Below are 57,671 nucleotides of genomic sequence, written 5' to 3'. Positions count from 1 at the left end.
GCTTATCTTCCGATTATGTCTGATGAAGCCATGATCGTGGACAAGACTGGTTCCATATTTTTGGCGGGCTCCTATTTGGTAAAAGCAGCCATCGGGGAATCTGTAGACAACGAAACCTTGGGAGGAGCCACTACCCACTGTGAAATATCCGGCGTCACAGACAATAAATTCGATACGGATGAAGAATGTCTGGATGCCATCAAAAGGATTTTTGATAAAATTGGGGCAACGGAGGTTGCTGGATTTGACAGAAAAGAAAGCAAAGTACCAGAAAAAAACGAAAAGGAATTGTACGGTATTTTCCCAGTTGATCGGGTAAAACCATATGACATGCTTGAGGTTATTTCACGATTGGTGGATGGCTCCGAGCATGATGAATACAAAAAGGACTACGGCAAAACCATCATCTGTACCACTGCCAGGATCGATGGCTGGGCGGTAGGCATCATCGCCAACCAGCGCAAAATGGTGAAGACCAAGAAAGGCGAAATGCAGATGGGCGGTGTGATTTATTCGGACTCGGCCGATAAGGCTGCTCGATTTATCATGAATTGTAACCAACGCAAAATCCCTTTGGTTTTTCTCCAAGATGTGAGTGGATTCATGGTCGGAAGCAAGGCCGAACATGGTGGAATCATCAAGGATGGTGCGAAAATGGTAAATGCCATGGCCAATTCCGTTGTACCCAAATTCACTTTTATTTTAGGCAATTCTTATGGAGCAGGCAACTATGCGATGTGTGGAAAAGCCTATGACCCAAGGTTGATTTTCAGTTGGCCAACGGCCCAAATGGCCGTCATGAGTGGGGCAGCAGCAGCCAAGACCTTGCTACAGATCAAAGTAGCTTCCCTGAAAAAAACCGATCAAATCATTTCTCCCGAAGACGAGGAGCTTTTGCTGAAAGAAATCACTGACAAATACAATGAAGAATTGAGCCCTTACTATGCGGCTGCGCGACTTTGGGTGGATGGCGTGATTGACCCCTTGGAAACAAGGAAAATCATCAGTACTGGAATAGAGGCTGCCAACCATTCCCCTATCAATGAGCGATTTAATGTCGGGATTATTCAGACTTAATAAAAAAATAAATCGTAAATTGAGCTTGGCCGGTAAATCATTTTTTGGATAAATAGACATGGAAAAACTATCAGAAAAAGAACTACATGCTCTTGTTTCCCTATTGGAGGACACAGACCGAGAGGTAAAAAACCATGTGAGGGATAAGCTCATTTCATTGGGACATGAGATTATCCCTTACCTGGAGAAAAAATGGGAGACCAGTTTCAATCCCGAAATCCAGAAAGAAATAGAAGAACTGGTCCATCAACTGCAATTCTCATTGCTTCAGGAAAGATTAAGGGATTGGAAAAACTCACCGGATCAGGATCTCCTTACCGGACTGTGGATCATCAATACGTATCAATATCCGGATTTGGAATTCGATAAAATCAATGCGGAAATGCACCAGTTTTATTTCGAAGTCTGGACAGCTTTCAAAAATGACCTTTTGCCTTATGAACAAGTGAAAATCATCAACAGTGTCCTGTTCAATACACTGAGATTTTCTGCCAATACCAAAAACTTCCATTCACCCGGCAACAGCATGCTCAGCAATGTGATGGAGACGAAAAAGGGGAATCCTATCAGTCTCTGCGCAATCTATCTGTTGGTTGCCCAGAAATTGGGTTTGCCTATATACGGCATCAATCTCCCAAACCTATTTGTCCTGAGCTATAAAACTACTGACACGACCTTTTACATCAATGCTTTCAACAAGGGTTTGGTTTTTAGCCGGCAAGATATCAACAACTATCTGGATCATTTGAAGATCGAGCCACGGGAAGAATATTTTCAGCCCTGCACCAATCTGGATATTATCCAGAGAACGATACGAAACCTGATTGTGGCTTTCAAAAAACTCAATGAGGAGGAAAAGGTGAAGGAAATAGAAGAACTACTGGCCATAATCGAAGCATGATTTCCAGCTTTTAATTCAATCTTCTCACATTACATCCAACTGCCCTGGTAGAGACGGGGCTTGGATTTCTTTTGTTCTGAATGCTGATCAATGCATTTTCAAGGTATTTCACATTTGCATTTGCTGCCATTTGGGGATTGTTGTCAATGGCTCCCCGATAAGCAATGGAAAAACCAGTGGGCCCTGAAGCGATGACGACCGCTTCGGGTAGCTTGGTGATGTTCAGTTGTTTGGTAAGTGACTGATTGTTATCGCTTAGAAAAGGGATGTTGATTTGCTGTGTCTGTGCCCTGGATTTCATGGCCGCTGGATTCTCTTCGGAATCCTGACCGGAATGTGGGTTGACCAAAGCAAAAACAAAACCATCGCCGGAAAATCTCCGATTCAAGTCTAGAATTCTTTCCTCATACAATTTGGAGAAAGGACAGCTTACGGTGGTAAAAATCAGGATTACCGCTTTGGCTTCGGCATGGTTTTGCAAGGCAAAGGTATTTCCGGAAAGCGCATCTGTCAGTGAAAAATCATCTACCTTTTGCCCTTGGCTAAAAGAAAAAGAGAGGAGAAATATAGAAATGAGAAGGGTTAAATTTTTCATAGCTAGGGGATCTAATCCACCGAATTTACGAAATAATCCGCCAAAATCACCAAATGGTATAGGTCAATACCATATCCTTCTCATGTTCCACTTTGACTTGATAAAAATGATCTGAAAAATCGCTTTGATAAACCTTCGCCTTGATGATTTTATCTTCCAATTTGAACGGGAAAAGAAGGATGTTTTCCTTGAGACTGATTCCTTTCTTGCCCTGACATTTATAGATAGACTCCTTGGCAGACCAAGCGATTGTATGAAGTAAAGGATCCGTGCCCAAAAACTCAATTTCCGAATCATCCAAAAATTTAGGGCCAAGTCTGACGATTTTTTCCCGGACAAAATCCATGTCGATCCCCACAGGCATATCTTTATGGAAAATAGCGGCGGCCACTCCCCTGGTATGCGTAAGGGAAACATGTCCAAATCCATCCATGGGTTGGGATTTACCATGTTCATCCTTAAAAAACCCAGGATAAGGCAATGAAATACAATCCAATGCCGCTTTGATCGCTATCCGTGCGCCTTTCCACTCCACTATTTTTTCGGGATGCGAAATATTGGCCAAGGAAAGTTTTTCCCTGAAACTCAAAAATTCGGTTCCGTTTCCTGCGACTTCCTGAATATTATTAATCGCCAAGGCAGATAAAGGCCCAATTTTTTCTATTTTTGCTTGCATAGACCAAATTGCGTTTATTTTGCTTATCACTGCAATATATGTCAAAAATCAAAGTTAATAAACTTCACACACTTACAGGTCATAATGATTGTATTTATGCACTGGTAGAAGGACCTGATCCAAGGTATTTTTACACTGGTTCGGGTGACGGGATGGTAGTGGAATGGGATTTGGAGAATCCAAAAAACGGCAAATTGGTCGCAAAGCTTCCCCACTCCGTTTATGCTTTGGAAGTCGACAAGGAAAAAAACCAATTGTTGGTTGGCCATAATTTCGAAGGAATTCATGTCATTGATTTAAATGAAAACAATGAATTGTGGTCCCTAAAAATCACGGACCATTCCATTTTCGATATTCAGATACATGAAAATGAGATCTTTGTGGGCACAGCAGATGGCATGATCACCGTTTTGGATCGCGAAAAAAGAGCAGTCAAAAAGCACATCAAGGTCAGTCACAAAAGCATTCGGGTATTTTCGGTTGACCCCTTGAGAAATCAACTCGCAGTGGGCTTGAGCGACCATTCTGTGAAAATTTTTGACTTGACCAATCATGCCCTTTTGCATCACTTGGAAAAACATACCAATTCTGTTTTTGCTTTGGGATATGCCCCCGACAAACGTATATTGATCAGCGGAGGAAGAGACGCCCATATTCACATTTGGAACACAGAAACATACACGTTGGACCAATCAGTGGTTGCCCATATGTATGCTATCAATTCTCTTTCCTTTCGCCAAGACGGAAAATATTTCATCACATGTAGCATGGATAAATCCATAAAAATATGGGATTCAGAAAGCTACAAACTCTTGAAAGTAATCGACAAAGCCCGGCACGCTGGACACGGAACCTCCATTAACAAAGTACATTGGAGCACATATAATCAAACCATCATTTCTGTCAGTGATGACAGAAGCATTTCCATTTGGGAACTAGAAGAACTATAAAACCATGAGAATAACGCCATCAGAAATACGCCAAAAAACTTTCGAAAAAAACTTTCGAGGTTATGACAAGGACGAAGTAACCGCCTTTTTGGAAGCCCTTTCCAAAGACTGGGAAAAAATGGAAGAGGAAAAAAAAGAGCTTCAAAGACGTTTGGAAATTAGCGAAACCGAAGGTTCTAACCTCAAGCAAGTGGAAGCATCCCTTTTCAGAACTCTCAAAACCGCAGAGGACACCGGCGCCAGTATCATCGAAGAAGCAAACCATGCTGCCGACCTGATCCTTCAAGAAGCAAACCAAAATGCGGACGCCATGCTCAATGAGGCCCAATCCCAATCCCATAACCTCATAGAAGCCGCTGAAGCAAAAGGACGCGAAATCATGGGTAATCTCAAAGCAGATGTCACCGCAATGGTCAATGGTTATGAATCCTTGATCAACCAAAGAGAATTGACCATCAAAAACCTCAAAAAAATAGCCGAGGATCTCAGCTACAGCATCAGCCAATCCCAGGAGTCGATCAAAAAAATCAAAATCCAGGACCATGCGCGATTGGTGCATGAATTGAGCAAAACAAATGCCTTTTCCATGGCCAAAACAAATGAAATCAAGGAAGAGGAAATGACAAGACATATACTTTACCCACCCATCGTGGAGACAAATGAAACTGTCTTGATTGCTCAGGTAGAGGAGGAAGAATCAATTTCTGTCTCTGAGGATTTTGAGGAGATTTCAGAACAAATTGAAGCCAAGTCGACATTGGAGCCGGAAAAATTCAAGGTGAAAGTGGAAGAAGAAATCATGGAAGAGCAAGAAAAGCCAAGTGCTAAACCAGTTGATGAGGAAAATATCAAGAACCAAAAAGGAGGTTCCTTTTTTGATCAATTTGACTAATGGGAAAAGTATCGCTGGAAGGAATTGAATTCCATGCCTATCACGGAGTATTTGCAGAGGAACAAAAACTTGGAAATAGGTTTACGGTGGACATTCACGTGGAAACTGATTTCAGAAAGGCCATGCTGGAGGATAGTCTTAGGGATACCGTTGACTATGGGAAACTTTACAAAATCGCAAAATCCCATATGCAGGAGCCGGTGAGACTCTTGGAACATCTTGGCCATCTGATGATCAAAGATATTTTAATTGCCTATCCCAATATTCAAAAAGTAAACATCATTATTAAAAAGCACAATCCCGCTTTGGGAGGTGTTGTGAATTATTCCGTAATAAACGTTTCCTTTCCAGAAGATTATGATTAAAAAGTCGATTTTATTCCTCTTTCTAAACACACTTATTTTGAATGTTTTTGCCCAAATCGTTCCCTACCGGATTTTTGACAAGGAGGGCAAGGAAGTTGGTTTTGAACAAATGGCAGATGCAACGGCTTTGGCAGAAGTGGTCTTTTTTGGGGAACTTCACAACAACAGCTTGGCGCATTGGCTTCAACTGCAGTTGATGAAACATATGCAAAAGGGGGGAAAGGAAATGGTTTTGGCAGGTGAATTTTTTGAAAGAGACGATCAGCTTAATATTGATGAATGGTTTGCCGGCAAAATGACAGACAAAACCTTTGAGGCGGAAGCCAAATTGTGGAACAATTACCTCAGGGATTACAAACCGCTTTTGGTATTGGCGAAGGAAAACAACATCCCCTTTGTGGCAAGTAATGTTCCAAGAAAATATGCCTCCTTGGTCAGCAAGGAAGGATTGGAGGCATTGCACGCTTTATCTGATGAAGGAAAACGTTACATAGCACCATTGCCAATAGAAGTGGACAAAACATTGAAAGGATATGCAGGCATGAAAGACATGATGCATGGCTCGGGAATGAATTTGGATTTTATGATCGAAGCACAAGCAGTCAAAGATGCAACGATGGCCTTTTCCCTGTTTGACTTTTTGGGAAAAGGAAAAAGCATCTTCCACATCAATGGATCCTATCATTCCAACAATTACGAAGGGATCCTTTGGTACCTGAACAAAGCCTATCCCAACACGAAAACAATGACGATCAACACCGTGGAGCAGAAAAATACCGACTCTTTGGATGAAGAAAATAAAATGGCAGCCGTTTACACCATCGTCCTGACCACCGATAGCCCAAAAAGTTACTGATCCACATGTATTCACGTACCGAAACCGCAAAAACCAGAGAAGATTTTTGGACTGTATTTGGGCAATACATGAAGCCTGTACCGTCAAGCGAAGGGCTTAGGGTCAATTGGCAAAACTACAAAACCGGTATCAAGAAAATCAATTTCCGAATGAAAGCGGAAAAGGATTTTGTTTCCATTGGCATTGAAATCACACATCCCGATGAGGACTTACAGCAACTTTATTTTGAGCAATTTCAAGAATTCAGAAAACTCTTGACAGCTGAACTTGGGGAAGAATGGGATTGGGAACTCCATGCACAGGATGCGTTTGGGAAAGTCATTTCCCAAATACAAAAAGTCAAAAAAGGGGTGAACATTATGGATCAGAAGGATTGGCCTGAGATCATCTCGTTTTTGAAACCCCGCATCATTGCCCTGGACGCTTTTTGGGGAAATATCAAACCTGCTTTTGAGGATTTTTAATACCTCTTAGCGTGTTTCCTGTCTTCAACGCAGGAACTTAGATATTTAGGTTAAGAGCAATTTGCAGTTGTAAACAAAATGACAAATATTTGGACACTGTTTTTTTTAAAACATTTTTTAATCTAACGTAACCTGTTGAGATTTCAATTTTTTAGAAAATCATCGCAATTTCTTTCATGATAGCATCAATACTCTTCACAGAATGGATGATAATACTGACCTTTACGCCTTCAAAGTTCCCGCAAATCTTAAAGGTCTGAAACTCATATTGGCATTTAGCACGGTAATAATTAATTATATTAATGGTAATATTAAGCTACTTATCTAAACACCTATTTTTTGACTAATAAACTAAAAATATGATAGCACTATATATTGGATTGTTTTTAATTGGGATAGGATTTTTGGTGAAAGCATTTCCAAATCTGATATCAGGGTACAACACGATGTCGCAGAAACAGAAAGAAAAAGTGGATATAGTACGCTTATCTACTTTTATGCGGAATGGATTTGTTGTGATGGGCTTGCTTGTGATTTTTGGATATCTTGCTTTGAAGTTGATAGGTAAGCATGCGCTTTTAGGGTATTTTATTCCGGGAGTGATTTTGACAGGGGTGATTTTTTTGGTTTTTAAAGCAAAGAAATTCGATCAAAACGAAGGAAATATGGTAAAATCTAAGTTGAAAAATTTAATCGGGATAATAGTAATCACTTTGGTTGCTGTGATGATAGTATATGGGGTCATTCCATCCAAGTTTGAGCTTAGCGATGACAGGGTGATATTTTCAGGAATGTATGGTACAGAGATAGAAAAGTTTAATGTAGAAACAGTTTCTTTGATCAACAAAATGCCTCCAATCAAAGCACGAACAAATGGCTTGGGCTTAGGACCTATCCGAAAGGGTTTTTTTAGGATAGAAGATCAGGGGAAGTGCCGCCTGCTTCTGCATAGTTTCCAAGGGCCTTTTGTTAAGATCAGTACCAAAGATCAAGGGACGATTTTTGTGAATTTTAAAGATCAAGCAAAGACAGAATTGGTCTATGCTGAAATAATGGCGTTAAATGAATTATAGCGGATAAAATAATTCTAACTGGAAAAACTAAATGCACTAACTGTCTATGTGGTAAATTCAGACCTTTGAGGTTAAAAGAAAACCTCAAAGGTCAAAATACCTATACGATCACCTTAGTCGTGCCCCCACCCTTCAGCGTAATCTCCACTGGTTTGTTGTTTTTCCAGCTGCCTCCGGTAAAATCCGGAACATCGATCGAATTGGAGCGATGGGAAACGGACCATTCACTCAAAGGGGAAACCGCCGACCAAAGTGCAGCGTCGTACACATCCTGATCCAAAGGAAGCCCGTTTCTTAGGCAATCAATCAATCTCCAATCCATCATAAAGTCCATGCCTCCATGTCCTCCGATTTGTTTGGCTAACTCCCCCACTTTTTTAACGATTTCAGGGGTGTATTTTTCTTCCAGAATTTTCATTTCCCCTTCTGTTATCCAGCCATGACCTTGGGCAATATTTTGGGATGGATATTTTTGGGCAAAGGCTTTGGTCCCACTGATGGAATGTAATCTGGAATAAGGTCTTGGAGAAGTGACATCATGTTGGATCATGATGGACTTTCCCTTCTTGGTTTTCACGATTGTGGTATTCATGTTGCCGCCATATTTCTTCTCAGCAAAAGACCCGAAGAAGGGATCTGTCTCGGCCAATTCCCTGGCTTTTGCAGCCATGTGAAAATCATTGCTCGACAAGGATGTCAGATAATCCATTTGGTCCCCCCTATTGATGTCCATGATTTGGCAAATCGGACCCAAGCCATGCGTGGCATAGAGATTTCCATCCCGGTAGTTTTCTTTGAGTCGCCACATGTCCTGGTATCCACCCTCGCTATCTTTCTTGAAATTCAACCACAGCAAATCATGGATATAGGCTCCTTCTGTATGGATGATCTCTCCAAAAAACCCATCACGTGCCATCCCCAAAGTCATCAGTTCAAAAAAATCATAACAGCAGTTTTCCAATTGCATGCAGTGCTTTTTGGTTCGCTCAGAAGTCTCCACAAGCTGCCAGCATTCCTCTAATGTCTTGGCGGCTGGCACTTCTATGGCCGTATGCTTTCCCGCTTCCATGGCATAAACGGCCATCGGAGTATGCCAATCCCAAGGTGTTGCGATATAAATCAGGTCAAGATCTTGTCTATCGATCATCTTCTTCCAAGCATACACGGACCCAGAATATCCTTCAGGCTGGTGCTTGGTTCCTTCAAGCTTCTTTTTCATCTTGTCCACCCGATCAGGAATCAAGTCACAAAGCGCTTTGATTTCCACCCCTTCAATTTTACTCAAGCGGTCTACGGCACCCGGACCACGCTGCCCCAATCCAATGATTCCAATTCTTACTGTAGGAATTTTCGGCGCAGCATACCCCGACATATTAAAAAGCTGGGAATGGGTTCTTTGACTTTGAAAGAGAATTTGCTCGGGCGTTTCCGCTTGGGCGAAATTTGGCAAAGCCGATCCTACCAATCCTAGACCTGCAAGCTTGATAAAATCTCTACGGTTATTGCTCATGTTCATTTGGGGCTTAATCATTGATTGAGATAATAAAATTTCAATTTAGGATTTATTCTTTTTTGTCAAATGACCATTGGTGAAATTTGGTAAAAAATGCTACAAAAAAAGCAATCCAATAGGGATTGCTTCATGTTTTTGACAAAATTCAATTTGGGAAGACCAAACCATAGCGGAAAATCTGCGAAATCTACCAATTGCATCATCCAATGAAGTGAATCCAACCATCCGGAAAGATGTAGTCTGCATGGCACATGCGGTTAATCAACGCCTAAACCTCAAGCAAAAAATGCAAAGGTTTAATATCTGCAAATAAACTTCCTAAAGTATTATCTCTTTGTTGGGCAAGTTTTGATCCCTACAAGCGTGTAAAGTGGGCAAAAACTGACCAAGCTGGTCAAAAGGAAAATAACCGCAACCACCAGGAGCACAATACCCAAAGGCCCGGACACAACGCCTGCAAAATATAAGTATGCCGCAATCAGGGCAATAATGGTACGGATGGTTCTATCCGCAGTTCCCATGTTCTTTTTCATGATTTGAGTATAAAAGTGTGTGTTTAGGAATGAAATAAAAAAACCAACCCAAAAATCACAGAAAGGCAAATCGCACAAACGGCTATCAATTTTAAGAAGGCTTTCATTGGATTAAATTTAAACCAATTTTTGGTTATTTCAGTATGACTTTTGTCACATATCACTTCCGAAACAGACTCAAAGAATAATACCCTTTGCTGTCCGTAAAATGCCTATCCCAGGAAAATCCGGTTTTCACAGCCATTTGATCAAGCTCCTTTAAGCTGTATTTTTGGGAAATCTCTGTGTGAATGGTTTCATATTTTTCAAAGTGAAACTGTTGACCGTCGATGTGGACGTCCTGATCCTCCAAACTAACCAAAAAACTCAAGGCTGCTCCATCCAAGGGATTGTACACCCCGTAATGCTCAAATGCCTCCAACTCAAAATCACCACCCAATTCCCGGTTGATCCTTTCCAGTAAGTTTAGATTGAACCGCTTCGTCACTCCTCCTTCATCATTATATGCCGCCCTGATCACATGTGGGTTTTTCTTAAGGTCCACTCCCATCAGAAAAAAATCTCCTGGTTTTAGAAATTCATTGATAAAACGAATGAATTCAATGGATTTTTCCCCTTGAAAATTCCCAATATTGCTTCCCATAAACAGGACCAACCTCGGCTTCTCCCTATTTTTCAGCTCCTTGATCGTGACAAAATAATCTCCTGCCATTGGGACCACTGGCAAGTCTCCAAGCCTTTCCTTAACATGCTGCTGATTGACCTCCAGAATATCCCCTGAAATATCCATCGGGACATAGGTAAGCCGTTTTCCCATCTGTATGGCTTTTTCCAAAAAAACCACGGTTTTGCTTCCATCACCGGCACCCAATTCTATCACATCAAGTTCATCAAAAGGAATTTGTCTGAGGATTTCCCCCGATTGTTGGACAAGGATCTCCGTCTCGCATTCCGGGAGGTAATATTCTTCCAATTGCATGATTTCTTGAAAAATCCTTGACCCTTTGTCATCATAAAAGTATTTTGAAGACAAATATTTTTGTTCCGCACTCAAGCCTTGGAACACATCCAATTTGAAATTATTGTTATCCATAAGTATTATTTTGCCAATCTAATTCCTGAAAAAAGCCATCTTGAAGAGGCTGGAAAGAAGTTTCTGTATGTTTTTCTGCTGTGTCCCTTTGGAGTTGCCACCGAAGCCCCCCGCAGCACATTCTGATTGATCATAAATTTACCATTGTATTCTCCCAATGCCCCGGGGGCTTTTTTGAACCCCGGATAGGGATGATAAGCACTGTAAGTCCATTCCCAGAGCTGCCCCCAATTGAGACGATCTGCTGCCACCTCCCATTCAAACTCGGTTGGCAACCTCATCCCCTTCCACGTCGCAAACGCCAAGGCTTCATAAAAACTCAAATGCGCGACGGGCAATTCCTTTTCAACTTCCCGAAATCCCTGAAAAGTATACTGAAACCATTTCTCATCTTGCTGATGCCAGTAAAATGGAGCCTGGATTTTTTCCTTCAGAATATAATCCCAACCCTCTGCGAGCCAAAGGTTAAAATCCCCATAACCACCCGCAGCCATGAATTCCATGTATTCACCATTGGTCACCAAAGTATCCGCAATCTGAAAATCGTGCAAAAACACCTTGTGTTGACCACATTCATTGTCAAAACAAAAATCATCTTCCGAAGCCCCGATCGCGTAAATCCCTTCCTTGAATTGGATAAAGGTGCGTTCCATTTTTTCTTTTTGTAGGGAAAATGAATCCCCATAAATGGGAAAAGTGGGTTGATTGCCCAAGATATATTTGATGTCATAGACGAGCAATTCCTGATGCTGTTGTTCATGGTTGACACCAAGGGTGATCACTGCTAAAATTTCAGAAGAAAGATCACTTTTGTCCATGAATTTAAGGAGTGCCTCGGTGACATATTGGCGATAGGCGATCACTTCCCTTACCGGGGGACGGCTCATCAAGCCCCTATTGGGACGAAGCACCCTGTCTCCTGCATTGTTATAATAGCTATTGAACAGATAGGCGAAATCGGGAGAGAAAATACGGTAATCCGGATCATTGGGAACCAATACAAATTGCTCGAAAAACCAGGTTGAATGTGCCAAATGCCATTTGGGTGGCGAAACGTCCTCCATGGGCTGGGGGACATAATCTTCCACTTCCAAAGGGGCGCAGATTTCTTCTGTGGCTTTTCTGGTTTTCAGCAGTAGATTTTTCAAAGCTTCTATCTTGTTCATGTTGTCTTCGTGGTCGTGTAAAGTTTATAAACGAAATAAATCACCATTCCTGTAAAGAGAAAAGTGAAGGGTAAGGCAAAAAGAATCATCAATTGACTTACCGCTTCCAACAATTGATCCTTTCCGATCAGGATCACTGCAATGGTAAACAATGCTATTGTCAATCCCCAAAACAGCCGATACCTCCTTTTTGGTTCGGTGCGACCTTCATCACTGAACATACTCAAGACAAAAATCGCAGAATCCACAGAGGTAATCAAAAAGGTAAACACCAATACCGTGGCGATGGCATTGCTCCAAGTGGAAAGAGGAAACAAGTCAAAGAAATTGAAAATGGCGCTATAAATGGAATCAAATTTAGAGGAGTGAACTTCACTTGCCTCGATCAAACTGAAGGCATTTGCACCAAAAACCGTAAACCAAAGAAAAGTCCCCAAAGCGGGAATGATCAGGGTTCCCAAGATAAATTGTCGGATGGTTCTCCCTTTGGATATCCTGGCAATAAAAACACCCGTAAACGGCGTCCAGGCAAGCCAAAATGCCCAGTAAAAAAATGTCCAATCGGTAAGAAATGCATTGGAAACTTTATGACTACCCACATTGATGCTCATAGGTATAAATTCAAGGAGATAAGCCCCCATTGATTTCAACAAAACACCAAGCACAAGCCACTCAGAACCTACGATCCATACAAAGACCAGCAGCAATAAAGCCATGCCTATATTCAAGTTGGAAATAAACCGAATGCCTTTGTTTACACCCATAAAGGCCGAAATCGTAGCCAGTACACAGACCAAAAGCACCAAAAAAACCGTTTGACCGGAAGCCAGGTTTTCTGCTCCGGTCCAATAGGAAATAGAACCCAGCAACTGCCGGCTCCCCAAACCCACGGCAGCAACCACTCCCAGAAGGGTGCAAATTATGGTGAGTACATCGATCAAAGTGGCTGAAATGGTTTTTCGGTAATTTTCGTTTAAAATTGATGAACTCAGGATCGTGCCATTTTTCTCATAAAGATTATAGGCGATCACCAAACCAAATAATCCATAAAAAGCCCAAGGCGTCAATCCCCAGTGGAAAAAAGTGTACTGCAGCGCGAACTCACCTGAAGAAAGGGACGATTCCCTTGGAGGATTTGCGTAATAATAGACCGGTTCCTGTACTGCTCTCAAAAGCAATCCTGCCCCCATTCCGGTACTGTAAAGCATGGCAATCCATGAAAACCATCGGTATTCAGGTTTCTCTGTACCCAGCCTTTTTTTTCCCACGGAAGAAAATGCAATGATGAAGAGCAATAAAACCGAAGCCAATCCCAGAAACAAATAAAACCCGCCAAAAACCTCCAAGATTTCATGGGTCCACTCACCCAGTTTGGTTTTGAAAAAACCGGGAAACAGAAAAGCAATGCACAAAAACAAAACACAGAAAGCACCCGATGTATAAAGGGTGCTTTTCTGTGTGTCTATTTTTTTGGATAAAAACATCAATGAAAAGGTAAGTTAGCAGTTTTTGGATAAATCACACCCAAGATTACCGCTCAACTTTTACCCCTTTCCAAAATGCAACATGACCTTTTATCTCTCTAGCCGCAGGTTTTGTGTCGGGATAAAACCAAGCAGCATCTTTGTTGATTTCTCCATTTACCTCAAGGGAATAATAGGAGGCGACCCCTTTCCAAGGACATACGGTATTGGTGTTGGAGGATTTAAAGTATTCCATGTGGATCGTGTCTGCGGGGAAATAATGATTTCCTTCCACTTGTACGGTGATATCACTTTCGGCAATTACGGTATTGTTCCAGATAGCTTTCATTTTTTGCTGGTTTGCTTGTTTATATTTTATTTATTTTTTCATTTGTTGAAGGAGAAGGATTTCTTCTCTTTGGTCTGAACGGAGAAGATTCGATTAGCTTGCCATCACCAAACCTTCCAACCAAGTCGGGATCAGTTCCGGGACGGCCATGTGAATTTGTACAGAATCCATGATGCCGGCATAAGGAACATCTGCATACGCGGCATTCAGGTCAACACTAATGATTCGATCACCTCCCAATCACAAAACAACTGCCCCCGTATTTTGTTGGAATCTGCGTCCACAATGGTCCACATAAAGCCGGATTATGCATTAGATTTCGTGAGGTGGACTCTTTCAATAAAAGCTACTTTTTCCCCAAATTCGACCAGCTTAAAGACCAGGGGCATGCCTGTATGCCCTGAGCCGATTGCAGTTGCGTCATATTCCATATTCATCATTTATGTTCAAAAATCGAAAGGTTTTAGATGAAAATATTTTATTCTTCTGGGTAAGGAGTATCGAAGTTTAAACCCTCATGCTTAAAGCCCAAAAAACCCAATTCTCATTTTGTTATTCCCACTTCGAATTCCTGAATGGGCTTAAATCTATCAAGCAAAGCCAACATGTACTGTCGGATAATTGACATTTCTGGCCTTTTCAGACCTCATGGAATATAACTGTCAGAAAATTAGGTCATATTTGACAACAATATTTCTGCCTTAGCAGCCATGGATGGATGCTCAGACAGAGAGGAAAGCCTCCCTATATTCCAGAAAGTTTTCCTGTAATCATTTCCCCTTAAATACAATTTCGATGAAATCATTAGTCATTGCCTTTTTTTTCCTATGCACAATCCCCCATCTTCAGGCTCAGCAATATTTCGAAGCGCAATACCCAAAAGTGTGGGAAAGAGCCGCTGCCTACACCCATGCCGTAGCCGAACAGATGCCGGAAGATCAATATGGTTTCAGGTCTGCAGCAGGGGCCATGAGTTTCGGAGAACAGCTTTTGCACATTGTGGACAACATCAGCTTTTTGGCAGGAAGAATTTCCGGGGAAACCAGACTTTTTTACAACAAAGCTGACAGAGAAAATCTCAGCAAAGCCCAAATCATCGACATCCTTGAAACCGCCAACCAGCATGTAGCAGAGCTGATTTCCGGGATTTCAAGTGATGAACTTCAAACATCTACCACATTTAAAGACGTGGAAATGACGCATGAAAACCTTTTTTACCTGCTTCGTGACCATCAGGTACATCATCGGGGGCAGTGCTTGGTTTACATGAGAATGGTAGAAGTAAATGCCCCTCCCTATGTTGGTTGGTAAGAATATTTTATTCCCAATGATTCAACGTATACACCCAAGTAATTTTTGAAGTTTCGCAATACTTCAACTTTAAATCTAATTTTGCAGATCCGTCATTAGTGATGCAACCCAAAAAATGCATTCCGTTTCTTAATCGGGTTGAAACTGCAAGAAAATCAGACCATTAGGAGAAGAGTTCATCTTGGCGATATGCAGAGGTCAAAAATTTCATATAACAAACTGATTATTAAGTAATATCAGGTTGGAATAGAAATGGCAATACACAATAAGGGTTCAAAAATGTGATCCATAAATCTGTGTGAAACCTTATGGATTTTATGGCTTCAAATTTTGGGCACAACAATTTCGATGAATATCAATAGACCAAACAATCCTTCATGAATAAAAAAATCAATCTCCTGATTTTCGATGTCAACGAGACACTGCTTGATCTTAGGCCTTTGAAAACAGCTATCAACCGTGGATTTCAGAATGATACAGCCTTTGACCAATGGTTCTCATTGTTGCTTCAATATTCATGGGTGGAAACAATCACGGAAGAATTCAGAGGTTTTGGTGAAATCGGAAAAGCAGTGTTGGAAATGCTGGCTGAAAAGCAAAACAAAAAGTTTTCGGCAGGCGAAATCGAGAATATTCTGGATTGGATCAGGAAATTGCCTCCACACCCGGATGTTGTAGAAGGACTGGAAATGCTCAAAAAGGAAGGGTTCAGGATGGTTGTTCTGACCAACGGCACTTTGGAAGTAGCCAAAGAACAATTAAAATATTCAGGATTGGATGCGTATTTTGAAGACATCTTCAGTGTGGAAAGCGTCAAAAACTATAAGCCACATGGCATGAATTATCAGAAAGTCCTAGGTCAGATGAATGTATCAGCCACGGAAGCCATGATGGTAGCCTGCCATGCATGGGATATCACAGGAGCACAAAGGGCCGGATTGCAGGGCTGTTTCATTGCCAGACCTGGGATGGTTTGGTATCCATTGGAAAATCGCCCTATGATTTTAGAAAACACCCTAAGCCAAGCGGCAGCAAAAATCATTGAACTTTGAATTTCCAGAAACAACCTATGAAAGTCGATACCATCAATTATCCAGCAAACAAAGAAGCCTTGAAACAAAAAATTGAGTCTTGTGACAATCCTTATTTGTTATTTCAAATTGAGAAACTTTTAGATAGAAAAAACACCGTAGCCCCCATAGGGAAGTTGGTGGGCGAATACCCTTGGTTGATTAAAGAAGGTGTGCCTCGTGATATGGAGGTCCGGACAAAACTTGAACCTCCCATTCATTCCACCATAGCCAGGTACGATTCCAGGATGGCACCCTACCTTTATTACATAGGTTTATTTATGCTGGTCTTGGCTGCCGCACTGATCAATCTGATGTCCAATGAAGGCGAAAATATTGGAGTGGCCTTATTCCAAAGTAAAGTTGCCTTGATATTTGGATTGCTTTGGATTGTATTCTTGGTTGACTTTCTGATAGTTTATTTCCTGTATCTGAAATCAGAAAGCAAGCCTCCCAAAATAACGCTTTATCTCAGAGCTTTTGTTTTGTTATTTCCTCCCCTTAGAATTGGTGCACAGCATTTAGAAGATCCCTCCCTTCAGTGGATTCCTTTTATGGGATGGTCTTTTAGGAATGAAGGGCTGCTGAAAGATGTAAAGGAAAAATTCTCCATTCCGATGATTGTTATCGCATTGCTTATTATTCCCGTACTGGTTATAGAATGGAAATTTTACGAACCCTTGGAAGCATTTCTAAAGACGGACTTGTCCTTTGTGCTGGACATGACCCAGGCTTTCATCTGGTTGGCTTTTGCTTTTGAATTCATCATGATGATCACTATCAGTAGGGAGAAAATGGCCTACGCACAACGAAATTGGATAGATTTATTGATCATTTTCCTCCCCTTTATCGCATTTATCCGGACCATGCGGGTCATCAAGATAGCACGCCTTTCACATCTTTCACGCGGCTACAAACTTCGGGGTTTGTTCATGAAAGCCAGACAGGGACTTTTATTGGCCGGGTTTCTTTATAAGATTGTCAGTTTGAAAGAATTCCAAATCAAAAGTTTAAAAAAGAAGCTTGACGATAACAGAAAAGAACGTGAAATTATAGAAGAGGAGCTTGTGACTTTGTATCAAACGGCAAAAAAGAAAAACAAGAAAATGTGGCGTAAGAGTACTTCACAGTCAAAATGAATGCCTTCATCCGATTCAAAAATTAGCGCTTTTGAGGTTTTTTGCATGAAACACCCACTATAAACTAAACATCCGTTCTCCACATACCGGCATTCGGATGATTTAATTTGGTATAGTAAAAGATCTCTTTTTACCATTCTTTCCTCTATTCAGAGTAAAAGATCAGTGGATTTTTCCTCATCAGTTTATGAGGGCTGAAAAAATTGATATTGTGCTTACTTCTCCCCCTTTCCAACCCATCCTGATTTCACCGTGGGAACCTGAACAGGCATTTAGCAAACCACTTGGTGCTGAATTCCAGAGCATTCCTATTGGGTTTTGAACACCTGTTGGGCATTACCATCGTTTCAGGATATGTTATCGATTCGTCGGCAACAAGACAACTCTCCTATGTCAATAATATTAGGTTTGAATTGTTGATAGACTTCTAAAGGAAATTTTAAGCTCAATCATCCCCCAAAGGAAAAATTGACATGTCATCGGGCAGTTTTGCCATTTAGGCACAGACCAATTTGCCTCACCTTTGTGACATCAATTAAAACAAAAATAACATGAGCACAGAGACATTGAATTTTGAAGTCCCAACATTGGACCAAGTATCAGAAAAAAACAAAGGCATATTGACGGCTATCAAAAACCAGGTAGGATTTGTTCCAAATATCTATGCCACCTACGCATACTCTGAAAATGCACTGGAAAGGTACACTTCCTTTGCCAATGGCAAAACCACTTTCAACAACAAAGAAAAAGAGGTCATCAATCTGGTGGTTTCACAGGTAAACGGCTGTTCCTATTGCCAGGCTGCCCACACCGCTATCGGTAAAATGAATGGTTTTACAGAAGAGCAGATCATCTCCCTTAGAAAAGGTGAAGCCCCTTTCAATAAAAAGTATGATGCCTTGGTCAAAACAGCCAAAGCCATTACGCTAAACAAAGGGAAAATCGAAGATGCTGTATTGGAGATTTTTTTCAACTCAGGGTACAACAAAGAAAATCTAGTTGATCTTATCGTCGCAATAGGTGAAAAGACAACAACCAATCTGCTTCACAATGTGACAGGAGTTGAAATCGACTTTCCAAAAGCCGTAGAATTGAGTTAATTGTTTGGTTTATGCATATTTTCACGAAGCCGTTTCCGATGAAAACGGCTTCGTGAAAATTTACCCCTTCTTATGATACAGCGTTTTCAACATCCTGCCATTGCCTCCACGTTTATTCTCGCTGACCAAGAGGACATCTCTTCGGCGATCCTTTTTGCAGACAGGCATCTGAAATTTATCTGGAACCAAGATGAAAAAGAACTTTCCCTGACCGTTGATGGCCTTTCTCTGACGCTTTTGCAAAACCAGATCCTCTGTTGCACCTACAACCAAGATATACAGATTCCCAATGGTGACAATGCGCTTGTGGTCTTGTTTTTCAACAAAGAATTTTACTGCATCCATACCTTTGATCAGGAAGTTTCCTGTAACGGACTTTTGTTTTTTGGTTCAGACTTCACCCCAGTCATTCAATTGGACGATGAGGAGACCCAAAGCCTTGGGTTTTTGGTAGAAGTATTGAAAAAGGAATTCAAGACAGTTGACAACAACCAAGAAGAAATGCTTAGGATCCTGCTCAAAAGATTTATTATCCTAGTTACCCGCCTAGCTAGGAAGCAACTTTTAAAAGTAAGTACAAATCCTCGGGAAATAGATGTTCTCCGGCAATTCAACTCCCTCGTTGAAGAACATTTCAAAACCAAAAAAAATGTGGGGGAATATGCCGACCTGATGAATAGGTCCCCAAAAACCATTGCCAATATTTTCACCAAATTGAGTAAAAAGTCTCCTCTGCAAGTAATCCATGATAGGGTTTCAATGGAGGCCAAAAGGCTCTTGCTCTATACGGATGTCCCCATCAAATCCATAGGGTATGAACTAGGTTACGAAGACTACGCCCAATTCAGTAAGTTTTTCAAAAAAACCACTGGAACAAATCCGCAGGAATTCAGGATTAAAAACCCGGGTTTGGCAAAGACCCTTTGACCCATTCTTCAACAACAGTTTTCATTGCGCTGCACAGAGGGACATTTGACCGAGCCAAAGCTGCAAAACACACAACAGTCACCTGAGTGTGGTTTTAAAACAGCATGACAATTCACGCATTCATAGAAAAACTGGCATGCATCTACAGGCATTTTTTCCATTTTTTGAAAGCCACAATTTGGGCAAGTGAAAAGAGAATTTAGAATGGTTTCCATATTTGAATTTATTTGATTGCTCTGATTTTATATCCTGAATGGTTGATGACTTCTTTGATTTGAGCCAAACTGACTTTGATTTGATTAAAACCCACTTTTGCCGTCGCTTCTTCGTAACTGACATTTATGGAAACAATTCCTGGCAATTTATTCACGTCATTTTCAACGTGGGAAGCACAGCCATTACAGGTCATTCCCTTTATATCAGATAAAACTGTTTGAATGTCTAAAGCATTTATAACAATAACTTCCTTTTGGTTCTTGGAAGGCTGGAAGAGGTGAGCATAATTTGTGAACGTCAGCATCAATATAGCAGATATTAGAACTCCACCCAAAAATCTTTTGATCTGAACAAAGGGCTTTTTATCCTACTCGACACAGTCAGAATGGAATTCTTCTTGACTAAAAAGCTTTCGGGACGGGTTCAGATTTTGATACCAGGCAAAAGACAATCCCAAAATCGTAATTCCGATCAAGTAGGGTCGGGCAGGCCATTTTGAGAAAAAAAAACCGACATCCATGTATTGAAATCAAAAACAGAAACCATCTGACAAATTACTGAATTTACAGTCCATAATTGGATTGGCAATGCAAAACAGGTGTTTAACAGAAATTCATCTTTTCTATCTATTGCTGAAGTTTGAATTTCGGGTTTAAAATCAAATTTATTTGATATCAAATTAAGATTAGAATGAAACATAGTTACTGGAACATTTCCTAAATTGTATGGCACTGATTTAAACAAATTATCCATCAATGAAACTGTGACGAAAAACACAACTCCACCGGACACCTCTTTGCTGTACTATTCCGAAAAGGCAAGACAAAATACTTGGCTGTACAGAGGAACACTTGGCCTCAGGTTTCTCTTATCTATGGCTTTTATTCCTACAGGTTTGGTGAAACTTTTAGGCTTGCCTTTTTCAAATTTAGGAAGCACAAGTCCCATAGGTCTGTTTTTTGACATGCTGCTCTCTACAGGAGTTTATTGGCAGTTTCTTGGAGGAATACAGATTCTGGCTGGCGTACTGGTCATGCTCAACAGAACGTTGGCAATTGGCAGTATCCTTTTCACCGGAATCATGTTGAATATTTTATTCATTACTATTGGGTTAGGTTTTGGCAATACTGCCTACTTGGCTTTTATGATGGTATTGGGATGCCTTTGGCTTTGTTTTTGGGAATGGGGGAAATTGAGGACCTTATTTTTTGTGCAAATTTCTGTTATTTCTCAAACAGCACAATTCAGGTCAAAGTCAGTGGGATTAACGGCTGCTGAAAAAATAGTATATGGCATTGGTTATGGCTGTGGTCTGTTATTTTTTGGGATGACAAGGGGGCTTCAATTGCCTTTGGGAACAGAAATCCTATTGTTGGGCGTTGGCTTTTCCTGTTTAATTCTTGCTTTCATCTATGGATTTAGAGTCAATCGGAGACACCAGAATCATAGCCCTACCTAGTTCTCCCCAGCATAAAAACTTCTCATCACTTCCTGCGCCAATTTGTTTTGAGGGGTAAAATCCGGCTGCCTGTCCCGTGGCTGTGGATACCATTTCCAAAAATAAGCACCTGCCAACCAATCCATTTTCCAGGCGGTTTCAAAAAATGCCTGATAACACAATGCCTGCATCTCCTCCGACAAGGCCACGTCCTTGCGCTCATTCGGCCATACCCAGGGTTCGACCGATGCATCTATCGTGTTGCAATAGCCGATTTCGGTAAAAAGAACCGGTTTCTGAAAACGCTTTTGGACTTTCTCGATTTCCTTGATTTTTTTGTTCCAGCTTTTGACCAAGGTTTGCAGATTGGGATTGGATTTTTCCGATAAAGGAAAATAAGCCTGAATCCCAATATAATCGAGCGCATCCCAAAATTCAATTTGTTCATATTCCGTGAAATTGGCGGCATAGGTAATTTCACCCTTATACACGGCTCTGATTTCGGAGATAATTTTTCGCCAATCCGCCTCCCTTTTTGAGGTAAGTTCCAATTCAGTTCCGATGCACAAAACGGGAATCTGATGCTCTTGGGCATACTTTGCATAGTACATGATGAATTCGGAGTATTCTCCAAACCAAGTGGTCCAATCCTCCTCGGACTGCATGCTGATGGCACCGGGCCATTGCCCACGCACCCATAAATGTGGCTTGAGAATGCTTTCAACACCCTTTTCCCGACCCAAATCCGTGGTTACTTTTACACCTTCGAGGGATTCTCCCCACCACATCTTCTCGGAATCCCGCTCCCAACGAATTCCAGGGCTTTTTGGATCTGATTGCCAGCCGAATGGCGTCTGGGAAATATGAGTGATGCCCAAGTGTCTGAGTGAATCCAGTTCCCAGCCTTCTAAAGGCCTAGGACTTCCTACCCAGCAAATGCCTTTTTGTTTGTCGGTGATTTTTATTGTATTGATCCCTTCCGCAACCTGATATTGATATGCCCAAAACCCAAAGAAGAGAAGGACAATAGGAAGCAGCAGGAGGGCCTTTTTCATCGGGATTATTTTAGGATTTCCACTTTGATGTTTTCCAAAAGAATTTCGGAAAGCAATTCCAATTTACCTTCCTTGAAGAGGGCTTCCATTTCCTCTACTGGTGTATCTTTCATTGCGGGTTTGTAATTCTCATAATCCAGGAAAACCAATTCTCCCACTTCATGTGTTTTGATCGCTCGACGGAAGCGTACCCCTCCCCCATCGGTATGGTAAGAATATGCCACGTATCCGATTCTAAAGGTTTCCTTATCGAACCAATAAATGAACTCGTCGTCAAAATCCTCTCCTCCACCCACTTCCGAAAAAGTCACTTTTATCAATTGATATGCTTTTCCCTCCAATTCGGATTCGCCAAGATATTCCTTGTAAACCGAGGCATCATTGAGCCCGTAAGGCAAAAAAGCGAAGTAGGCAACGGAATTGACCGAATTGGTAAATGCCTTTGTTTGCTTTTCATCCAAGGTCACTTCCTGTCCATTTACAGTCCTAACGAAGCCTGAATTGTTCAGTACATCCCGCACCAGCCCCGTGGAATCGGTAAACTCGCGGACATATTCAAAAGCGTTTGGCGATTTGAAAATTTCATAATGCCGCTCCCTAAAATCAAACTCGATTTTCGCTTTTTCAAACAAAATGCCTCCATGGGCTTCGATGGCTTTGTCCACGATCTTTTCTGCCTCTGTCCTTGAAGTACAAGAGGAGATCATGCTAGTCAATAAAATTACAAGGGGAAGTAGATGGCGCATTTTATTTTTTTTTATAAAACCCATATATCCAATAAATTTGGGAGTTAATGGATTTGAATTTAATCAAAATTTCAAAGGGCATAAAACCCCGATTTTTCATTATCAATTGATGATGCTATATTTTCTATAGGCATAAGTGGCCCTAAGATACAAATGATTGCCTAGGCTGTCAACGCGAAAACTCTCTCTACTGGATGGAAAAAGGATTTCCGTGGATGTATCCCAATCCAAGTTGTAAACTTGGCTGTAATGTCCTGAAGTTTTTGCCCTGTACGCGACAATTCGGTATGTTTCGGGATGAAAATAATACCACCAAATATCGATATTTGGATCCTTGGGATCTCCATCAATCACCCGGACTGTTTCCATTTCCCTGCCATCCTGTAATTTGGTAATGCCTTCATGGAGTAGTGTTTTGCCTTCATCAAGGAGATCAAAGGGTTTTGTCAACACATAGTAGGCAGCGTCAAGATCCTTCTTTTTTGCCTGAAGAAAACCTTCATTCTGGATTTCGTTTTTCCCCATCCAATATTGGGTTTTGAGGCCATCGAAAATGACTTTATGGATAATGCTGTCTTTTTCCCAAGTCATCTTGGCCTCAAAATATGGTTTGAACCTGAATTCCTGTTGCTGGACAGTATGGGTTTCAATTTCCCCGTTCTCCAAATAAAGCCTAGTCTCCTTTTCGAAAGAAAAATTCCGGATATTCCCCCAGCTTTCTTGACCACCATGCGCCTCAATCGATTTTTCGATGAGGGCAATGGCTTTTTTGTCCTGTGAGCTGGAGCAAGAAAAAACAAAAAAGAGAACAATCAGTAATTTAAGGTTCGGGAAATCAAGCATTTTTTATACTTTTTTGATGGGGACAAATCTCCTCAAATAATTCCAATAAACGAAAGCCAATAATGCCCCATATTCCAAAAGCAACAAATAGGGATTTTCCGCAAAATCACGATTTCCATATGCGGAATAGGATAGGAAAACCAAGCAGGACCAAACCAGGAAAATCCTGTTTTTGGTAAGCACGCTCAACCCAACAGCCGGAATCAAATACCATGGATGCACTACAGTCTGGAATAGAAGATAAACCAGCAATATCCAAACCATCCCTTCAGCCAGGGATTCCTTTTTTTCGATTTTCCAAAAAAAAGAAAAACCCAATATCCCCAAGGCAAGCAACAGATTAAATATCGGGCCCAAAGTCCCAATGGGATTGTATCCTAAAAAGAAAGAAAACACTTCCCTTAGGAGATAATACAAAGAGGCATTGAATTCGAAGCTGCTTTGGTACAGGCGTATGATCTGCCAGAAACCCTTTCCACTATCGCCTATTGCCAGTGGCGCAACGAAAAACCCTATGGCAATCGCTGCAAGAAGCAGGAAAACGAACCCTTTTTTCCTAGGCCAAGCCATCAACCAAATTGGCCCAAACATCAAAGGACTGAGTTTGATTCCTACCGCCCAACTCCAGCCGAAAGCAGAAAGCCCTGCTTTCATTTTGCCCCAGCCATATACTGCCAGCAGCAATCCGGTCAACACGATTCCTTCAAAATGAAGGTTTCCAGTGCATTCCATAATCACCAGAGGATTGAATGCATACAGCCAAATCCTGGTTGTGGGCAACTTCCAGTCTTGAAGAATCCTCAAAATCAGGAAAATATTCAATCCTTCAAAAATGAGGATCAAGCCACGTAAGACCAACACATTCCAAATCAGGTTTTCTCCCGGCAATGCTGCCAACCAAAAAAACAACTGATGCAAGGGAGGATAAACTGAATAGTATTGGCTGGAATTCATTTGCTCCAGCAAGGATTGCCAATAGCCGTTGGCCGGAATCCCCAACAAACCGAAAGCCTCTTCCGGTAGATTGAGATAGGGGTTAACACCCAGTTTCAGCAATTGCCCGTCAAAAACAAAACGGTAAAAATCATCGGACAATTCAGGCGTCGCGCCAAAGAGCAAAAGACGTAAAACCAAGGCCATGGCAATTCCAAAGCCAATGGAAAACCCTTCGTTTTTGGCACTTTTGCAAATCAAATAATACATCCCAAAAGCCAATCCATACATCCCTGCCAGCCCTCCGAAATTTTCTCTTGGCAAAAAATAGCCCATTATGACAATCGCCAAGGCATAAAGAAACAGGTAAAGGGATGTTCTCAAAGTTGATGGTTATGGAAGATTTGATTGGGATCGGAATGGGAGGATGAATTTGGTTTGACACCTTGTAGGAAGGATTGAAAAATCGATTTTCTTCCCAAAATCTTTTTTTCTGTTCCAGATCAATTCAATTCCTATTTCAACTTCAACTCCTCCCTCAAAAACGCATCCTCTAATTTATTTTTTTTCCAATAGTCCAGCATCTTCAAACCTTTTCTAACGGCCTTTGTGATTTCCTGTTTGCCGTCCTCTTTGGTTTCTAATTCTTCCCATCCCATGATTTGAAATGGAAATTCCTTTTCAAAGTCTATTCTTAAGGTTCGCTTTCCGGAACCGTAAGTAAGCTCCAATTGCCTTCTTTGTGTACTGATATCCTGAATTCTGATAAAAGCCTCCTCAGACTTCATTTCCTGATGGCTCAATCGCTGATAGATCAAGGATGGAAAAACCTGGACTCCCCCGAGTGGTATTTCATTGGGGTTGATTCGGATCAAATTCCAAAGGTCATCTTCGGCCAATCCTGAGAAGGAAAAGGAATGATCCCCTTCCGATTCAAAGTAAGAGAAAATCTGTCCACTATAATTCTCTCCTTTCTTGAGATTGACTTGGGTAAAAGTATGTCCGCACCATTCCTGAGAGGAAGCCGTGAATTTCAATCCCCGTGAATTTTCTTTGGTAGGAGTAAATGCAGAAAGCATCATGTTGTACGGATAAATGCCGGTGTTAAAATTCCGAGTCTGATTCATTTTCAAAACAGATACCTTATCTTTTTTTGAGGCTTCAGGGTCATCCAATTTCACCTGATTTTTTCTTGAAAAATCCTCCGTCACGAAAATGAGGACCGCTTCCCCTTCTCTTGGCTCTCCATAGCGGTACTGGGTCAAGTCAAAACTACTGATCTCGGCCTGTCCCTGAAACCAATATTTCCCCCATTCTTCAAAATCAATATTTTCCCTTTGGGGTTGAGAGCAAGAGGCAAGCAGAAGTGTTATGCCAAAAACGGCAATCCAATTTTTCTTCATTTTAGTGTTTTTTGACCTATTCAAAATAAACTGTTTTTCCTGTTGCTGCCGATTTCTTTGCTGCATCCAATATCCTGACCACCATCATATTGTTTTCAAGACTGTACAGGCCAAATGGTTCGGGCTGAATTTTTCCTGAAATCACCTCTACAAAATAAGCAAATGGATTGACATAAACCCCAGTTTCCTCCTGTGAAACTAGAACAGTCTTTTCTTTACCAGAATCTGCATATCGGAATTTCATTGTGTTTTTATCCGCCGCGATCACATAGCCCCTTTCCCCGTAGATTTCCATGTCTTTTCGATCGAAAGGCCAATTCCATGATCCTTGAATAATGGCCTGGGCATTGGGATAAGTCACAATAATGGTCGCCTCATCCTCTACCAAGGGATAAATTTCCGGCTTGTGTGTTTGCGTCACTGCCGTGACCGAAATCGGCTCCACTCCATGCGTCAATGTAGTCATGATATTGGCACCATAGCAGCCAAAGTCAACCAATGCGCCTCCTCCATTCTGTTCAGGATCTGTCAGCCAATTCAAAAACTCGGGACCAACACCTATTTCCTTTGGCCCTTTATGCCCGTGGTGAAAGACCGCTTTCCTAAGCTGACCAAAATTCTCATTTCCCTGACTGCCAATTTGAATGGACTTCATGGTGCTAGGGTACCATGAAGTTTCAAAATTTGTGAGCAATTGAATCTTGTTTTCTTCTGCCAATTTTTTCATTTCTTGGGCTTGCTCCATATTGATTGCCAATGGTTTTTCCACCATCACATGAATCCCCCGAGGAGCTGCCGCTTGGACAACACTTAAATGCTCGGATATCGGCCCAAAAGCCAACAAACCGTCAGGCTTTTGATCGTCTAGCATCTTGGTCAAATCGGTGTAGAAAAGGTCTTTTTGGAGTTTATACCGGTCGATGAATTCATTGATCAAAGCTGTATCCGTTTCAAAAACCCCAACCAAATTAAAATCTCCCTGAAAGTGATTTTGAAAAATCCATCCTGAATGTCCGTGGGACAGTCCTGCCATCGCTATCTTAATCGGCTTTTCCAGGCTTGCCTCCGAAAAAGCGACGGTGGAAAAGAAGCAGTTGAAAAACACAAACAGGATGACGGTTTTCATGGGCTTATGGGGAATGAATGGTAAGTAGGTCCAAAACAAAAATACACAATCTGCCACTAAAAAATGGTTTGTCTCCATCTAATCTTGTTACACACTCAAAATCAAAAAATGGGTGAGCTATAATTTGGTTTGAATATATTTCCCCCCGATTCCAGGTATTGGTTCAAAAGACCCTAAAATGCGCTTTTATGTGTTTTGGCACTAAATATGGTTTTGTAAATGATCCTGAGATCCAGCCAAAAAGACCAATTGTTGAGGTACCACAGGTCATGTTGGGTCCGCTGTTTTTTCTGCTCACAGGTCTCCAAAGGCCCCCTCCAACCATTTACTTGTGCCCAGCCGGTGATGCCGGGTCTATAATAATGCCTGACCATATAATTTTCTTCAGAAGCCTGCATGAGTTGATTCAGGTAGGTTCTATGGGGCCGGGGGCCAATCACGCTCATCTCTCCAGTGAGTACATTCATAAATTGAGGAAGTTCATCCAGACTGTATTTTCGCAAAAATTTACCAATTCTAGTGATCCTTGGATCATCTTTTACCGTGGACATGGTTCCCCCTTGGCTATTGTCATTTTGAGACATTGTCCTAAACTTGAACACCTTAAATGGCTTTCCTCCTTTGCCAATCCGTTGGGGACAATAGAAAACCGGCCCTTTGGATTCCATTTTAATCAATGTTGCAATAAGCAGAAATAACGGCGAAAGAAACAAAAGGGCAAAGGTCGAGAAAACAATATCGAAAGAGGTTTTTTGAAGGTTTGGGAACCACTCATCCAAGGGAAGTTGGCGCACATTGACCATTTCCAGATCGCCAAAATGATAAGACTTGAAACTCCCCCCAAAAATACTTTCGTAGTCGGGAACAAACCTCACTCTGGCACCATGGTAATCCGCAACTTTGACGATGGATTTAATACTGTCAATCTCACGGAAAGATAAGGCGATGATGATCTCACTCACATAGTTTTTATTGAGATAGTCGTTCAGATTTTCCAGAGTAGTGACGACTCTGTCTTTCTTGATCAAACTGTTCTCGGCATTGCACAGGACAAATCCCTGCAAGGAATCGCCTTCAAACGGATTGGAAAGCATAAAGTCCTCCACTTTTTTTGCCAAGTAGCCCTCTCCTGCAATCAAGGTGGATTTGAATTTATTCTTCTTTTCCTGAAGTGGCCTGTAAACTTTGACCATGATCAGGTTGGTGATGGACCCCAAAATAGGGAATCCCACCAACAAGGCTAAAATCAGGTTCCTTATTTCCGTAGGGAAAGAAAAAATCATGTAGATCATCCCAATAATCCCAGCCAAGATAAAATAGGCCTTGAGATATTTCCCCATCCTTACTGTCAATATATTCTCCCCTCTGCCTTCTGCATACAACCTATTGCTATATCCAATGATCAACCATAAAAATATCAACGACCCTAAAATCAAGGTTTCCGATCCTTGAAAATCCACATCTTTTACCTTATAAAAATACACCGAAATGTAAAATGCCAAGCAAAGATTGATAATATCACCAAAAACAAACAGTGAGTTACTGGTTCTCTGAAAGTTGGACATAATCTTGAAAAATTTAAAAGTTAAAAATTACTTAAATATCTAAGGGTTCATCGGCTATCCAATCGCGGCATAAGACAATGAAGAAGGAAACATCACTACATCAAAAACCTAAACTTTTTCTTGTTATTTTTATTACTAATTAAATTTTTACTATAACTTTAATTGTTTTTATGTATTTAATATTAACAAATTACATTATAATTAACCTTTTAATTAGATTTTAAATTTACTGAATTGAAAGCATTTAATAAAATAAAATGCATTAAATTTAATCTGAAAAGCAATTATTTATTTTCAAAAAATCCAGAATCGCTCAAGAAGCACTCTTCAATGCAGATAAAAAATCTGAAACAGTGCCATAGCCTTTGAAGGAAACGGATTATCCATGTTTTTAAAAAAGCAAAAATGAACAAAGAACTTTTCATTTTTATCCTTCCCATATCCTTCGCTGTATTTGGTCTGCTATTGCTTTTTCCCGGTGAAACGCCGGACACCGGCCAGGATTCCAATCCAAAAGAACCAGATTCTCATTTACTCTATGAAGAAACATTCGAGGGTCCCGATCCCTTTGATTTTGTTTGGAAACAATTTCCCGAAAACCACTCCTTCCAAGTTTCAAACAGTCCGGTTTTTCAGGGAAAAAAATCCGGAAAATTCGAACTCCGGCACGGTGACCGCATCGTGACCAAAACTGGCGTAAGGTCAGAAGTCCTGTTTCCAGAGCAATTCCATCGTGAAAGATGGTATTCATTTGCTGTATATTTTCCGTCTGATGGCTATCCTGTTGACAATGACGCGGAAATCATCACCCAATGGCACCAAGAACAGATGGGGAGCCCCAGCACCTCACTTTTTGTAGAAAATGACCATTTGATAATTGTGGTGCGAAATGATCCTGTTTTCAACGGAGAAAAAAGAGAAAAACACGATCTCGGACAGGTGCCCAAAGACCAATGGCAAGAGTTCGTTTTTCATTTCATTCATTCAAATGATGGGGATGGCTTGTTGGAGATATGGAGGAATGGCGATAAAATTTTGACCCGATCAGGACCCAACATTTATCCTGGAATCCTACCCAAATGGAAAATCGGGATCTACAAATGGACCTGGGAAAAAACCAAAACCAGCGTAAACAAACGAATTGTATATTTTGACAATGTCCGGATGGGGAACGAAAAGGCCACATTGGAGGACTTGATGTCCATAAACTCGGTTTCAGCCAATAACGCCGCTCTCGCCAAATCTGGTCGAGCGTACCATGCTTTCCCTCCAACTGGAAAGGATACAATTGATTGCCCTGGTAGATAAAGAGTTACACGACTCCATGACTTGCCCCAAGTAAACTACTCTGCTGATGTCCTGGGTTTAAAATCAAGTTCAACCCTATAATACCGCTTTGATGGTAAAAAAAAATTCACCTCCTCCATAAAGCTAGGGCTCCTAGGGAAACCCCCTCCAAAATCTTATTCAAATCACACATAATCACTGTATAATTTTATTTTCTCTTTAAATCTATGGATTAAAAGATTTAATAATTTTATTGGCTATATTTCTATAACTAAAGACAAAGCGGAATTGAGCGCGTGCCTTTGGAAAAAAATCTACCTTTTTCTTTTTCGAAAACCTAAAAAGACATTCTATTGGGAAAACTCGATTCATTCAACAAACATCCATATTAAACCTGTAATCAAACACCCTACGAATTTGGAAAATCACTAAGAAACTTTCCTCATGTTCTGATATTACGCCGACTCCTTTTTACAATGGTTCCCGAGCAAAAAAACCAAAAATTTCCAAATTGATACTTTTCTTTTTGTGAAAATTAAATGTTTTGAATTTCAAATGATTTCACTGTTTCGTCCAAATAACTGACAATCATATGTCCAAATTTTTATTCAATGATACCGATATTATTGACCTGATCGTGAAAAATGAAAGCCCATCGGGAGGCGCTGCGGTACAATCCTTTGTTTGGGTTCGGGCACTCATCAAACTTGGCCATGAAGTAGTGATTTTGAAAGACCCGGCAGACAGCAGATCGATAAAAGCAGAATGGAATGAACTGGATGTAGTCCCTACATACGATTCCCGCAAAGGACTGAAATGGTTCAGGTGGATATATTATCGTTTTCCAAGCATTTACCAATTGTTGAAAAGAGAGAAGCCCGACTTTCTCTATGAAAGCAATCCAAGCTGGATTTCCTTTTATACCGCCTGGATGTGCAAAAAACTTAAAATCAAGTACATTGCCCGTATCCCATTGGACGCACAACTCGACCATCGCTATCGAGAAACGCACTCGAGGTCACATGTCTTTTTTATGAACAAGGGTTTGGGCATGGCCAGCATTATCCTATGTCAAAACGATTATCAAATACAATTGGTCCAACAAAAATTCCCTGGAAAAAAGGTATTGAAAATACACAACCCATTCATTTTCAATACCCACGATTTAAAACAGGACAGTCAACCAAAGAAACTTTATATCGCATGGGTAGCCAATTTCAGATTCCAAAAAAACCTGAAATTACTCTACGAAATCGCTGAGCGATTGAAAGAAGAACAATTTAGAATAGTGGGAAGTACTAGCCAAATGACGGATAACGAAAGTGCTGTGTATCTGAAAAAACTCAAAAAACTCCCAAATGTGCAGATTGAGGGTTTTTTTGAAAGAGAAAAAATAATGGGTTTCTTAAGAGATGCCAAATTTTTACTGAACACTTCCAGGTTTGAAGGATTTAGCAACACTTTTTTGGAAACCATGCATGTGGGAACTCCTATACTCACCACCCATAATGTGAATCCCGACAAAATAATTGGGGACCATCAATTGGGTCTTTTATACGGGGATGTGGAGGATTTGGAGACTCAATTGAGGCAATTAAGCACCGAAACGTATCATCAACTTTCCCAAAACTGTCAAAAATATGTAAGGGAAAACCATGACTATTTATGTTTGACAAAAAAATTGTTAAACACCCTGAAGGAATTGGATTAATCACTAAAGGAATAAAAAATGAAAATCATTCAAATAATATTCACGTTGAACCAAGGAGGAGCCGAAAGATTTGTACTGGATTTATCGAATGAACTGGCTCAGAAACATGACGTCCATTTGTTTATCGTTCGAAACGAGGAGGAAAAAAACGATTTTTTCAAAAACGAACTTGATGACAAAGTAAAATACAGAAGTCTGGGATTCCAATATGGATTTAAACCCTTTGATCACCTAAAAATATACAAGCTCATCAAGGAGGAAAATCCAGATGTAGTTCATTGTCACATGAATACGATCTTGCTTGTTTTGCTCCCCTCAATTTTTCTCAAAGAAATCAAGTTTTTCCATACCGTACACAATGATGCAAAGAAAGAAGCAAAAAACCTTTTGTTTTCAGGTCTAAGGAAATTTTTCTATCAGAAATCACTGATTCACCCCATCACCATTTCCCAAGAAAGCAAGGATTCGTTTTTGAGATTTTATGGATTTGACAATTCCACCTTGATCTATAACGGAAGAAAATTCCCTGAAAAAACGGGAAATTTTTTGAAGGTGAAATCAGAAATAGAATCCCTTAAAGAAGCCCCTACTGATTTGGTTTTTCTTCACGTCGCAAGGTTCAATGAACAAAAAAATCAATTCATGTTGATTCGGGTTTTTAACCAATTGATCAGGGAAAATAATGGAATTATCTTGTTAATTGTGGGGATGGGTTTTGATTTTGAGGAAGCCGAAGAATTGGTGGCCACTGCTGGAAAAGGGATTTACTTTTTGGGCGAGAAAACCAATGTTGCCGATTATTACCATTCGGCGGATGCCTTTTGCCTCAGTTCGCATTTTGAAGGGATGCCAATTTCCATCATTGAAGCATTTGCATGTGGCTGTGTTCCCATTTGTACTCCCGTGGGAGGGATCACCAATGTAGTGAAAAACGGAACCACTGGTTTTTTGTCAAAGGATACCAGTGAAGCATCTTACTATCTGTCTGTTAAGGAATTTTTGAAAAATCCGGATTCCATAGATCGGAATGGATTGAAAGTCTATTTTGAAAAGAATTTCTCGATCAAAAAATGCGCTGAACTTTATGAGAAAACATTTCAAAAGGGAATGAAAAAAACCACGAAATTATTGGAAAGTGTTTGAGCAGAATGACCAATTCTATCCCAACCTAAAACTGCTTTATAATCGGTCTATGTGTACTGTTTTTGATTTCCCCCTATCGATTCCCCGCCTGATTTTCCCGTAGCCTGATTTTCTTTCGGTTTTAAAAACCATTAGGAAACCTCATGCATATTAAGGGTTTAAGTCCCTTAAAATTTTTTCTTGAAGATCTTTATAGAGTTCGAATGCCAAATACCCATGATTCTACAAATGTTTTCGGCTTGTGAAGCCCCTTCCAAAAACCCTATCCTTGGGACAGCATACATGTCCTGCAAATTTTCTCGGGTGATATATTGCGGATTGTTTGCAAAACCAATCATGTAATCAAAATCATCGAGCATTTTTTTCTCTCGATCACCAAAATCACCATTTGGATAAGCAAAGGAAATAACCTCCTTCCCCACCCAATCCTCAAGTTTTTGAGCACAAATCCTGAGTTCAGATTTTAATTGGCTGTCGGTACATTGGTTCAGAATTGGATGGGTGTGACTATGCGCACCAATGGTGACATAGGGAGACATAGAGATCCTTTGGACTTGTTCTACGGTCATTGCCTCTCTGGCAAGGGTAAGTTTTTCTTTAATTTTGTTTACGATGGACAATCTTTCCTCATTTGGGAGCCTCTTTAAGGCCTCGGTAGAAGGATAGCCCAGCTTGAGACGCCCAGCTTTTTTTGAATAGGAAAACCAAAAATTACCCTCCTCCACCGGCTCCGTCGTTACAAAAATCGCAATGGGAACTTTGTATTTATTCGCCAGTTCCACCATGTTTGTCTCATTGGAGGCCCAACCATCATCCACGGTTAAGAGTACAGCCCCTTTTGGGAACGCCATCTCTTCATTATGGATTTTACGCAAATCATCTATACTGATGAAATGGAAACCGTTATTGATCAACCAATTCAATGTGAATTCAAACTCTTTCTTCGACGGGTTGTGAAAATAAATAGAGAGAATAAATTCACCCGACTGGGCTTTTTCTTTGGCTTTTTTGACTACCCCAGAAATTCTAAGGAATTGTGCATAAAAATATGCAATCGTGTTTCTTAGGTTTAATTTCATCTTGTCTATCAATTTTGAAATGGGAGAAACAATTTTTACTCTATAAAAAAATTCATAAAGGCTTTGGAAAAGAGAAAAGCGTCTGCAAAAAAAGCGTTACCATGTCCCTTGAATTCTGGGCTTTGGGAGACGGTACCCCGTGGACAATCCTCTAACAATCTCTCCCTCGCAAACAGGAAATCTTGATCCTCCATTGCCAAAAAAAACCGTTTCCCCTAAGAATTTCGATTGACAGTTTCTCTTTTGTGATTTCTGAATTTTCAATGGATTCCACATTCATAAATCAAAAATTTAACTTTGACAGACTGTGTTTCTGGGAATTTAAATTGACAGGTTATCTTAACAGGATTCATTACCCAACTTACCAGTTGCTTTATTCGTGCTTCAAAACCTCCTTGACCATAAATGAAGTTGTGTCTATGCATTGGGCCAATAAATTTTCCCTTTTTGCTTGGAAAATAGCTTCGCTTTCTTGGTCTTTTAGAATTTCCACAGCCTTTCCAATAGCGCTTTTTTGATCAATTTCAGAAATACCATAATTGAATACGAGGCCAAACTCCTTTTCTTGCTCTTCCAAATAACCAAGTTTTAGACTACTGATAAAAAAGGCAGGAGTACCCAAAACAGCAGCTTCGGAGGACATGGTACCACTTTCGCCAAAGATCATGGAACTGTAATACAAGGCATCATGGATACGATCGTAAGGGATCTTGATCCGGTACTTTTCAAGATTTTCGGGGAGTTTTCCTTCCGAGGAAATGAAAACCCTCGCATATTTTGACAATTCCTGAACAGCATGGATTTTGTTTTGGAGCGACATTCCGGTCATGCCAAAATCATGGGCTGCTCCCCAGGAAACGAATCTAACTATCACAAACTTCTCTTTTTCGTGGACACCAAGTATTTCGAAGATTTCTGGATTTGGTGTGAAATAGGCTGGATGGAGGTAGGACAATTCCATATAACTTTTAAACCGGATCTGTTTTTTGCCCAAATCAGTCAGGTAACATGCAGGAGTGTAAATCGTCGAAGCAAAGGGTACGGTCAGTTGATGGTGCAATTTTGCATGCTCGGAATCGCTGAAAACCAACGATGGTTTGGACAGGTAGCTAGCCACTTGGGAAGGATAAGGATGCAGAAAATTCAGAAAAAGATCTGGTCGGAATTTTCTTGCAACGGAATGCAATTTCCAATTCGCGTATGCCATATACATGAACTTCCCTATTTTCCCATCCTTCCCTTTTCCACGGTCAATAAAAGGGATTTTATAATGGTTCAATAGTTTTTGGGCCATTTCTTTGTCCCGCGAAACAAACAATGTCTGGTGGCCAATTTCCCTCATTATCTCAGAAAAATTCCTGAAATAATGAACATGTGCAGGATGATTGATATCTATTAGTATGTTCATTGGAAAGTTATGAATATAGTACAAAAAGAGAGCAAAAAATCAATTCTATCGGATAAAAATAGAAAATCTATCCCTATCACGACACCAACGTCAGTTCAATACATTTTTATAGATTTTGAAAATATCATCGACGATCAGTCTGTTATCAAATTTTTTCAACACACTTTCGGGGTTGGTTATCCTTGCTGAAGATTTTGAGATTTCTGAAAGCACATTGACATATTTGTCGATATCCTTCTCAATAACGAAACAGTGATCCACTCCACTACAAATTTCCTCTACCTCGCCCACGTCATTCGACACAACCGGTAGGCGATTGATGATGGACTCTTTGATCACTTGGGGGCTTCCCTCTGACTTGCTACACATGAGCATCACGTCAGCAGCCTGCATCAAATGATTGGCTTCCTGCCTGTCATACCCTTTCAATTCAATAAATTTGACATTGCTTGAAGAGGATTTGGAAAGCTTTTCGATAACCGCAAAGGCAAATTCCGGATCCTTTACCTTTTTATCAAATCCGGAAGAAAACAACACCACAAAGTCTTCTTTTGACCAGCCAAATTTCTCCCTGGTGATTTCTCTAAATCCCAATTCCACATCTGTATCGATACCACAGGGGATAATGGAATAATTGGTCTTCACGTACTTCTCCATTTTACTGGAAACCAATATATTATGAGCCGAAAATTTGGATGCTGTAATAGAGAAAATCCTTTCGGAAATTTTATTGATATCCGTTCCATGAAATGTAATCACTACGTTAATTCTTTTTTTGGAAAAAATCTTGGCAAAGATTACGGCAAAACTTGAGAGCCCATTGTGCACATGGATGATATCGTATTCTCCCGAATCCCAAATAGCTGCGATCTCTTTGCTTGCATGGTAATACCCAAAAACACCCCCCTTTTGGATTAAATAATGATCTACCAATACTTGGGGATTCAATTCCAAAGCGAGGGCTTGTTCCCTTACAAAAGGATTGACTTTCGTTTCTTTTGGCCTACTAACGAATAATATTTTCACTGTCCCAAAGATTAAAAATTACAATAAGAGTATTTGCACGGAAACATTTCTAACCAAATCCCGATGGGGAACCAAGGAAAAACTAAGCATTCAAGGGTTCTAAGGATTTCACTTTTCTTGAACAGATTACTTTTTGAAATAAAACTTCAGGCTTGGAAACCGGAAGAAATAAAACCAAATAGAAAAAAATCGAGCTGCTAAGCGTTGTATATCGACCTGTAATGGTGAATATCACAAATGCGATACTACAAAAAGCAAAATGATAATACTGACTCTTGGAATACGTTTTTAGCCAAGCTTGCCGAAACGCAAGGCTAACCATCATCAAATACAAAAACAATCCCAAAAACCCACTGCTGTGCACAATATTGGTCAAATCAGTATGAAGGGTTCTAGTGCCAAAAACCCCTTTCCCATAATTGCCCCCGCTTTGAAACAATTCATAGCCAAACCAGGGGCTGTAGTCAAAAAACACAAACATATCCTTGTAAAGCAGATTGAATTCCATCATACGGTTTTCTTCATTCAGCGACCTATTCTCCAAACCTCTTTTCTCATATCTTTCCCAGAAAGCATTTAAAAACCCAGTATAAAAAACAACAACCAGGCTAATGCTCCCAATGATGACACCATAAGCAATGAACTTTTTAATGTTCTGAAAATCCAAAAGCTCAAAAATCACAACCAATGAACCCAGTACACTGAGAAGCATGACCGTCCTTCTCATAGACAATAGAATCAAGAACATCGCAACCAAATAGACCATCAAATACAGGTTTTTTTTATCTTTGATCGCCTTTTTAAGCACAATATAAGTGGCAAAAACCAAAACATTAAAATCGGTAAAAGTCACATTGCCAAATAGAATCCCAGAATTGATCCCATACATTTCTACCGGTACGTAGGCGAATTTTGTGGATAGAACCGTATTCACGATAAATACAGTCAAAATCAAAAAAGCACATTTGCTGAGTTCCTCCATGATCTCGTTTCTTGAGAATTTTTGAAAGATCTCTGGGATAATGGGAATCAGAAGAAACAGCCATATCACAAAAAATAATGCCGGCCTGATCGAGATGATGTCTGTGGAGTTGGTCAACAATATTAAAATGTACAATATGGAAAATACAGCAAATACGTTTTTGATTACAAAAGGAAGATTGAAAACTGCAAAGTATAAAATAGCCGATGATATCACGACGTAATAAAAAAAGTAGGGCAAAGCGGGTACATACACTGTATTGCTAAAAAACAGGAATGGCAAATACACAATTGAGAGTTGCTTTTTGAACATGACTGCATACCCCATAAACAATAGGGTGGAAAATTCTAAAAGGAGAAAAAAAACATTCATAAATATTTGAAATACAATATTTTACCTATCATTAATTTTAAAAATTTTTATTTTACTCAGATTCGTCAAAAGAATCCTTCTTTGGTTATGCGTGAACCCAAGCACCCAAAACAATGGCATCAGAACCGCCACCGTCAATGCACCCCAAGAAATCAGTCCCAGCCAGGAATTGACCATTACCAATTCCTGCAAATAAGAGGCAGCGATCAAAGCAATTGAAGTGATGAGTAAAGGCCGGATATTCTCCATTGTGAAAAAGGAGGACTGGTCGTTTATTTTCTTTTTTAGGATCAAAGGAAATCCGAAGGTCAATACCATCCGACCCGCCAAAACACTGACACAAAGCCCTAAAATCTCAAAATCCTGCACCAGTAGAAATGCCAAGCCAATAGAAATCAGCGCTGAAAAGCCCGTCAAAAGAACCTTTGTTTTTAGATCCAGAGTCACATTGATAAAACTGCCCGCAGCACCGAAGAAAATATATTGCAATGCAATCAACAGGATAAACAAATTCTCTAAGTACCCCGCATAGTTGCCTTCCCCTACCCAGAGGTTTAAAAAAGACTGGTTGAACAATAAAATACCGGTTCCTATGGAAAAAGTAAACCACCAGATAATGGATTGTATCAGATTTTTGGAAATCAGTATTTTCTCAAATTCACCTTTTCCAAAAAAATTACCGATACCAGGCACTACCCCTGAAATCACGGCATTGATCAAGCCCCCCATCGCTGAGCTGGCAAACAAGGTCAACACATAAATGGTCACCATCTCCGGACCGACCAAATATCCCAGAATGATTTTTTCACTATTGAAAAGAATCATGCTGAAAATCATCGTCGCCATAAACCAGCCACTTAGTTTTGCATAGGAGCGGATTTTGCCCATGTCTGTCCTGCCAAAACCAAACCATGGAATGTTTTTTTTGACCAACCAATAAAAAACAAGACTGGTGAATACACCAATGAAAACCTGGACAACTGAAATCCCTATCAAACCATATCCTTGATAGATCACCCATATCTTAAGCAAGCCACTAAAAATCATAAGCATTGATCTCGCGCCCATGCCTTTGAATCCTAGGTTCATACCCCTTAAAACGGCTTCAAAAAGATCCATCAATTTATAAATGACCATGGAAAAAATCATAATGGCACTTGCTGCCCGCACCATGTTGTAATACTCCTCATTCACATTGGTCAAGATGGGTGCATACCAGATCAAAACCCCTCCAATCAAGAAAATAAAAGGTAGAATCAGTAGCGTTAAAACCAAGGCTGTGGTCACCTCGCTCCTCAGCTCTTCTTCGGAAGCCACACCCCGCTTTTGGGCAACCGTCCATTTCAAAACTTGAGCAGTTTGAATATCAGCCATATCTGCATATCCAGTCATTTCAAGCAAAATCTGATAGACTCCATAGAAGGTGCTTCCCAAGCCATTGACAATGATCGGGCTGACCACAAAACCCATTACCTGCTTGATCACATGATCCAGAATGCTGGTCACGGAATTGAGATAGGCCCTTTGCTTGTGGTTTTCTTTGGTAACGGTTTTGGTTTTTACAGATCCATCCATTTCTAAAAATTCAATTCGGAATGTTTTTTGGCAATTGAACCAGGATTTTCATTTTACGGCTTCGCCCCTTCAGTCCCATGCTTGGTGACATCGCAGTAAAATGTATTCTTAAATAATCAGGATAAACAGCGAGATAAAATCCTGAATCGGATCAGGATCTGTCAAAAAAATGACAGAACAGTGTGCAAAATTTATAGGGCTGCTTTTCCCCTTTTGAAAATATTCGCAATAAAGCTTTTCTTTGAATTTTGACTGTCATAATAGTCACCACTGTATCCTTTGTAGTTTAACTCTTGGTTGCCGACGTCATTGATCACGGAGTAGATATTCCTGATTCCTTTTTTGATTTTTATATCATTGAGATCATCAGCAAAAGACCATTCGCTGTACTTAAACCGCAAAACATACAGGATGACATCTACGTTTTTCATGATTTCAAAAGATTGGCTGATCAATCCCACAGGTGGTGTATCCAGTATCACCACATCATAGATTTTCTTCAGGTCTTCCAAAAGTTCTTTGAACCTCGGCAAAGCGATCAACTCAGAAGGGTTTGGAGGGATGGAACCTGAGGAAATCACATCCAATAAATGGTGCCCACTGGGCTGGATAATATCAAAGACCCCATCCACTTGCCTACTCAGATAATTGGACAAGCCCTGATCCCCTTTGAGACCAAAATCCCTAAATGTGTGTGGCTTGTACATGTCACAGCTGACCAGGATTGTTTTTTTGTCATTGAGAGAATAGATCGAAGCGAGGTTGATGGCTGTGAAAGTTTTTCCTTCTTTGGATACACTTGAAGAAATGGCAATCGCAACAGACTGGTCATTTGGGACTATGAAACTGATATTCGTTTTAAGCGCTCTAAACGATTCAGTAAGGGCCGATTTGGGTTCCGTAAAAACAGATAAAGAAGATTTGCTTTTGCTTTTTCCAATTTTGGCCAAAACAGGAACAAGAAGTTTCCCCTCCAGTTCTTTCACATCCTTGATCTTACGGTCAAAAATAATAATGAGCATAATCACCCCTATCGGGAAAACAAAACCACCAACCAATGCAATGATGTAGGTGGTGACTTCCTTTACCGTGATCGGCAAGTAATTGGGCGTGGCGTATTCCACGATTTTGTTCGAGGCAGTATTGGAAGCCATCGCAATTGCCGATTCGGCTCTTCGCTGCAGGAGGAATGTATAAATGGTTTCATTCAAGGTGAATTCTCTCTGGATTTTCAGTAGGTTTTGTTCCGTGGACGGGAGTCTGCTGAATTGTCTCTCGATCCTTGTGATTCTTTCCTGCAGATCTCTTATTAGAAAATCAGTATTGCTGGTCACATTTCTGACGACTTCAGACAGGGAAGCATTGATATCCATGATTTTATTCGTGACATCCCTTACCCTTGGAGACGCTTCTGTTTGGGTATTGAGCAAACGGGATTTTTCATTTTGAAGGGTTATCAAATTCTGAATCAGAGAATTCAAGATTGGATCTTCGATACCAAGTCCCGCCGGCATGATTATCTGATCATAAGTCTCTCTTACCAAATAATTCTGAAGATTTTGAAAATACTGCTTTTTGAATCTTTCCTGGGAGAGTTGTTTTTCCAAGGCGGTGATCTCTCCATAAACCACATTGCTTTCCGAAGCGATGTTATAAGTCCTATTGCTGCTCCTGAAATTTTGTAATCTCCCTTCAAAAAAGCTCAAGGTGTCCGCCACACCCGAAATTTGGTGATCAATGAAGTCCACAGTGCTTTTGGCCATTCTGTTTTTTTCATTCAACTCTTCCTCCAATGATATTTCCATCAAAGTATTCAGATAATCACTCCCTTTTTCTGGATGGCTTGTGTTTAGCGTCAATCCCAAAATTGAAGATGTCAGCTCCACAGGCACCACTTGAAGGTCCTCACCCGTATATTTGGCCAACAAACCGGCTTTTGAGTTAAATTTGATCAGCGTGTTGCCACTGGGTTCAACCCCTTTAAAAGTCACTTTGAATTTTGCAAAAGGCAACTCAACCCACTCATCGAATTTATATTTTTTGGCAGGTATTTCTGAAAGGTCTATTTCGACCTCAGGCTTGGAATCCGGGAAATTTTGAAAGTATTTCTTCTCTGGGAAGCGGAGTACAAAGGAATTTGGGTCAGACCACGACAGATCCATCTTCCCTCCAATAACCTGTGGGTGTCCCCAATCCACCTCAACATGAATCGGACTGTTTTTATAAAGTTCTGTATCCACAAAAAAACCTGGCTGATAATAACCTACCCTAAAGTCCAGAATATCCAAAGTGAGCTCGGCCAAAGGTTTGGAAAGTAAAAAAATAGCCTCGTTAGATAGTTTCTGGGTTTGATTATTATAATTGCCTCTTGTATTGAGTCTTGTCAGGTCCAAAATCCCGGAACTGTTCACATCTTCCTTTACAAAAAACTTGCTGCTTACCTGATAAATAGGCGGAGTACTTTTGTTTTTTAAAAACGCCAAGGTCATGGAAATGACTATTGATATCACTATAAATGGCCAGTAATGAAGGTGTTTCAGGAAAAATTTTGCTGGGTCAAAAGGTTTTTTATTTTCTTCAATGTACCCTTCTTCGCTATTGTTTTGTATTATTTTCATAATTTCCAATCATTTGGTAGCGGTGAAAACCAATAATCCGACGGTTGCAAGACTAATCAATAATTGTGTTGTTTGAACAAGCGTAACACCCGTTCCCAGTTCCCGAACTTTCATCGGTTCGGCATAGATCATATCATTCGGTTTTAGGAAATAAAACTCCGAATTCATTATTTCATCGTTGTTCAGGTTGACAATATGGGCTCTTGATCCATTCGGGTATTGTCGGATAACCCTGACAGCATTTCTTTTGGCAACTGTGGTGAGATCGCCTGCATTGGCAATGGCTTCAAAAATGGTAACCCTATTCTGAAGAATCGTGTATTTACCTGGCCGGACAAATTCCCCAATGGCGCTGTACCGGATCCCTCCCAATCTCACCCGAACAAAATATTCATTGTCTCGGACATATTTTTTGAGTTCACTTTCCACCATCAGCTTGGCTTCCTCCGTGGACAATCCCACCAATTTTATTTCCCCGATCATCGGCAATTCCACTATCCCTAAATTATTCAAGGTGAAACCGTTCAAATAAAAGACATCACCCCCGCCCATCATATTCCCACCCAGCATCCTCATTTGTTCCAGAGAGGATGTTGTATTCAATAAAATATTCAACTCAGGGTCGGAAGTGGTCATGGTGATGTCCACCACATCATTGTACTGAAGCAAATAATCTTCTGTCTTGTAGGGAATAAGTTCACCCCCCTGCGAGACCATCGCAGATGGGGCAAGTTTTTGCATGTAAACGACTTTCTTATTGGAGATGCAACTCACTTGAAAAAGTAGAATTGAGGATAAACCCAAAACAATAATCCTGTAATTGGCCATAAAAAGAATGTCTATAATTTAAAAAGCAATTAAAAATCAATCGGAACCTATATATTCAATCGGAGAGTTAAATTAAGTAAATTATACAAATAAAAAAACGTATTTTAAATAAATATTTATGAATTTCAAATAACTATTTGCCTAATTAATATCATTTTTTTTACAAGGATTATTCAAGTCATTTTGGAACATTTTTTTTTAGGAAAATAGCTTTTTTCGGTATTTTTCAATGCTTTAAAAAAGCTTTTAAAGAAGGGTTGAATCCTTCAGAGGGTCCAAATTCCTTTTCGCCTGCTTTTACCCAACTTGCCATAATCGCCTCCCCCTGTACAGCCCTTTTCAATTCAAGTATCCCAATTCGATTCATGTCCCTATTCGGTTTAGATCATGTTTCAAAAAATCGGATTTTTTTTGACCTATCCTGAAAAGTAACACTCCAAACATGGCTTTCATCGTCAGAAAAGGACATGGTGGTCCAAAAGCTATTTCCGCGAGAAAGAGACATAGGCAAGTCCCAGACGCCGTTTAGACAGCATATTTCCTTCAGATTGTCCTGCAAACCAGTCCCTATGGCCTTAATCAGGGATTCTTTTGCTGTCCAAATCCGATAAAATGAATAAGTGGGGTTTGGTGAATCCAGCACAAAGTCCTGTTCTTCTTGAGAATAACAAAACTCCATGATGCTTTTGGATGGGAAATCGGGATTGATGAACTCTACATCTACACCACATGCAACTGACGAAAACACAAACATGACATAGTTGCCAGAATGCGATATATTAAAATGAAAATCCATTTGCTCCAACAAAATGGGTTTTTTCATCTCTGTCTCCCCAAATTTCAGATTTTGAAGTGGTTCCCTGAGGTAGTTAGCTATCAAGATTTTCCGGAACACCTTGCTGATCACAAATCTTTTTTGATCCGCCAAATTATAAAATCTGCCGATTTTAAAAACATCTTCTCTTTCCAAAAGAAAACTATATCCCTTGGCATAATCAAAACCCTCGTCCAAACCAATTCGCCATACATGCACCCCATTGTCCAGGTCAAAGGAGGGCCCTTTTTCCCAAATTGGTTCTGGGGTTTTCCATTTACAATACAGTTCTGCTTTCATCCGGAAGTTCATTTGTCCAGGACTTCCTGGAGTTTTTGGGCAAGCTCCTTTACCAATTCAGCATCTTCAAACATGGAATTGTGGTCACCTTCTATTTCAAGTGTCAATACTTTGTCTGCATAAGGCCTCCACCCATAAAATACCATGTCCTTTTGATAAAAGGTCTTGATTTTGGCCTTGAACAATACTATTTCTCCGTGGTACGGAGAAAGCACATATTCATCCATCGCAGTATGATTTATCTTTCTGATTTTTTCTATGGTATGAAAAAGTCTAGATTCCTCTTCAAAAGACTCTAAATGGAATAATTTTTTCAAGCCCCTTTTCTTTCTTTCGAAGGAATGTGACTTGATATTCTTGAAAGTCGCTGGGGAATGAACCAATAATTCCATGTCTACATATCTTTTTTTGACCTCAAAAGCCACTCCCCTTTTGAATTTTTCCCAGCCGGTCAATTCCTTTTCGCCTTGGTATGCGAATACATCAAACAGAATTACTTTTTGAATATCAAGACCCATTTCTTTCATTTGTTTCCCCATTTCAAATGCCACATAGGCCCCAAAGGATTGGCCTCCAAGAAAATAAGGTCCTGTTGGATTGTGTGCTATTATCTGATGGATATAATGTATCGCCATTTCTTTGATGGTATGAAGGGGTTCCTCAATTCCATCTAGACCTTTTGATTGAATCCCGAAAACTGGTTGATCGGCATCTAGGTTCTTTGAAAGCCCATAAAATGAAGAGACATTTGCGCCAGCACCATGGATCAGATAAACCGGAGTTTTACTTCCTGTGGGTTTGATAGGAACCAAACATTCCCAGCTCACTTCTGCCTTGTCCAAATTATCCAATCGCTCCGAAAAAGAAGCTATTGTTGGGAATTTAAATAAGGTATCCAAAGGCAGGTTCAATCCGGTTTCCTTTTCCAAAGCAGACATCACCTCCACGGCAATCAAGGAATGTCCACCGAGTTCGAAAAAGTCGTCGTTCAAGCCGATAGCTGGCACACTGAGTACCTTTGACCAAATCCCAGCCAATAATTTTTGGTTATTACTTTGATATTTGACCTGTTCTTTTCCGGAATTCAACATAACCTGACTGATAAAAGGCTTGGGCAATGCTTTTCGGTCAATTTTATTGTTGGCGGTTTTGGGGAATTCCCGCATGGACACCCAGTCCACGGGAACCATATACTCTGGAAGCGTTGCCTTTAATATGGTTTTCCACACCGTAATTTTCTCAGGAGCCAAGGTCAATTTTCCATTGTCATCCTGCTTGCCAATTTCCCCAGGTGAATCAAGTTCCGGTTTTAGAAAAGGTGTCTCTGAATTTTCTTCTATCACATAGGCAATAAGTTTTTTGTCTCCTGGCTTGTCTTCCCTTGCGACAACCACAGCCTCCCTTATTTCAGGGATTTGACCAAGCTGGTTTTCGATCTCCCCAAGTTCAATTCTGAAACCACGAATCTTCACCTGATTGTCCATCCTCCCCAAACAGACCAATTCTCCATTTGGAAGAAATTTCCCCAAATCTCCGGTTCGGTAAAGCAATACTCCTTTTTCTGGCTCAAAGATATTTTTGACAAACTTCTCTTGTGTCAATTCAGGGCGATGAAGATATCCTTGGCTTACCCCATCGCCCCCAATCCAAATCTCCCCTATTTCGCCAGGGGAAAGGAGATTTCCATTTTCACCAACGATATAGACTTGCGTATTGTGAATCGGATGACCTATGGTGATGGATTGAAAAGGATCTTTGATTTTTTTTATCAAGGACCATATGGTAGTTTCTGTTGGTCCGTATACATTCCACAATTCGGAAGATGTTTCCATCAGAGAAAGGGCTAGGTCTTGGGAAAGCGCCTCTCCACCACAAAGGACTTTGAGTCGAAAGAGTTTTGACCTGGAGGTATTGACCATCATTCTCCATGTGGCAGGTGTCGCCTGCATGATTGTTATCTTCTTTTTTTCAATTATCTCGACCAAAATCCTCCCATCTTTTGCCTGGTTGCTGTCCGCAATCAAAAGCGCTGCTCCCGCAATCAACGGCAAAAACAATTCGAGCCCAGCAATGTCAAAGGAAATCGTCGTGACGGCCAACAACTTGTCATCGGCACTGATGCCGGGGCTGAGTTGCATGCTCAATAAAAAATTCAAAAGGTTGTGGTGCTCTATCTTTACCCCCTTTGGCTTGCCAGTGGAACCTGAGGTATAAATCACATAGACCAGATCATTTCCGGAAATGGTTACTTGAGGTTCCGTATCTGGATAAGCCATCAAGGTTTCTATTAATTCCTCTAAAATCAGTATGGGGGAATTGCTCCTGTATCGATTTTCCAATGATCGTGAAATCAAGAAAAAGCGGCATGCTGCGTCCTCCACCATCATCTCTATCCTGTCCTTGGGATAAATTGGGTCAAGCGGAAGATAGACTGCCCCAGATTTGACAATCCCCAATAGGGAAATGACCATTTCAATGGACCTGTCCACACACAGCCCTACAATATCTCCCTTGGTTACGCCCTTTTGGAGAAGAATGTGTGCCAGCTGATTTGATTTGCTATCCAAATCCAAATAGGAAATCTCCTCATCCCTAAATGTGATGGCTATTTTATCGGGAGATTTTTGTGCCTGCTCACTGATCAGTTTAGTGAAAATTTTATCTTTTGGATAGTCCAGAAAGGTTTCGTTCCAAGGCTGGATTCGCCTCAAAAACTCATTTTTAACCAAACCAATTTGGGAAATAATGGTTTCTGGATTTTCTGTCACTTGTTTTAGAAGCATCCTGAATTCCTTCAGCATTTTTCGAATGCTATCCGCTTCGTATAAATTGCTATTGTATTGCCAATCAATCAGAAGGCTTTGGTGATATTCCGTGATGTAAAGTGCATTCTCGAAGGTTTCAAACTTCTTGGCATTGAAGACGGACTCGACTTTGCAACCACTGAACTTGTAATGGCGGTTTTTGGCTGACTCAAAATTGATGATAAAGGGAACCAATGGAATTTTGGAATTGTCTCTCTGGATTTTGAGCTGCTGCAATAGATTGCTGAAAGTGTATTGGGAGTGATCATAGTTATCCAAAAGCTCAGTTTTCCTTTGCTTCAAATAAGACAAAAAGCTCAAATTCGGATTGATTTTGCTCGGTACCGGAAGCAGATGGACACAATGCCCGACAAGTGAGAAATTGCCGGAAACAGCCTGCCCAGATACAGGGATTCCCAGGGACAACTGGCTTTGCCCGGTAAGTTTATGGAAATAAATTTCGAATGCTCCCATCAAGGTATTGACCAAGCTGGTTTTGGCCAAAGCGGACAACTTCCTAAGCGCGTCCAGCAATTCCGCATCAATCTCCAAATCCAGCCTCGAACTGTTGTAAGTCCTGAATTCAGGACGAATGTTATCGACCGGCAATTCCAGATAAAAATTATTCCCTTTAAACTGTTCCAACCAATATTGCTCCGTGTCACGATATTCCTGACTCTCTTTAAAGGCGGTCATTTCAGAAGAGTATTCGCTGAAGGAATCCGCTTTGGGGAGATTATCAGGGTTTTTTTCCAAGAGTCTGGAGTAAATTTCACAAAGCTCTTCGGTAATCAAATCCAAGGACCAGCCATCCACAATGATGTGATGGCCAGTGATCAACAACACGTGCACATTGTTTTCCAACTTCAACAACGAAAACCGAATGAGTGGACCGTTGACCAAATCAAATGGCAACGTGACTTCAGCATCCAATACATCCTGGAAAGCCTGACTTTTATGATGAGGGGAAAAATCTTGGATTTCCAGAAATTTATATGTTGGAAGAACATGTTTCTGAATGATACAGTTTTTCCCATCAGGACTGAATGTCATCCTAAGGGCTTCGTGCCTGTTTACAACAGCCTCCAGAGCAGAAAAAAGCAGCTCTGGATTCAGGTCTCCAGTAAACTTGAGGGAAATCGACAAGTTGTTGGATAGATTGGCCTCCTCACCTCCCAATTTACACGATACCCAAATTTCTTTTTGGGAATCCAGCAATCCAACTATTTTCTCAATACCAGGAGTTTCAAAAGGGTCGTATGCGATGCTTTCAAATTGTGGTTTTATAGGTTTCATTAGCTAATTATGTAGACATTAATGATTTCATTTGCTGGGTAAGCTGAGATCAGATTTTATCCAAAATACACATGATTGGACAGTGGTTTTATCGTTTTTTACACCACACATTATTTTTTTAAAGAAAATCAAGCCGAATATTTTCAAGGAATTATTCACTATGAAATATTCATTTCAATGTCTTTATCCAGAACTTCCTGTAGTTTTCGTCCGAGGATTTTCACCAATTCCGGATCTTCGAACATTGAATTGTGGTCTCCTTCCATCTCCACTGTATGGACCTCTTTCACATAAGGTTTCCATCCATAGTATTCCATGTCCGTATCATAAAATGTTTTGATTTTGGCCTTGAACAGGATGATATCGCCATTGTATGGAGCCAATTCATAATCATCCATGGCCTTATGATTGATTCTCCTGATTTTTTCAATTACATGAAATAATTTCCCTTCGCCATCCATTGCATCAATTCCCAAAAACCGCTTCAAGGCTCTCGTTTTTCGTTCCAATGAACTGGTTTTCAATCTTCTCAATGTGCTGGGAGATTTTACCAACAATTCTATATCCATGTATCTTTTTTGGAATTCGTAACCAACCTCCTTTTTCATTCTTTCCCAGGAGGATAATTCCTCGAAATCCTCCTGATAAGCGGAGACATCAAACAATATCACTTTTTGGATATCAAGCCCTGACGCTTTCATTTGCCGCGCCATCTCGAATGCAACGTATGCACCAAAAGATTGACCTCCGATATGATAGGGTCCATGGGGATTGTGTGTGACGATTTCCTGGATATAATGTGCCGCCATTTCCTTTATGGATTGTAAGGGTTCGTCTATTCCATTCAATCCCTTTGCCTGAAGCCCATAGACAGGCTGATCCTCATCCAGATTTTTTGCAAGGTTGAAGAATGGCGAAACATGCGAGCCTGCTCCGTGAATCAAGTAAATCGGAGCTTTCTTTCCGGATTTTTTGATAGGCACCAAGCTGCTCCAGTCTTGGTCTTTTTGGTCTTGGCGATCCAAAACGGCCGCGAAATTTTCAAGTGTTGAATTGATGATCAATGTATTCAGCGGCAAGTTGAGACCGGTCTCCTCCGCCAACTCCGCCATTACCCTTACCGCCAACAAGGAATGCCCTCCCAATTCAAAGAAATCGTCCCATAATCTGACATCGGACACACCCAACACTTTACTCCAAATGCCGGCGACTAGTATTTGATTGGGGGTTTGCGGAAGATTTTCTTCCGTCTCATCCCAAAAGACATTTCTCAAAGGTATTGGCAGGGAGTTCCTGTCTATTTTATTGTTGTCCGTCATGGGAAATTCCCAAAGGGCGACCCAATCGTTTGGAATCATGTAATTGGGCAATCTCGTTTTGAGTGTTTCTTTCCAGACCAAAATTTTCTCTTTGGTCAGCACAGGCTCCTCCCTTGTCATGACTGCTGTATCTGATAGGTTATTTTGATCCATCATGAAGAGACTTTCATCCTCTTTAAGGACTACATAAGCGGCCAATCTTTTGTCTCCGGGATTATCTTCCCTAGCAATTACAATAGCCCCTTCGATCTCTGGGAACTGATTGATTTTGTTTTCGATTTCACCCAGCTCTATTCTATAACCCCTTATTTTCACTTGGTGATCCACCCTTCCCAAACAAACCAATTCCCCATTGGGTTGAAATTTTCCCAAATCCCCTGTTCTGTATAAATATTCACTTTTGGAAGGTTCAAAATCATTGGGTACAAATTTCTCCTTGGTGAGCAATGGCCTATTGAGATACCCTTTGCTGACACCGTCTCCCCCGATCCAGATCTCCCCGACATTTCCTGCTGGTAATAAATGACCATATTTATCGACCACATACACTTGGGTATTGTGGATTGGCCTACCAATCGTGATCGGCCCGTTTGGATCTTTTATTTCTTTGACCAATGACCAGATCGTCGTCTCTGTAGGTCCGTAAACATTCCAAAGAGAATCGGCATTTTGAAAAAGTTCTAGTGCCAAATCTTGTGGCAACGCCTCTCCGCCACAAAGTACTTTGATCGGAAGATGCTTTTTCCATGAAGAATGTAACATCATTCGCCAAGTGGCTGGGGTTGCCTGCATCATCGTAATTCTTTCCCTTTCTATCAACTCAACCAATCTCCTCCCATCTTTGGAGGTTTCCGCATCCGCTAGAACCACTTTGGCCCCTGAGATGAGGGGTAGAAACAATTCCAACCCCGCAATGTCAAAGGAAACGGTGGTCACCGCCAGCAATTGATCCTCCTGACTGATTCCCGGAGCAATCTGCATGCTGAGCAGGAAATTCATTAAATTTTGATGGCTTACCTGCACACCTTTGGGTTGTCCGGTGGATCCCGAAGTGTAGATGACGTAGGCCAAATCCTCCCCTTTTATATCAATGCCGCTCGTAAACCCGGGAAATCCCGACATAGAAGTCATCATTTCCTCCAAAATGATCATTGGGGAGTTGTTTTGGTATTGGTCTTTCAACCTTTCCGAAACCAAAAAATATTTACAGGAGGCGTCCTCCACCATAAATTCAATCCTGTCCTTTGGGTAAACAGGATCCAAGGGAAGGTAAGCCGCCCCTGATTTGATGATCCCCAATAGGGAAATGAGTAACTCCACACTCCTATCCACACAAATCCCGACAACATCCCCCTTTTTTATTCCCATCGCGACAAGATAATGGGACACTTGATTTGATTTCTCTTCCAATTCTCGATAGGAGATTTCACTGCCCATGCTCCTCACTGCGATTTTAATTGCTTGCCTTTTGGATTGTTCAGAGATGTAATCCGTGAAAATTTTATCCTTGGGATACTCCAAATAAGTCTCATTCCATGGCTGGATTCTCTTTAGGAATTCATTCTGGACCAAATCAACTTCTTTGATCAAGGTTTCTGGAGTATCGGTCAATAGGCTAAGGATGTCTTGGTAATCCCGCATCATTTCCTCAATGGTTGAAGGCTTAAAGAGATCGGAATTGTAGGTCCACTCCAGAATCAATCTTCCTTTTATTTCAGTGATGTTGAGGAAAATCTCAAAATATTCGTATTTCCTTGGATTTGTGATCAAAGTATGGTTTAACCCATGGAAAGCGACACCCTGATCCATTCCCATGTCGATATTGAAAACCACAGGGATGAGTAATATTTTGGAGATGTCCCGCGGGATATTTAGGTGGGGCAATAAATTTCCGGATGAATATTTTGCATGGTCATAATTGTCAAGCAGTTCCGTTTTCCTTTTCTTCAGATAATCCAAAAATGACAAGTCTGGATTGACCTCGCTGGGAACGGCCAGAAGATGGACAGCATGGCCCACCAATGAAAAATTACCCGAAATAGACTGCCCTGCCACAGGGAGTCCGAGAACCATTTGCCTTTGACCAGTCAATTTATGTAAAAAGATTTCGAACCCGCACAGCAGGGTGTTCACCAAACTTGTTTTAGCCATCACCCCAGTTTTCCTACATGCGGTTACCAAACCGGGAGGAAGTTCAAAATCAAGTCTATGCCCATTCAGGGTTCTGACTTCAGGCCTGGGAAAGTCGATTGGTATTTCAATACCCGGAACTTTTCCTTTGAACAATTCAATCCAATACCCTTCAGTTTGATTGAATTCCTCGCTACCCTTGTACTCGAGCATGGTTTCGGCATATTCGCTGTAGGAATCTGCAGGTGCCAAAACTGGCTCCAAACCCTGCACAAGCTGAGAGTAAATCGTACTCAACTCCAACACAATCACCCCTATGGACCATCCATCGCAGACCAAGTGATGGGCCGTAATCAACATAAAATGATGTTGCCCTTCCAACTTGAGCAGGTCAATCCTCAACAACGGCCCCTCTTTCAAGTCAAATGGAGTCGTCACTGCTTTGTCCAAATAATGCTTCAAGCGGAGATCTTTATCCACCTCTGGCAACTGCGATAAATCTTCAAAAAGATAATCTGGGGAAACAAAATCATAAATGATACTGGTTTTCCCATCCCCACTAAAAGTCATTCTCAAGGACTCATGCCGTCTGACGAGCTCGTCAAAAGATGCCTGCAAAACAGGGATATCCAAATCTCCCTTGAGGTCAAGGGAGATGGATTCATTATAGGACAGATTTGACTCCACACCATCCACAACTGCCGACAACCACATCTCTTTTTGGGCATCCACCATCCCCACGATTTTCTCAATCTCTTTTTCAGGAAAAGGATTAAAATCCACTGACTCTAAAAAAATATCATTTTCCATATTATCCCGAAAATTAGTTTTCAATATTGATTTTTAAGTATTTGCCTGGGTTCTTCTCATCTACAAGGAACCAAGCTGGATTTCCTTGCTGATCTTTCCCCAATTTGGCCCCTGGAACAGGCGGACTGGCCCAAGAAACAACATGTTTCTTTTCATGAGCTGATCCATTCGTTTTCTTGGGAATACCACCAAAAAACCCTACATCCAAAAGCTCTCCAATGGATTGCTTGAAGGAATCGATGACTCTGTCCACATCTGCTTCCGTAATCTCGGTGGTCAGATAGCAAGGAAATCCATCATAAATATGAATGCCTTTCTCCCTCAGGAGAATAAAAATAAGGTCTGTATATGGCAATTCCTGCTTGTATTTCAGCTTCCAAAGGGATCCAAAATGTGCAATGTAAAAAGGCAGGTTATGCTCCTTAAAGAATTTATCCAGTGAATCGGCGATTCGGTTGGTCTTCTGTTCGAGATCCTTCTGGAGGTTACCATTGTCTTTTTTGAAAAACTCCAAGGACGCTTTGGCACTGGCGAGCGCCAAGGGATGCCGGACAAAAGTCCCTGCAAAATACGTCACACCCACTTCAGGCATCGAATCATCCCCAAACTCCCAATATCCACCATCCAAGGCATCCAAAAATTCGGCACTTCCGGCAATCGCGCCTATAGGCAATCCCCCACCGATCACTTTGCCATAAGTCCCAATATCTGCTTTTATGCCAAAGATTCCTTGGGCCCCCTTTAAATGTGTCCTAAACCCGGTGATCACCTCATCAAATATCAATGCGGTTCCGCTTTCCTTCGTGATTTCACGTACTTTTCTCAAAAACTCGACGGGGTGGAATTCAGGCCTACGGCTCTGAACAGGTTCCACCAAAACTGCGGCAAGCTCATCTTTTCGCTGTCGGATGATTTCCAGGGATTCCTCAGTTCCATATTCCAAGACAAGAAGATTCTCTACAGAAGACGGCATGATGCCAGCCGCAGCGGGATAACTTTTCTGATTGTTGCTTCCCCTTACGATCACCTCATCGAATGTGCCATGATAAGAATTGTTGAAAGAAACGACTAGGGATCTTCCGGTGACGGTTCTAGCCATCCTCAAAGCACCCATGACTGCTTCTGAGCCTGTATTACAAAGCGCAGCCCTTTCATGTCCTGTCAATTCACAGAGCAACTCACAAACCTCTCCCGCCAACACATGTTGCGGCCCAATCTCAAATCCTTTTTCCAATTGCTCCCTGATCGCTTTCTGGACATACTCAGGACCATGCCCAAAAAGGATGGCTCCAAATCCATTCAAAACATCCAAATACTCATTCCCGTCAATATCCCAAATTTTGCTTCCTTTGGACCTATCCACTACCAAGGAATAGGTGATTTCTTTGGTGTTCGGCTTGAAACCTGACACCACCCGAGGATCTGCCATTTTGGAACGGTATTTCTGGGTATAGGCTTTGCTGTTTTTTGTTTTTTCGTTGAATCTTTTAATGAGATTATCCAGAAACTGCTTTTGTTCTGGGGTAACCTCAGTCACCACCTTTTCTATTTTTGCCATGGCGCCAAAGGTTTTAGGAGCATCGGCTGGTGGAGCGTGGCTGTGGGGTTTTGGCACTTTGTCCAAGGTGGCTACCGGCGTTGGGGCCACAGAATCAGTTGCTCCTGCTGATGCCATTGGCAAAGGCACTTGGCCATTTCCTGCACCATTGGTAAGCATCATGATTTGCTGGGACATCAATTCCAATTGTCTGGAAAATAAATCCATGGGAGAATGCACGCCATTGCTTTGTGGATTTACCCCTTGGTGGGCAGGTTGTGGATATACGAACTGCTGGGGCTGAAGATTTGGCATAGCATACACTTGAGCAATAGGAGGAGCCTGTTGCTGAAAAATCGGCTGCGATTGCGGCTGTGCGGCAGCGATTACTGGAACTTCCGGCTCACTTGCCATTGCGGGCGCTGGCTCTCGATAGGCCTCTTCTGGTAGTTTTTGATCTAAAAACTCCACCAAGGCGGCTAGATCAGAAAGCGTTTCGCTCAGCTGTCTGAAAGTAATGGGAGTTTTAAATTCTTTTTTAAGACTTGCTGCCAATTGAGTCAAAAGCAGCGAGTCAAATCCAAGTTCCAAAAAAGAAGCTTTTTCATCAGGAACGCTTAGTCCTGTTGTGTCTTGGATCACGCCAATTACTTGGTCTTTGATTTTTTGTTTTCGGTCCATTTGAATAGGAGTTTGAATATGTATTGAAAAAGTCTGCTCAATCACCTGTTCGATTTTCATGTTCGCTTCAGGTATCTTTTGCGCTATAATCGGTTGTGAAGGGTCCATCCAAATTTTTTCCTTTTTAAAGGCATAAGTGGGCAATTCACATTTGGGAATAAATTGGTCATACAGATTTTGCCATTGGATTTTTCTTCCCTTTTGCCAAAGACTTCCCGCAGTCTGAAGAAAAAACCTGTAATCCGATACTTTGGGGTTTTTCATCAGGCTGTTGTACATCTCCCTTCCTTTTCCTTTTTTTGCCTGACGGCAAAGTGAGGTCAATACATTCCCAGGGCCAACTTCCAGGAAGCTCAGCGGTATTTCCAATTCAAAAAGAGTTTCTGCAGCATCCGCAAAGCGTACTGCATTCCTCAATTGATTGGTCCAATATTCCGGACTTTGGGCTTCTAAATCCGATAAAAATTCTCCTGTCACCGTGGAAATCATCGGGATTCGCGGTTTCTGCATAGGAATTTCCCGTACTACCGCTGCAAAGGAATCCAGAATGGGATCCATCATCTGTGAATGGAATGCATGGCTGGTTTGAAGTATTTTGGAAGGGACATTCCTGGCTTCCAACCTTGTGGCGAAAATTTCAATTTCATTTGTTTCTCCCGATACCACACACTGGTTTTCACCATTCACGCCTGCCAAAGAAAGATTTCCAGGCATCATGGATTTGATTTCCTCCTCGGTACACCTCACGGAAAGCATGCTGCCATGTGGCAACTCACTGATCATCTTCCCTCTAATGGCTACCAGATTTAAAGCATCTTCCAAAGTAAAAATACCCGCAAGGTGTGCCGCCACAAATTCCCCTATACTATGCCCGCAAATAATAATCGGCTTCACGCCTAAGGAAATCCACAATTGAGAAAGTGCATATTCGATGGTAAAAATTGCTGGCTGGGTATACTTTGTATTCTTGAGAATGGCTTCGGCCTGCTCATCTTCCACATCTGGATAGATAATCTCCAAAATTGGCATATCCATTACCGCGGACAATATCTCGGCGCATGTATCGACAGCATTCTTAAACACCTCATTGTTTTGGTACAATTCCTTACCCATGTTCAGAAATTGGGCCCCCTGTCCGGGAAAAAGAAAAACATATTCATCTGGTTCTTTTACAGGAAGGATTTGCCCCGAAAAATCCCCCAATTTTTTAATCAATTCCTCCTTGGAATCCGCGACGACAAATTTCCTAAAGGGAAAGTGCCGTCTGTTTTCCTGAAGATTGAAGGCAACTTCAGTAAGCTGGACTTTTGGATTATTTTGAATAAAATCGGACAATTTGCTGGCATACAACTTCAAACTTTCCTCGGATTTGGCTGACCAGTTAATCAGATGGGCTGGATACTTATAATTCCTGGTTGCATTCTCTTCCGGCTTGGCTTCTGGTGCCTCTTCCAGAATAAGGTGAACGTTGGTTCCGCCCACGCCGAAGGAACTGATTCCCGCGATTCTTTTCTTGTCGGAATCCCAGGCCTTCAATTTTGTATTGACATAAAAAGGACTGTTTTCGAAATCAATGTTGGGATTGATCTTGGAGAATCCTCGCTGTGGAAAAAACTGCCTGTGTTTCAGGGAAAGCAAGGCCCTAAAAAATCCCGCAATCCCAGCAGCAGCATTGAGGTGTCCGATATTGCTTTTGATACTTCCTATCGCACAATATTGTTTCTTGGTGGCCTCACCAAAAGCCAGTTTCAAACCCTCCACCTCAATCGGATCACCAATGGGTGTCGCCGTGGCGTGCGCTTCCAAATAAGTAATGTCATCGGGATGAATCCCTGCATCCTGGATGGCGGCATAAATCGCCCCGGCTTGACCCTCGGCACTTGGTGCGGAAAAACTCCCTTTTTCGCCTCCATCATTATTGACACCAAAGCCTTTTACCACTGCCAAAATTTCATCTCCATCCTCAATGGCTTCTTTCAGGTTTTTAAGCAAAACCACACCCACGCCATCACTGAATACCGTTCCCGTTGCCGAGGCATCAAAAGAATTGACATGACCATCTCTGGTCAAAACCGATCCGTCTTCAAAAATATGACCGCTTTTGGTAGGGGATTTAATACTCGACCCGCCTGCTATGGCCATCTTGCATTTGCCTGTCCTGATCGCATCGGCTGCTTGGGAAATGGCCAAAAGGGCCGTAGAACAAGCAGAATGTACACTTACCGCCGGACCAGTCAAATTCAAGTGATAGGCCGTACGGCTAGCGAGGTAATCCTTTTCATTCAAAGATCCCACCATAAAATCTCCGTAGGCTTCCAACAGTTTGGAATGCTGGATGAGGTTGTGTGTAAAATAAGTATTGTTGCTACACCCCGCATACACCCCGATTGGCAACTGGCCATCTTGGGTGCGGTATCCTGTTTTTTCCAATACCTCATGCGCCACTTCAAAAAACTTGCGTTGTTGAGGGTCTGAAATGGATGCCAATTTGGGATTGAATCCGAAGAAGTTGGCGTCAAATTCATCATAACCCTCAATGATTCCCCTTGCTTTCACATAATCAGGGTTCTTCCTGATTTCTTCCGATATGGTCTTGTCCAATTCTTCCTCACTAAAAAAACTGATGGTCTCTTCCCCATTCCTAAGGATTTCCAAAAGCCGCTCCACAGAATCTGCTCCGGGAAATTTGAGGGCCATTCCTATAACGGCAACATCCTGTTCTTCCTTTTTTTGATTTTTGGCTCCGAAATTCACGAATTTTGGTTTGCCTTCCTTTTCCAAAAACTGGGCAATTTGAAAAACGGTGGGGAATTGGTACAATTTAATGATCGGCAAATCCAACCCAAACCTTTGCTTCAATTCCGCTATGGTCCTTTGCCCTTTCAGGGAGTTTCCTCCCAACTCAAAGAAATTGTCATGGATGCTGATTTTGTCATAATTCAGGATCTCCTTGAACAGATCCGTCAACTGTTTTTCGACCGCTGTACTCGGCACGACCAGTTGGGCCGCCCATTCCGGGCGGGTATGGCGTGGTTTGGGAAGCCCCTTTTTGTCCACCTTTCCAGAGCTGGTTTTGGGAAAATCATCGACTTCAATCACATAGTCCGGGATCA

46 protein-coding genes (2 of these 46 cut by a window edge) are annotated in these 57,671 nt (G+C 41.2%); 17 read left to right on the top strand and 29 right to left on the bottom strand.

The window, feature by feature from the left end:
* Positions 1–1,077: the 3' portion of an acyl-CoA carboxylase subunit beta gene (locus F824_RS0117740; protein WP_019599274.1), read on the top strand. It extends 552 nt beyond the left edge of the window; the window shows 1,077 of its 1,629 coding nt (coding positions 553–1,629); the start codon falls outside the window, past its left edge; it ends in the stop codon at positions 1,075–1,077.
* Positions 1,078–1,135: 58 nt separating this feature from the next.
* Positions 1,136–1,978, top strand: a complete 843-nt coding sequence (locus F824_RS0117735; RefSeq protein ID WP_019599273.1) for a transglutaminase-like domain-containing protein — start codon at positions 1,136–1,138, stop codon at positions 1,976–1,978.
* Positions 1,979–1,988: 10 nt separating this feature from the next.
* Here the strand turns inward: F824_RS0117735 and F824_RS0117730 are convergent, their stop codons facing one another.
* Both F824_RS0117730 and F824_RS0117725 read right to left on the bottom strand, forming a co-directional pair.
* Positions 1,989–2,573: a redoxin family protein gene (locus tag F824_RS0117730; RefSeq protein WP_019599272.1), complete on the bottom strand. Its 585-nt coding sequence runs from the start codon at positions 2,571–2,573 to the stop codon at positions 1,989–1,991.
* A 46-nt stretch (positions 2,574–2,619) separates the two neighbouring features.
* Entirely contained in the window at positions 2,620–3,249 is a 630-nt protein-coding gene (locus F824_RS0117725) for a 4'-phosphopantetheinyl transferase family protein (RefSeq protein ID WP_019599271.1), read from the bottom strand.
* Between the two features lie 38 nt (positions 3,250–3,287).
* On the opposite strand from F824_RS0117725, the gene F824_RS0117720 reads away from it, so the two are divergent.
* The 6 genes from F824_RS0117720 (at position 3,288) to F824_RS0117690 (ending at position 7,849) form a co-directional block, all read left to right on the top strand.
* Positions 3,288–4,199 carry a WD40 repeat domain-containing protein gene (locus F824_RS0117720; RefSeq protein ID WP_019599270.1) on the top strand — a complete coding sequence of 304 codons (912 nt, stop codon included), beginning with the start codon at positions 3,288–3,290 and terminating at the stop codon, positions 4,197–4,199.
* A gap of 4 nt (positions 4,200–4,203) precedes the next feature.
* Complete coding sequence (locus F824_RS0117715; protein WP_019599269.1) at positions 4,204–5,091, top strand: DivIVA domain-containing protein; 888 nt, start codon at positions 4,204–4,206, stop codon at positions 5,089–5,091.
* Positions 5,091–5,456 carry a dihydroneopterin aldolase gene (folB, locus tag F824_RS0117710; RefSeq protein ID WP_019599268.1) on the top strand — a complete coding sequence of 122 codons (366 nt, stop codon included), beginning with the start codon at positions 5,091–5,093 and terminating at the stop codon, positions 5,454–5,456. Before F824_RS0117715 ends, folB begins: the two co-directional genes overlap by 1 nt.
* The gene (locus tag F824_RS0117705; protein ID WP_019599267.1) at positions 5,449–6,312 is read left to right on the top strand and encodes a ChaN family lipoprotein; all 864 of its coding nucleotides are present in this window, start codon (positions 5,449–5,451) and stop codon (positions 6,310–6,312) included. The genes folB and F824_RS0117705 overlap by 8 nt, the downstream gene beginning before the upstream one ends.
* 5 nt (positions 6,313–6,317) lie before the next feature.
* Positions 6,318–6,776, top strand: a complete 459-nt coding sequence (locus tag F824_RS0117700) for a DUF4268 domain-containing protein (RefSeq protein ID WP_026333783.1) — start codon at positions 6,318–6,320, stop codon at positions 6,774–6,776.
* Positions 6,777–7,135: 359 nt separating this feature from the next.
* On the top strand, positions 7,136–7,849 hold the full coding sequence (locus tag F824_RS0117690; protein WP_019599264.1) for a DUF3784 domain-containing protein: 714 nt from the start codon (positions 7,136–7,138) through the stop codon (positions 7,847–7,849).
* Positions 7,850–7,949: 100 nt separating this feature from the next.
* On the opposite strand, the gene F824_RS0117685 is transcribed toward F824_RS0117690, so the two are convergent.
* The 7 genes from F824_RS0117685 to F824_RS27560 all read right to left on the bottom strand — a co-directional run bounded on the left by F824_RS0117685 (position 7,950) and on the right by F824_RS27560 (position 14,206).
* Positions 7,950–9,359 (bottom strand): Gfo/Idh/MocA family protein, encoded by a 1,410-nt coding sequence (locus F824_RS0117685; protein ID WP_019599263.1) that lies wholly within the window; start codon positions 9,357–9,359, stop codon positions 7,950–7,952.
* Positions 9,360–9,688: 329 nt separating this feature from the next.
* Positions 9,689–9,895 (bottom strand): YgaP family membrane protein, encoded by a 207-nt coding sequence (locus tag F824_RS0117675; RefSeq protein ID WP_019599261.1) that lies wholly within the window; start codon positions 9,893–9,895, stop codon positions 9,689–9,691.
* Positions 9,896–10,055: 160 nt separating this feature from the next.
* On the bottom strand, positions 10,056–10,988 hold the full coding sequence (gene egtD, locus F824_RS0117670; protein WP_019599260.1) for an L-histidine N(alpha)-methyltransferase: 933 nt from the start codon (positions 10,986–10,988) through the stop codon (positions 10,056–10,058).
* A gap of 5 nt (positions 10,989–10,993) precedes the next feature.
* Positions 10,994–12,154, bottom strand: coding sequence for an ergothioneine biosynthesis protein EgtB (egtB, locus tag F824_RS0117665; RefSeq protein WP_019599259.1), 1,161 nt, complete (start codon positions 12,152–12,154; stop codon positions 10,994–10,996).
* Entirely contained in the window at positions 12,151–13,638 is a 1,488-nt protein-coding gene (locus F824_RS0117660) for a BCCT family transporter (RefSeq protein ID WP_019599258.1), read from the bottom strand. Before F824_RS0117660 ends, egtB begins: the two co-directional genes overlap by 4 nt.
* 46 nt (positions 13,639–13,684) lie before the next feature.
* Positions 13,685–13,966 carry a DUF427 domain-containing protein gene (locus tag F824_RS0117655; RefSeq protein ID WP_019599257.1) on the bottom strand — a complete coding sequence of 94 codons (282 nt, stop codon included), beginning with the start codon at positions 13,964–13,966 and terminating at the stop codon, positions 13,685–13,687.
* A 93-nt stretch (positions 13,967–14,059) separates the two neighbouring features.
* Entirely contained in the window at positions 14,060–14,206 is a 147-nt protein-coding gene (locus F824_RS27560; RefSeq protein WP_019599256.1) for a hypothetical protein, read from the bottom strand.
* A gap of 555 nt (positions 14,207–14,761) precedes the next feature.
* On the opposite strand from F824_RS27560, the gene F824_RS0117640 reads away from it, so the two are divergent.
* From F824_RS0117640 to F824_RS0117615, 5 genes are all read left to right on the top strand, one after another.
* On the top strand, positions 14,762–15,277 hold the full coding sequence (locus F824_RS0117640; protein ID WP_161629726.1) for a DinB family protein: 516 nt from the start codon (positions 14,762–14,764) through the stop codon (positions 15,275–15,277).
* Between the two features lie 377 nt (positions 15,278–15,654).
* Positions 15,655–16,329, top strand: coding sequence for a haloacid dehalogenase type II (locus tag F824_RS0117635; RefSeq protein WP_019599253.1), 675 nt, complete (start codon positions 15,655–15,657; stop codon positions 16,327–16,329).
* A gap of 17 nt (positions 16,330–16,346) precedes the next feature.
* A complete protein-coding gene (locus F824_RS0117630; protein ID WP_019599252.1) occupies positions 16,347–17,486 on the top strand; it encodes a hypothetical protein in 1,140 nt (379 codons plus the stop codon).
* A gap of 551 nt (positions 17,487–18,037) precedes the next feature.
* Positions 18,038–18,586, top strand: coding sequence for a carboxymuconolactone decarboxylase family protein (locus tag F824_RS0117620; protein WP_019599250.1), 549 nt, complete (start codon positions 18,038–18,040; stop codon positions 18,584–18,586).
* 72 nt (positions 18,587–18,658) lie between these two features.
* Positions 18,659–19,513, top strand: coding sequence for a helix-turn-helix domain-containing protein (locus tag F824_RS0117615; RefSeq protein ID WP_019599249.1), 855 nt, complete (start codon positions 18,659–18,661; stop codon positions 19,511–19,513).
* An 8-nt stretch (positions 19,514–19,521) separates the two neighbouring features.
* Here the strand turns inward: F824_RS0117615 and F824_RS28005 are convergent, their stop codons facing one another.
* Both F824_RS28005 and F824_RS28000 read right to left on the bottom strand, forming a co-directional pair.
* A complete protein-coding gene (locus tag F824_RS28005) occupies positions 19,522–19,728 on the bottom strand; it encodes a GDCCVxC domain-containing (seleno)protein (RefSeq protein WP_081625011.1) in 207 nt (68 codons plus the stop codon).
* 8 nt (positions 19,729–19,736) lie between these two features.
* Complete coding sequence (locus F824_RS28000) at positions 19,737–20,063, bottom strand: heavy-metal-associated domain-containing protein (RefSeq protein WP_236613161.1); 327 nt, start codon at positions 20,061–20,063, stop codon at positions 19,737–19,739.
* Between the two features lie 429 nt (positions 20,064–20,492).
* Here F824_RS28000 and F824_RS26940 point away from each other — a divergent pair, with 429 nt between their 5' ends.
* A complete protein-coding gene (locus F824_RS26940; RefSeq protein WP_139189894.1) occupies positions 20,493–21,188 on the top strand; it encodes a hypothetical protein in 696 nt (231 codons plus the stop codon).
* Here the strand turns inward: F824_RS26940 and F824_RS0117600 are convergent.
* The 7 genes from F824_RS0117600 to F824_RS0117565 all read right to left on the bottom strand — a co-directional run bounded on the left by F824_RS0117600 (position 21,185) and on the right by F824_RS0117565 (position 28,838).
* Positions 21,185–22,222 (bottom strand): glycoside hydrolase family 113, encoded by a 1,038-nt coding sequence (locus tag F824_RS0117600; protein WP_019599245.1) that lies wholly within the window; start codon positions 22,220–22,222, stop codon positions 21,185–21,187. The two genes, F824_RS26940 and F824_RS0117600, sit on opposite strands and share 4 nt — an antisense overlap.
* A 5-nt stretch (positions 22,223–22,227) precedes the next feature.
* Positions 22,228–22,968 carry a DUF6503 family protein gene (locus F824_RS0117595; protein ID WP_026333782.1) on the bottom strand — a complete coding sequence of 247 codons (741 nt, stop codon included), beginning with the start codon at positions 22,966–22,968 and terminating at the stop codon, positions 22,228–22,230.
* Positions 22,969–23,070: 102 nt separating this feature from the next.
* Complete coding sequence (locus F824_RS0117585) at positions 23,071–23,811, bottom strand: hypothetical protein (protein ID WP_019599242.1); 741 nt, start codon at positions 23,809–23,811, stop codon at positions 23,071–23,073.
* Positions 23,812–23,814: 3 nt separating this feature from the next.
* On the bottom strand, positions 23,815–25,128 hold the full coding sequence (locus F824_RS0117580; protein WP_031326985.1) for a carotene biosynthesis associated membrane protein: 1,314 nt from the start codon (positions 25,126–25,128) through the stop codon (positions 23,815–23,817).
* A gap of 131 nt (positions 25,129–25,259) precedes the next feature.
* Positions 25,260–26,147 carry a hypothetical protein gene (locus F824_RS0117575; protein WP_019599240.1) on the bottom strand — a complete coding sequence of 296 codons (888 nt, stop codon included), beginning with the start codon at positions 26,145–26,147 and terminating at the stop codon, positions 25,260–25,262.
* Between the two features lie 16 nt (positions 26,148–26,163).
* Positions 26,164–27,273 (bottom strand): Gfo/Idh/MocA family protein, encoded by a 1,110-nt coding sequence (locus F824_RS0117570; protein ID WP_033405414.1) that lies wholly within the window; start codon positions 27,271–27,273, stop codon positions 26,164–26,166.
* Positions 27,274–27,446: 173 nt separating this feature from the next.
* Positions 27,447–28,838 carry an exopolysaccharide biosynthesis polyprenyl glycosylphosphotransferase gene (locus tag F824_RS0117565; RefSeq protein ID WP_019599238.1) on the bottom strand — a complete coding sequence of 464 codons (1,392 nt, stop codon included), beginning with the start codon at positions 28,836–28,838 and terminating at the stop codon, positions 27,447–27,449.
* Positions 28,839–29,243: 405 nt separating this feature from the next.
* Between F824_RS0117565 and F824_RS26140 the strand changes: the two genes are divergently transcribed.
* The 3 genes from F824_RS26140 (at position 29,244) to F824_RS26135 (ending at position 32,979) form a co-directional block, all read left to right on the top strand.
* Positions 29,244–30,146, top strand: coding sequence for a polysaccharide lyase (locus F824_RS26140; protein ID WP_019599237.1), 903 nt, complete (start codon positions 29,244–29,246; stop codon positions 30,144–30,146).
* A 571-nt stretch (positions 30,147–30,717) separates the two neighbouring features.
* On the top strand, positions 30,718–31,836 hold the full coding sequence (locus F824_RS0117550) for a glycosyltransferase family 4 protein (protein ID WP_019599236.1): 1,119 nt from the start codon (positions 30,718–30,720) through the stop codon (positions 31,834–31,836).
* An 18-nt stretch (positions 31,837–31,854) separates the two neighbouring features.
* Entirely contained in the window at positions 31,855–32,979 is a 1,125-nt protein-coding gene (locus tag F824_RS26135; protein ID WP_019599235.1) for a glycosyltransferase, read from the top strand.
* A gap of 167 nt (positions 32,980–33,146) precedes the next feature.
* On the opposite strand, the gene F824_RS0117540 is transcribed toward F824_RS26135, so the two are convergent.
* The 11 genes from F824_RS0117540 to F824_RS0117475 form a co-directional block, all read right to left on the bottom strand.
* Entirely contained in the window at positions 33,147–34,058 is a 912-nt protein-coding gene (locus tag F824_RS0117540; protein WP_019599234.1) for a polysaccharide deacetylase family protein, read from the bottom strand.
* 373 nt (positions 34,059–34,431) lie between these two features.
* Positions 34,432–35,466, bottom strand: a complete 1,035-nt coding sequence (locus tag F824_RS0117525) for a DUF354 domain-containing protein (RefSeq protein WP_019599231.1) — start codon at positions 35,464–35,466, stop codon at positions 34,432–34,434.
* Positions 35,467–35,556: 90 nt separating this feature from the next.
* Complete coding sequence (locus F824_RS0117520; protein ID WP_019599230.1) at positions 35,557–36,492, bottom strand: glycosyltransferase family 4 protein; 936 nt, start codon at positions 36,490–36,492, stop codon at positions 35,557–35,559.
* Positions 36,493–36,574: 82 nt separating this feature from the next.
* Complete coding sequence (locus F824_RS0117515; protein ID WP_019599229.1) at positions 36,575–37,846, bottom strand: hypothetical protein; 1,272 nt, start codon at positions 37,844–37,846, stop codon at positions 36,575–36,577.
* Positions 37,847–37,867: 21 nt separating this feature from the next.
* Positions 37,868–39,421 (bottom strand): oligosaccharide flippase family protein, encoded by a 1,554-nt coding sequence (locus F824_RS0117510; RefSeq protein ID WP_019599228.1) that lies wholly within the window; start codon positions 39,419–39,421, stop codon positions 37,868–37,870.
* A 191-nt stretch (positions 39,422–39,612) separates the two neighbouring features.
* The gene (locus F824_RS0117505) at positions 39,613–42,039 is read right to left on the bottom strand and encodes a GumC family protein (RefSeq protein WP_019599227.1); all 2,427 of its coding nucleotides are present in this window, start codon (positions 42,037–42,039) and stop codon (positions 39,613–39,615) included.
* A gap of 9 nt (positions 42,040–42,048) precedes the next feature.
* Positions 42,049–42,780: a polysaccharide biosynthesis/export family protein gene (locus F824_RS0117500; protein WP_051107577.1), complete on the bottom strand. Its 732-nt coding sequence runs from the start codon at positions 42,778–42,780 to the stop codon at positions 42,049–42,051.
* Between the two features lie 472 nt (positions 42,781–43,252).
* Positions 43,253–43,981: a 4'-phosphopantetheinyl transferase family protein gene (locus tag F824_RS0117490; RefSeq protein WP_161629727.1), complete on the bottom strand. Its 729-nt coding sequence runs from the start codon at positions 43,979–43,981 to the stop codon at positions 43,253–43,255.
* 8 nt (positions 43,982–43,989) lie between these two features.
* Entirely contained in the window at positions 43,990–48,081 is a 4,092-nt protein-coding gene (locus tag F824_RS0117485) for a non-ribosomal peptide synthetase (protein ID WP_019599223.1), read from the bottom strand.
* A gap of 158 nt (positions 48,082–48,239) precedes the next feature.
* Entirely contained in the window at positions 48,240–52,340 is a 4,101-nt protein-coding gene (locus F824_RS0117480) for a non-ribosomal peptide synthetase (RefSeq protein WP_019599222.1), read from the bottom strand.
* 13 nt (positions 52,341–52,353) lie between these two features.
* On the bottom strand, positions 52,354–57,671 hold the 3' portion of the coding sequence (locus tag F824_RS0117475) for a type I polyketide synthase (RefSeq protein ID WP_019599221.1). Its footprint extends 1,417 nt past the window's final position; the window shows 5,318 of its 6,735 coding nt (coding positions 1,418–6,735); the start codon falls outside the window, past its right edge — the gene reads right to left on this strand; its stop codon occupies positions 52,354–52,356.

This window comes from Rhodonellum psychrophilum GCM71 = DSM 17998 (assembly GCF_000381545.1).
Taxonomy (GTDB): domain Bacteria; phylum Bacteroidota; class Bacteroidia; order Cytophagales; family Cyclobacteriaceae; genus Rhodonellum; species Rhodonellum psychrophilum.
The sequence above is the reverse complement of the archived record's forward strand: the minus strand, read 5'-3'. Positions and strand labels throughout refer to the sequence as shown.

Coding starts and splice junctions, on each gene's coding strand:
- F824_RS0117735 (WP_019599273.1), top strand. CDS start 1,136: ATGGAAAAACTATCAGAAAAAGAACTACATGCTCTTGTTTCCCTATTG.
- F824_RS0117730 (WP_019599272.1), bottom strand. CDS start 2,573: ATGAAAAATTTAACCCTTCTCATTTCTATATTTCTCCTCTCTTTTTCT.
- F824_RS0117725 (WP_019599271.1), bottom strand. CDS start 3,249: ATGCAAGCAAAAATAGAAAAAATTGGGCCTTTATCTGCCTTGGCGATT.
- F824_RS0117720 (WP_019599270.1), top strand. CDS start 3,288: ATGTCAAAAATCAAAGTTAATAAACTTCACACACTTACAGGTCATAAT.
- F824_RS0117715 (WP_019599269.1), top strand. CDS start 4,204: ATGAGAATAACGCCATCAGAAATACGCCAAAAAACTTTCGAAAAAAAC.
- folB (WP_019599268.1), top strand. CDS start 5,091: ATGGGAAAAGTATCGCTGGAAGGAATTGAATTCCATGCCTATCACGGA.
- F824_RS0117705 (WP_019599267.1), top strand. CDS start 5,449: ATGATTAAAAAGTCGATTTTATTCCTCTTTCTAAACACACTTATTTTG.
- F824_RS0117700 (WP_026333783.1), top strand. CDS start 6,318: ATGTATTCACGTACCGAAACCGCAAAAACCAGAGAAGATTTTTGGACT.
- F824_RS0117690 (WP_019599264.1), top strand. CDS start 7,136: ATGATAGCACTATATATTGGATTGTTTTTAATTGGGATAGGATTTTTG.
- F824_RS0117685 (WP_019599263.1), bottom strand. CDS start 9,359: ATGAGCAATAACCGTAGAGATTTTATCAAGCTTGCAGGTCTAGGATTG.
- F824_RS0117675 (WP_019599261.1), bottom strand. CDS start 9,895: ATGAAAAAGAACATGGGAACTGCGGATAGAACCATCCGTACCATTATT.
- egtD (WP_019599260.1), bottom strand. CDS start 10,988: ATGGATAACAATAATTTCAAATTGGATGTGTTCCAAGGCTTGAGTGCG.
- egtB (WP_019599259.1), bottom strand. CDS start 12,154: ATGAACAAGATAGAAGCTTTGAAAAATCTACTGCTGAAAACCAGAAAA.
- F824_RS0117660 (WP_019599258.1), bottom strand. CDS start 13,638: ATGTTTTTATCCAAAAAAATAGACACACAGAAAAGCACCCTTTATACA.
- F824_RS0117655 (WP_019599257.1), bottom strand. CDS start 13,966: ATGAAAGCTATCTGGAACAATACCGTAATTGCCGAAAGTGATATCACC.
- F824_RS0117640 (WP_161629726.1), top strand. CDS start 14,762: ATGAAATCATTAGTCATTGCCTTTTTTTTCCTATGCACAATCCCCCAT.
- F824_RS0117635 (WP_019599253.1), top strand. CDS start 15,655: ATGAATAAAAAAATCAATCTCCTGATTTTCGATGTCAACGAGACACTG.
- F824_RS0117630 (WP_019599252.1), top strand. CDS start 16,347: ATGAAAGTCGATACCATCAATTATCCAGCAAACAAAGAAGCCTTGAAA.
- F824_RS0117620 (WP_019599250.1), top strand. CDS start 18,038: ATGAGCACAGAGACATTGAATTTTGAAGTCCCAACATTGGACCAAGTA.
- F824_RS0117615 (WP_019599249.1), top strand. CDS start 18,659: ATGATACAGCGTTTTCAACATCCTGCCATTGCCTCCACGTTTATTCTC.
- F824_RS28005 (WP_081625011.1), bottom strand. CDS start 19,728: ATGGAAACCATTCTAAATTCTCTTTTCACTTGCCCAAATTGTGGCTTT.
- F824_RS0117600 (WP_019599245.1), bottom strand. CDS start 22,222: ATGAAAAAGGCCCTCCTGCTGCTTCCTATTGTCCTTCTCTTCTTTGGG.
- F824_RS0117595 (WP_026333782.1), bottom strand. CDS start 22,968: ATGCGCCATCTACTTCCCCTTGTAATTTTATTGACTAGCATGATCTCC.
- F824_RS0117585 (WP_019599242.1), bottom strand. CDS start 23,811: ATGCTTGATTTCCCGAACCTTAAATTACTGATTGTTCTCTTTTTTGTT.
- F824_RS0117575 (WP_019599240.1), bottom strand. CDS start 26,147: ATGAAGAAAAATTGGATTGCCGTTTTTGGCATAACACTTCTGCTTGCC.
- F824_RS0117570 (WP_033405414.1), bottom strand. CDS start 27,273: ATGAAAACCGTCATCCTGTTTGTGTTTTTCAACTGCTTCTTTTCCACC.
- F824_RS0117565 (WP_019599238.1), bottom strand. CDS start 28,838: ATGTCCAACTTTCAGAGAACCAGTAACTCACTGTTTGTTTTTGGTGAT.
- F824_RS26140 (WP_019599237.1), top strand. CDS start 29,244: ATGAACAAAGAACTTTTCATTTTTATCCTTCCCATATCCTTCGCTGTA.
- F824_RS0117550 (WP_019599236.1), top strand. CDS start 30,718: ATGTCCAAATTTTTATTCAATGATACCGATATTATTGACCTGATCGTG.
- F824_RS26135 (WP_019599235.1), top strand. CDS start 31,855: ATGAAAATCATTCAAATAATATTCACGTTGAACCAAGGAGGAGCCGAA.
- F824_RS0117540 (WP_019599234.1), bottom strand. CDS start 34,058: ATGAAATTAAACCTAAGAAACACGATTGCATATTTTTATGCACAATTC.
- F824_RS0117525 (WP_019599231.1), bottom strand. CDS start 35,466: ATGAACATACTAATAGATATCAATCATCCTGCACATGTTCATTATTTC.
- F824_RS0117515 (WP_019599229.1), bottom strand. CDS start 37,846: ATGAATGTTTTTTTTCTCCTTTTAGAATTTTCCACCCTATTGTTTATG.
- F824_RS0117510 (WP_019599228.1), bottom strand. CDS start 39,421: ATGGATGGATCTGTAAAAACCAAAACCGTTACCAAAGAAAACCACAAG.
- F824_RS0117505 (WP_019599227.1), bottom strand. CDS start 42,039: ATGAAAATAATACAAAACAATAGCGAAGAAGGGTACATTGAAGAAAAT.
- F824_RS0117500 (WP_051107577.1), bottom strand. CDS start 42,780: ATGCAAAAACTTGCCCCATCTGCGATGGTCTCGCAGGGGGGTGAACTT.
- F824_RS0117490 (WP_161629727.1), bottom strand. CDS start 43,981: ATGAAAGCAGAACTGTATTGTAAATGGAAAACCCCAGAACCAATTTGG.
- F824_RS0117485 (WP_019599223.1), bottom strand. CDS start 48,081: ATGAAACCTATAAAACCACAATTTGAAAGCATCGCATACGACCCTTTT.
- F824_RS0117480 (WP_019599222.1), bottom strand. CDS start 52,340: ATGGAAAATGATATTTTTTTAGAGTCAGTGGATTTTAATCCTTTTCCT.